Source organism: Microcoleus sp. D3_18_C4, assembly GCF_036702355.1.
Classification (GTDB): Bacteria; Cyanobacteriota; Cyanobacteriia; order Cyanobacteriales; family Microcoleaceae; genus Microcoleus.
The window spans coordinates 1348-59018 of the sequence record NZ_JAUBTF010000045.1; the positions used below are offsets into that span (position 1 = coordinate 1348).

Consider the following 57671-nt stretch of genomic DNA (forward strand, 5'->3'; position numbering starts at 1 on the left):
TAATTGGTAATTGGTAATTGGTAATTGGTAATTGGTAATTGGTAATTGGTAATTGGTAATTGGTAATTGGTAATTGGCCTCGTGTCCGTTGAATTACCCGCGATGAAATTTGGTCGCCGGGGCGGGTTTCGGTAGATTGTCGGGGAGAATGAAAGATTGTTGGTTAACCCGCGCCTACAAATCTTGCGGTTAATTTACCAAAGATGATATGTCAACTGCCAACTGACAACTGACTATTCTTCCGGTTTGCCCAAATATACCTCAATTACCCGATCGTCATTTTGCACCTCATCCATAGTCCCCTCACACAAAACCGCACCCTGATGCAACACCGTCACCTGCCGCGCAATTTGCCGCACAAACTCCATATCGTGTTCAATTACCAACACCGAATGACTTTGGGCCAACGAAATCAGCAACTCTCCAGTTAACATCGTTTCCTCATCCGTCAAACCAGCCACAGGTTCATCTACCAACAACAAATCAGGAGATTGAGCCACCAACATTCCAATTTCCAACCATTGCTTTTCCCCGTGAGAAAGCAAACCCGCCGAAATATCAGCTTTAGCAACTAAACCAATTGTTTCTAACAAACCCGCAACCGTGCGTTTTTCAGCAGCAGAAGCAGGCTTGAACAAAGTCGAAAAAACATTTTTATGGCGGCTGCAAGACAATTCCAAATTTTCGCGTGGCGTTAAATTCAAGTAAACTCGCGGCGTCTGAAACTTGCGACCAATTCCCAAGCGCGAAATCCTATCTTCCGACAACTTCCGTAAATTTTGTCCCTTAAATAACACCCTGCCCTCTGTCGGCTGGACCTTTCCGGTAATGGAATCGAGAAAAGTTGTTTTACCCGCACCATTGGGGCCAATAATAACTCGCAGTTCGCCCGCATCCATGCTGAAATTTAAACCGTTGATAGCTTTAAAACCATCAAAACTCACAGTCAAGTTTTCTATTTCTAATACTTTTCCATTCATCATTAACAATTCACTCACTAATAAACAATAACCCATACCTCTTGTAGGTTACGCAGGCAAATATCCTCCCTTATTAAGGAGATTTTTTCCCTTGGCTGACACCATACTTACTACTTTTTGCTGGCAGTTTACTCTAAACTAAAACTGCTAGAACTGCTCGACATTGGAGGTGGAGCGGCTGCTAAAATGCGTTCAGCTAACTTCGAGAGTGGCAAACTTTGCACATATACTTTACCAGGCCCAGTCATCTTTGCCAAAAACAAGCCTTCACCTCCAAATAAAGCATTTTTAAACCCGCCAACAAACTGAATATCGTAATCTACACTCGCTGCAAAAGCTACTAAACACCCGGTGTCTACTCGCAACACTTCGCCAACTCCCAAATTTTTCTCAACTATTGTTCCTCCCGCATGAACAAAAGCTAGCCCGTCACCCTGCAATTTTTGCAGAATAAAACCTTCTCCGCCAAAGAAACCGGCACCCAGCCGCTTGGTGAATGCTACCTCAATTTCAATGCCGTTGGCCGCACAGAGGAATGAGTCTTTTTGACACAAAAACTTACCGCCAAGTTGGCCTAAATCTAGGGGAATTACTTTACCCGGATAGGGGGCGGCAAAAGCGACGCGGGCCTTGCGATTTCCGGCGTTGACAAAGGTGGTAATGAAAAAACCCGCTCCTGTCAGCATTCGTTTGAAACCTTGAAATAAGCCGCCGCCTGTGGATGTTTGCATTTGGATGTCGCCTTCCATGTATGTCATGGTTCCAGCTTCAGCCCTGACGCCTTCTTTGGGGTCGAGTTCAATCTCGATGAGTTGCAAATCGTCGCCGTAGATTTTGTAGTCAATAATATCTGCCATATGTTGCCCCTCAAGTTAAAGAACGAAGCTACTTGCTACGAATATCTAAGTAGGTACATATATATTACGTTTCCTCAGACAGAGATAAACTCAGCGTTTGTCAAGTCTATTGCGATTGCTTTGTTTGTCTGTTGTAGGTGAAATTGATTTATTTCCCCCTACTTATAAATTACACGATATTTTGGCACTCAATGTTCAAGTTCTTCTTTTTCGAGCTGCACTTGGGGGTCTTGTTCCAGGCTGGGGTAAGTAGATACGTACTTCGGTTTTCTGAACAAGCTGCGGATTTGGTCGAAACTTTGATCTTGCAGCCATCCGACTATGCCGTCGGGCAGGACTGTTACTACTATTAAAAATAGCGCACCTTGGAAAAATAGCCACACTTCGGGGAATTGTTCGCTTAAGAAACTTTTGCCAAAGTTGACTAGCAGTGTTCCCAATATTGCTCCCGATAATGTGGCGCGACCTCCGACTGCGACCCAGATTACCATTTCAATGGAAAAGGCAATATCCATTGCTTTTGGCGAAATGATTCCGGTTTGTACGGTAAATAATGCGCCTGCAATTCCGGCTAAACCGGCGGAAATTGCAAAGACTAAAACTTTATATCCTGTGGGATTGTAACCTGAGAAACGCAGCCGCACTTCGTCGTCGCGAATGGCTACTAGCAGCCGGCCGAAACGCCCGCTGGTCAACCACCGGCAGAGGGCATAGGTTGCTGCTAGAAATAGTATGGTGAGAATGTAGAAAATATATTGAGTATCTCGGTCATTTACTGTGGCCCCGAACAAGGTTTTAAAGTCTGTGAGTCCGTTGGTTCCGTTAATCAGTTTTTGCTGACCGTTAAAGAAGTTGAAAAATACAATGGTTGCTGCTTGGGTAAGAATTGAAAAGTAAACGCCTCGAATCCGATTGCGGAATACTAAATAACCTAAAAGTGCGCCCAAGATAGCGGGGATGAGAACTACTGCTAATGCTGAAAAAGGAAATGAATAAAATGGTTGCCAAAACCAGGGGAGTTCGGTAACGCCGTAGAGGTTCATAAATTCTGGCAATTGACTGCTGGCGGTTGGGGGAATTTGCAGTTTTAGGTGCATGGCGAAAGCGTAACCGCCGATCGCAAAAAACACCCCATGCCCTAAACTAAGTAAACCTGTGTATCCCCAAATTAAGTCTATGCCGAGGGCGGCAATTGCTAGTGCTAAAAATCGCCCTAATTGATTGAGCCGAACGTCTGGGAGTATTCCTGGGAGGAGTAAGATGAATGTGAGGGCGATCGCGCTGACAATTATCGCTTCTTTTAGCCAGGGTTTTTGATGTGTTTTCTGCATTTTTCGCTACACTCGCAGTTGTAATTTTTAATTTTCTACCGTCCGCCCTTTTTGCGGGAAAATCCCTCCCGGCTTCACTTGCAGAAAAGCCATAATTAAGGCGAATACCATTACTTTTGCCATGCTAGTTGTGGCGAAAAATGTGAAGAAATCGGCTAAAGGCTTGATAGGAGCGAACATTAATGCTAATGTTCCAGAACCGATCAGGTAATTGGCAGTGCCGATCGCCATCGCAGCAACGACACTCCCCACAATCTTGCCGACACCGCCCACAACCACCACCATAAAGGTATCGACTATATAATTTTGTCCGGTATTTGACCCTACCGAACCGATCAAACTAATCGCACACCCAGCGACACCAGCCAAGCCTGAACCCAAAGCAAAAGTCAGCGCGTCTACTTGTTCGGTAGGAATTCCCAAACACGCACTCATGCTGCGATTTTGTGTCACGGATCTAATCCGCAATCCCCACACAGACTTTTGCAAAAATAGGTAAATTCCCGCCAAACAAATTCCTGTCAGCACAATAATAAAAATTCTGGCGTAGGGCAACTGAAAATTGCCCAGCGGTATGCCACCCCGCAACCATTGCGGTGCAGTTACGTCCACATTTTGAGCGCCAAACCAAGGTTGAGTTACTGCCAGTTTGTAAGTTTGCCCTAAAAAGGCGCTCACCGCCCAGGAAATACCCAAAGATAAAGGCAAAATTATGGCAATAATTTGGCTGCGAATGCGATCGAAATCCGGGCGAGATTTCAGCACCCGCAAACCGCCAAAAAACAGCAAACAAAACACCGCAATGCCAATTACCATCACCCAACTAACGCTGCGGACAAACTGCTGCAAAATTAAACTTACGCCCCAAGTTGCCAGCAGAGTTTCTAGCGGTCGCCCGTAAAGATAGCGAATCACTCCGCGTTCGAGAATTAATCCTACCAATGCAGCTACTAAAAAAGCTAGGGGAATTGCAAATAAAATATAGGTTTCAAAAGCAAATCCTCCGATACCTTTGAAGACATTTTGCACTACGAAAGTTGTATAAGCCCCCAGCATCATCAACTCGCCATGAGCCATATTAATCACGCCCATCAGCCCGAAAATAATCGCTAATCCCAAGGCTGCAATTAGTAAAACTGCGCCGATGCTAATGCCGTTAAATAAACCATCTAATATCGCCACTTTTGTTACTCCTGCATCAAGTCAGTCAACTTTGTTCGCGGATAATTAGGGGCGGATTTTATCCAATTGGTGTCAACTTAGAACTACAACCCTCTGTATATTTCGCTTGTAGCCAAGTCTCGCTCCCCCTAAATCCCCCTTAATAAGGGGGACTTTGAAGAGTCCAGTTCCCCCTTATTAAGGGAGTAGGGATTGACGAAAGAATGCTCTTACTCCCCCCTTATTAAGGGGGGCCGGGGGGATCTCCGGGTTTAAAGACATACCCTAGGGGAATCGAGGATAGGTTGCCAACGTTAACAAAATTAGTATTACCTACTTATCAAGCTTTGAATTTTCCACCTTTTGCGGGGTCTGACCAATCGCAAGCAAAGCCTTTTGTTTCAGCGACAAATTGATTCCAAGGCACCGGCTTCACTGCTTCTGGTGTAGCAAAAGCGATGTTAAACAAACCGTCTTCTCTCACTTCGCCCAAGCGCACAAATTTAGAAAGGTGATGATTAACTTCCATCGTTACTGTGCCCCCTGGCGCGTCAAAGGTTTGACCCAAAGCTGCTGCCCGCACTTTTTCCAAATCGTCGGCTGTCCCTGCTTTCTCGACAGCTTGCTTCCACAGGTAAACCATGATGTAAGCTGCTTCCATCGGGTCATTTGTCACTCTATCTTTGCCGTATTTGGCCTTGAAAGCTTCCACAAATTTTGTATTGGCCGGAGATTCCACAGTCATGAAGTAATTCCAGGCGGCGTAATGGCCTTTAAGATATTCTACGCCGATCGCCTTTACTTCTTCTTCTGCAATACTGACAGACATTGACGGATATTTGTCCGGGCCCAAACCGGCACCCTGCAACTGTTTGAAAAATGCTACGTTACTGTCGCCGTTGAGGGAATTGAAAATGACGCCGCCGTCTGGCAAAGCTGCCTTAATTTTAGTAATAATTGGCGTGACTTCTGTCCCGCCCAAAGGAATGTAATCTTCCCCAACTAATTCGCCGCCTTTGGCTGCTAGCTGTGCCTTGATAATGGTATTTGCCGTGCGGGGAAAAACGTAGTCCGACCCGACCAAGAAGAATTTTTTACCTTTATTTTCTAGCAGCCAGTCTACTGCTGGTTCGATTTGCTGGTTCGGCGCCGCCCCGGTATAAAAGATATTTTTGGAACACTCTTGACCCTCGTATTGTACGGGGTACCAGAGCATATGATTTTTTTCTTCAAATACTGGCAATACTGCTTTGCGGCTAGCGGAAGTCCAGCATCCGAAGACGGTGACAACTTTATCTTGGTCGATCAATTTTTTGGCTTTTTCGGCAAAAGTTGGCCAGTCTGAGTTGCCATCTTCTATTACTGCTTCGATTTGTTTTCCGAGGACGCCCCCAGCTTTATTAATTTCTTCGATCGCTAATTGTTCGGCATCGACAACGCTTTTTTCGCTGATTGACATCGTGCCGCTCAAGGAATGCAAAATTCCTACTTTGATCGTGTTTCCGCCCCCGGCTGCTGCTGGTGTAGTTCCTGTTGATGTGGGAGAAGCTGCGGGAGTTGCTGTTGGAGTGGGAGTTCTACAAGCTTTTAGAAATAAACTTGATGTTAGGGTAGCAGAACCGTATAAAAGAAATTTCCGCCGATCGAATCGCTTTGTCATTTTTTCTTGTTACTCTTGAATAGATGAGTCAGATGATTGAGAATAATAACACATAGCGACTTGATATTAAGACTAGCTTCAGCAGACTGTTGTATTTTTAGCTACAAAACTTATTGTTTTTGACAAAATGAATGTTTTATGGGGATTGAGGGCAACTGCGGCAGAAACCGGGCTGATACCTTGTTAGATTTTAGATTGACTGATGACATCAGGGTTGGGATCACGGGCTTACCGGATTTTTTTGGGAAACCAGGTTTAGACACCAAAATACGTCTTTTCAGCAATTAGTGTGTAATTAGAAACCAGGTTTCTTTACATAAATTATCTTATTGATGGTACCACTTAGGCAGCAAACGGGTCGATCGCACAAAATAGAAAGCGGGTTTCTCGCTCTCGACAAGTTATTGATGCTAAAACTTAGGCAGCAAACGGGTCGATCGCACACTCATAAGCGAGTATCAAAGCAGGTGACGATCGCACTTCGCTTTAAGTACGATCGTCACCTGTAGAAATGCCCCTGATTTATGGAGAATAGCGGACTCGAACCGCTGGCCTCTGCGGTGCGATCGCAGCGCTCTACCAACTGAGCTAATTCCCCTGATTGAGTTTTAATTTAGCATTTTAGATGCCGGATTGCCGAATCTAAAAGGCTTACAGGTCTTGCTGGCTCTCACGTTCGCAGACCGTCACTTACACTAGCACGTAACTGCTAAAAAGGTCAAGCGTTTTCCGCGGCCGGCTCAGTGGGGGCGATCGAGCAAAGTGCCGCCACTCTATCCAACTCTAAATCAGCAAAATAGTCCACCGTCCAATTAGCTTGGCGCTGGATCATGTGAAACGGGTAAGTGTGAGTCACACCCGCAACCTGAATCCCCGCTTTTTTCGCCGCTTCAATCCCCGCAAAAGTATCTTCTATCGCCAAACACTCGATCGGTTGCAGGTTAAAGTCGGGATATTTCTGGTTGAGAAGTTCCACAGCCAATAAATAGCAATCCGGTGCTGGTTTGCTCGCCGTCAAGTCATCGCCTGCGACAATTAACTCAAAGTTTGCTGCCAAACCGGCCCGATCTAACACCAATTCTATATCCGATCGCATTGCCCCGCTAACAACGGCCATTTTCAGTCCGGCAACCCGAATTTTATCAATAAATTCTGCCAAACCGGGATAAATCGGCAGTTTCTCCAAAGTATCTATTTGAGCTTTGTAAGCTTCTGCCTTGCCCTGCAGCAGTCGATCGAGATATGTTTCTGTTAGATATCGTCCTCGGCGCTTGAGCAGTTCGGTAATGCAAGCGCGATCGCTCCTTCCCAAACAAATTTCTCGAAACTCCCCACGTTTGAGCTGGAGATTTTCATCGAGCATCAATTGTTCGATTATTTTCTCGTGAATCGGCTCGTCATTAACAATCACGCCATTAAAATCAAATAAAACTGCTTTTAGAGTCATTAGTCATTAGTCATTAGTCATCAATCATTAGTTATTAATCATCAGTCATTAGTAAGTTAGTAGGGGCGGGTTTTACCAACCATCTCAACCTAAAACTAACCATCTATGAAACCCGCCCCCAAAGGGCGAAAAATACACCTCAACAATACATCAAGCAGGAGCTGGAATGCCCGGTAAATCGCCATCAAAATCAGGAGTTCGATCGCCCCAATTCCACCCCCTCGCCACATTTGCCTGTTCCAAATCTTCCCCAGGCAAAGGTTTCACGCCCTGCGTCACCTGATTCACCCACCAGTGTTCGTGAGTTTGCACCGCCGCGAATCCAGCCGCCCCCGCCCAAGCATCGAGGCTGCCAGCCGCGTAAGACTTAATATAAGGCTCCTCAAAGATATCAGTCAGCCACTCTGTTTGCCGCAAAGTTTTTTGGTTTCCGTCCAAAATTGCCAATTGTCCCCCAACCTTCAGCAGTCGGAAGCTTTCTCGCAAAATTGCCCGCGATACAGCAGGTGGCGTCTCATGAAACAGCAAGGAAGCTGCGACTAAATCGAAGCTGGCATCGGCAAAGGCAACGCTTTCGGCATTTCCGTGCAACCACTGGATATTTAAGCCTGCTTTTTGCGCTTTCATTTCGGCAACTACCAGCATATAAGGCGACAAGTCCAGCCCGACAACTTCCGCTTCTGGAAAAGCCTGCTTGAGCATGAGCGTTGTCGAACCCGTGCCACATCCCAAATCGATAATTCGGCGCGGTTTCACCCGCACAGCGTCAATTAAGCCTTGTCTGACGACTGTTTCGTGGGGAGGCAAAACATATTGCGTGATTGGATCGTAGGAAACGGCGGCACTGGGGTTGAGGTAGCCGCGTTTAATGCCGTGAAAGTTTTGGCTGCTGTAATATTCGGGATAAACTAGGTTTGGTTGTCGGTAGCGATCGCCCGCTGTTTCCCAGTCAATACCTTCGTAGAGTCGTTTCAGTGCTTCTTCGTCGATCGCCAGTCGAATCAGGGGCGACAAAAAGCGCTCGAAAATTGTATCCTTGCCAACAGCCATAAAACACCTTTAACAAAAACTCTTCTAATTTTAGCCAAAGGCCGTAAATTTAGCATTAATTAAAATTGTTGAGCCCCTCTTCTCTTTTCCCTGTATCCGTTACCTCCGTTACAAAATCCCTGGGCTTCCTTTCCCACTTCCTTCTTAGAGAAGTTTCCCAAATAAATGCCACTATATACAAGCTCTAAACTCTTATTTCATCAGTCCTTCCCCAATCTCAAATCTCAAATCTCAAATCTCAAATCGTCTTACTTCCCGTTACTAATAGGAATTTTGACCAAAAATTCCGTGCCACCGCCCGGAGGTTGAGAAATTGTGATGCTGCCGCCGTGTCCATCCACTACAATTTTGTAGCTAATTGCTAATCCCAAACCAGTGCCTTTGCCCACCTCTTTAGTCGTAAAAAATGGGTTAAAAATTTGATCTTTAACGCTGTCGGGAATGCCGGGGCCGTTGTCGGCGATCGCCACTTTCAGAAATTTAGCCCCATGTTCGCGAACTACCCCCGTGGAAATAGTAATAATTTTATCTAGGCGATCCATCTCGTTCAAAGCATCGATCGCATTGTTCAGCAAGTTCATAAACACCTGATTGAGCTGAGACGGATAGCATTCGACTGAAGGCACTTTTCCGTATTTCTTAACTATATAAATTCTATTTTTTATGCGGTTGGAGAGCAGCAGCAAGGTATTTTCTATACCTTCGTGAATGTCCGCCTGCTTTTTGTCAGATTCATCAAGGCGAGAAAAGTTTCGCAAAGAAAGAACTATGCTGCGAATGCGTTCGGTTCCTATTTTCATAGAATCCAATATATGCGGCAAATCCTCCTCGATAAATTCTAACTCGATTTCTTCGGTAAAATCTGCGATTTCCTGGGGAACCTCTGGGAAGGCTTCTTTGTATAAACTCACCAACTCTAATAAATCTTTAGTATATTTGCTGGTGTGAGGCAAATTAGCCGAAATGAAGTTAACGGGGTTGTTGATTTCGTGCGCTATTCCAGCCACCATTTGACCGAGGGATGACATTTTTTCGCTCTGCACTAAATGAGTTTGAGTTTTTTTCAGTTCATTTAAGGCACTATTAAGCAGTTTTACTTGGTCTTGGGTTTGACTGTAAAGGTGAGCTTGAGTAATTGCGATCGCCAATTGGTCTGCTACAGCTTTTAACAGTTGGATTTCCTCCCGGCTCCAAAGCCAATGAGTAACATGGCTACAAATTAAATAACCCTGCGGCTGGTTCTGAGTCTGAACAGGTACGGCTAAATAGCTATTAGCTTTAAGTTCCGGCGGTTGAGTTACACCCTTCGCCCAAGTGTCGCTCGAAAGAATAATTGGTTCGCCTTGACCATTCCGTACTAACACATTTTCGAGAAAGTAAGACTCAAACTTTATGGCTTGTGTCGGAGAATCAGATGGACAACATTCCCACAGAATTTGTAAAGTTTTTTCTTGGGGTTTGTACCATCCAAAAGCCGCCCGTTCTAGGTGCAGCAAACTTACTATTTCTTCGACTGTACTTTGCACAATTTTGTCTAATTCCAGGGAAGCGCGAATGCGTCCGGCAATCCGGTTGAGCATGGCTTCTCGCTCCGCTTGAGCGCGATTATTTTCGGAGGAGTAAATTAGCCAAATTGCTGCTAGCATTGCCGGGATGAGCAGTCCGGCGACTACGGATGTCAGCAAATTTAATGCTTGCAGTTTGGATTCAATATTTTCGCGGGGAATTACTAAAGCCATAGACCAGTTAACTTCCTTGAGGGGAGCATAGGCCACATACACCCATTTGTTATCTATTTTTACCAGTTCGATGTTCGTCTGGCGGTCGATCATCTGCCGCGCAATTGTGGAGAGTGCGGGGTCTTTTGACTGTAAAAAGCTTGGGGCCTCCCGGTCGATATTTCCGATTAAGTTATTGTTGGGATGAACAATTGGCACTCCTTGTGAATTGAGCGCAAAAGCATAACTGTCGGAACCGTACAGCAAGCTGTTAGCGACAGATGTTACTCGGTCTAATTTAATGCTGCCCGAAAGGACTCCCATTACTTGATTTGGAGCGGGGGGCAAGGCCCAAATAGGAGCTGAAATAATAATCGTAGAAACTTTTGTACTGCGGCCTATCAGCGGGTCGGAAACGTTGAGCTGTCCGGCCATTGCTTTTTGAAAGTGTTGGCGGTCTTTACTGTTCGCGCGGTTGCCTAAAGTGTTGATAAATGAGCCGTCCGATTGAGTTAATGACAGGATGAAATACTCTTTTAATCTGTATATTTCTCCTTGCAACCGGGGTTCGACTAATTGCCAATTGAGAGTGCCAACCGTAGGATCGTAAGCAATGGTTTCTATTTCTGCTTTGCGGCTGCTTAGCCAACGGTCGATTTCATCGGTGCCTTTTTCTAGTTTTAATAGTGCTATTTGCTTTAAATTGTCAAGGATTAGTCCGCGTACAAAAAAATAGCTGATGCAAGCAGTTGTGCTAATGGTTAAAGCGGTGGTGGCCAGAATTAGCAGGGTCAGCAAATGGCGGCGCTGCCGTCTGTGTTGCCAAAGACTGTGCGCTTGCTGCCACCGCGATTGAGTCGAATTGCTGATGTTTTGCCAAAAGCGGCGCAGCTTTTTTGTTTGTGGCGGCGGCGCAGACACAGATCCGGCTTGATTTGCTGGGTTTTGCATCATCAAATGTTCCCTCAGAGTCAACTTCATCAAACGGTCTTCGTCATTCGGCAGACTTAATATCAGGCAAGTAGTGAGACAGTTTAAGAAAAGAATGCAACTGTAGCCAAGATTCAAACCCTCGTAGTCATCAGTCATTCGCAATCTAAAATCTAAAATCTAAAATTTAAAATAATATGACTTACATTCCGGATTGCAAACAATTTTTCTTATGGTTGGGCACTCGCCTTCTATTTTGGCATCAATTTTATATTTCGACCTTCGATTTACCTATTTGAGGTTTGTGCTTTACGATATCTTTAATATCTATCTCGTTTGTATAACAAAATAATTGTAAATAACACAGAGAAAATACGGAGTTTTTTAGATTACCAATGTATTATAATGTATGAGCAAAACTCTCTTGACAATTTTACTAATTTGTGCTGGGGTTTCAAGGGGAAATTTTTTCGTCTAAAGCTTTTTTGGCCAAGCGGGTTGCATAAACGGTGAGGGCGATCGTTGCTAGCAAACCAATGCCGTAAAGAGTCCACTCAGCAGCAGTGCGCGATCGCCCGCTAGATCCGAGTGCAGCCAAACTCCCGGCCAGGGAACCGATATAAACATACATGACAGTTCCCGGAATCATGCCGATCCAAGATGCCAAAAAATAGTCTTTTAAAGATACCTGCGTGACTCCAAAAGCATAGTTAAGTAAATTAAACGGAAAAATGGGAGAAAGTCGCGTCAGCAGCACAATTTTCCATCCTTCAGAAGCAACTGCGGAGTCGATAGCCTTAAATTTTTGATTGCCCTCTATCTGTTTGGAAACCCAGTCGCGAGTTAAATATCGCCCTACCAAAAAAGCGCAAGTTGCACCTAAAACCGAGCCGATGGAAACGCAAACCGAACCGCCAACGACTCCGAACAAAACCCCAGAACCGAGAGTCAGCAAAGAACCGGGGATAAATAGAACCGTTGCGACAATGTAAATTAGAATAAAAGCTGCCGGGCCCCAAGGGCCGAGACTCGCGATCGACTCCAGCGCATTTTTCAGAATTCCTTGAAAGTTGAAAAACTGGGTCGCTGCAATCAAAGCCACAGCTAAACCAATCCCTAAAATCAGCTTCCACCTATTTGATGGCGGCGGATTTTCATCTGGTGATCGCGAATCATTCATTACCTAAACTCTCCACTCTCAATAATATGGGCATGGGGCATGGGACCCAAAAGCATGGGGAATCGGGAATCGGGAATCGGGCCCAAGAATATAGTTTCTTCCTTCTTCCTTCTTCCTTCTTCCTTCTTCCTTCTTCCGACGGACATCGGACTGACATCCGTTACATCCGTTACATCCGTTACATCCGTCGAGCGAATCCGTTGCCGAACTTCCTTCTTCCTTCTCAAATCAAAGTACCGCCGCAGCTAGAACCGCAACCTGCCGTACAGCCGTAACAATAAGCAGCAGTTTGCACCTCTTGAATCACATCTAAACTGCCAGATTCGAGCAATTTAGCAACAGTTATCTTTTCCCCGCTGCCAGTTTTCGCCGGCAGATTTTCCATTTGGTTAAAATCGCAGTCGTAGACATTGCCCAAATAGTCGATCGACAATTCGTTGCGGCACATTAAATGTTCCAGAGTACCGGGATTAAAATTATCCTCCAAAAACCCCAGATAAGGCTTGTGAAGTTTCTTATGTTCCAAATGAAACTTAGTCCGTCCCACCGGCAAATTAGTAATCGCGAACAATTGATTAAAACAAATACCAAAATGTTCGGCTAAATAAACCTTGTAATCTTGCTCTAACTTTCCTTGTTCCGGTGTTAGCGAAAACTTGTCTGTTGCCGGCACTTGTGGATTGTACACCAAATCCAGAATTAAATTTGGTTTTTTTGCGTATCCCAACTCATTTAGCTTTTGCAGCGCCCGAATCGAACTGTCAAAAACACCGCTGCCGCGCATTTTTTCCACATTGTCAGCTTGGTAGCAGGGAAGCGACGCCACAATTCTGAGTTGGTGCTGCGCGCAATATTCGGGAATATCTTCAAAACCTTTTTCAAAGTAAATCGTCAAATTAGAACGAACAATTACCTCTTTATCTGCCGCCCTGGCAGCTTCCGCTAGCGGTTTAAAACCGTAAAGCATTTCGGGAGCACCGCCGGTGAGGTCAACAGTTTGAATTTGAGGAAAGCGGCGAATGATTTCAATTAATTGGTCGCAAATTTCCGGAGAAAGTTCTTCTGTTCGTGTCGGGCTAGCTTCTACGTGGCAGTGAGTGCAAGCGAGGTTGCAGCGTTTGCCGAGATTAATTTGTAAAACTGTAATCTGCTTTTTAGTTAAAGCTGAGTGAATTTTGTTTTTGAAAGGCGTGACTGCTGTCTGAATCATGTGCTAACCTTTTGGTCTGTGCTCGCAACGAATGTAGAGGCGTTCTGACGGAACGCCTCTGATAATTTAGCACTAATTCTAATAGTTCTGGACGCATCAAAACCAAATAAACCGGGTTTTTTGCTTTTTTTGCGGGTTGCATGGCGTCTTCTGGGCAAAAAACCCGGTTTCTGGGCACCCGTGCCTGTAGGACTATAGCAATTTTAAATGAGTCGTAAATTTTTTACCCCACCCCAACCCTTCCCTTAGCAAGGGGAGGGAGTAAGAAATTCACAAATGATTTAGGATTGCTATATTAATCTTACTTTAGAGAGTCCACTAATGTTTCAACTCGTGCTTTAATTTCATCTCGAACGCGGTGAAAAGTTTCGATGGGTTGTCCGTCGGGATCGTCGAGTTGCCAATCTTCAAACACTTCTCGCAATACCCACGCTTCGGGTAAATTCACGCCGCAGCCACAGAGAGAAATTACTGCATCGTAGTCTTCTGCATTGAATTCGTTTAATGGGTTGGATGTTTGATCTGTGATGTCAATGCCGATTTCTGACATGACTTGAATTGCTGTCGGATGAACTCTGCTTGATTCTAACCCGGAACTGGTGACTCCAATCTTGCCGGCTCCGATGGTTTTAGCGAATCCTTCTGCCATTTGCGATCGGCAGGAGTTTCTTTTGCAAACAAACATTACTTTTTTCATGGTTTTTATTGGTTGTTGGTTGTTAGTTGTTGGTTATGGCTTGTTGTCGGGGTTCCGGTGGTTTCTAAGCGCCCGGTAGTTCAAGGGCGCGATTTGCTAGGGCGATCGCCTCTTTAGCTGCTTGTTCCTTGCGTTCGCTGTAGCGATCGGTCAAATAGTCGGCTTGCTCCCGCAACAGCAGGGTAAACTTGTACAGTTCCTCCATCACGTCGATCGCGCGATCGCGATAAGGCGAATCCTTCATCGTCCCATCATCATGAAACTCCTGATAAGCCTTAGCAACCGAAGACTGATTCGGAATCGTAAACATCCGCATCCAGCGGCCTAAAATCCTCAAAGTATTCACAGCATTAAAAGATTGCGAACCGCCGCTAACCTGCATCACCGCCAAAGTTCGACCTTGAGTCGGTCTCACGGCCCCAATACTTAAAGGAATCCAGTCAATTTGGTTTTTCATAATGCCGGTAATATTGCCGTGCATTTCAGGACTCGACCACACTTGACCCTCCGACCACAGGCTCAATTCCCGCAATTCCTGAACCTTCAGATGCGTATCGGGAACGCTACCATAAATCGGCAATTCTAGAGGATTAAAAAACCTAACTTCGGCACCGAAATCCTCGATCACTCTAGCAGATTCTTCCGCCAACAAGCGGCTGTAAGAACGCTCTCTTAAAGAGCCGTATAAAAAGAGAATTCGGGGTTTATGAGTAAATTTGTTCATGAGATTCTAGCAATTGGAATGGGGAAGACAACGAGGGTCTCGCAGCGAGGCAGTTTCGGGTTTTCGGGGAAACCAAAATGCTGTTCGCTTACAGAATTCTACCAACATTAACATCACTGGAACCTCAATTAAAACACCGACAACTGTAGCCAAGGCTGCACCTGAGTTTAAGCCAAACAGCATGACAGCCGTAGCAATCGCTACCTCAAAATGATTGCTGGCACCAATCAGGGCGGCCGGTGCTGAATCTTCGTAGCACAGGTTGAGTTTTAAAGCTGCTACATAAGAAATCAGGAAAATGAAGTTGGTCTGGATAAACAGAGGCACAGCAATTAAAAGAATGTGCAAAGGATTGTTAACAATCAACTCTCCTTTGAAGGCAAACAAAAGAATTAGCGTAATCAAAAGGGCAGCGGTAGCAACTGGACTCAAATATTGCATAAACTCTCGTTCAAACCATTCTCGCCCTTTATGTTTAAAAATCCAGAAACGGCTATACATTCCGGCAGCTAAGGGCAAACCGACATATATGAATACAGACAATACTATTGTCTGCCAAGGAACAACTAAATCATTTGCTGCTAACAGCCATCTGCCTAATGGTGCATATAAAAACAGCATTGCTAGGGAATTAACGGCAACCATAACGAGGGTATGTCCTTGATTGCCGTAGGAGAGATATCCCCACATTAAAACCATCGCCGTACAGGGGGCAATTCCTAATAATATTGTACCCGCAATGTAGGAACTAGCGATGGAGACTTCACTGCCACGAATTATTTCTGTGCCGGTAATGAGGGGGCGAAATAGCCAACCTAAGAAAAACTGAGAAAATGCTACCATTGTAAATGGTTTGATGAGCCAGTTGACGACTAATGTTAAAATCACGGGCTTGGGCGTTCGCGCTGCATTAGCCGCCTGGGTAAAGTCAATTTTTACCATGATGGGATACATCATAAAAAATAGACAAATGGCAATAGGAATTGACACCTGATAAAAGCTGAGAGCATCAAGGGTGACGGCGACGCTGGGGAATAGTCTACCGAGAATAATACCGCCTAAAATGCAAAGAAATACCCAAAGGGTGAGGTATCTTTCAAAAAAACTGAGCTTGCTTCCTGCTTGGACAGGTGAGTTAGTTGCTTGAGGATGGTTCATTTTAGTTAACTGGTAAGTGAAAATTTATGAGAAAAAATCAAAATTTAGCCTCTTTTCGTAATAACTCTCCAATGGTTAAGTCAAACCTAGCTTGACCATCGAAAAAAGTCCCAACTTTGCCATTGTAGAAATTCTTGTAAATCAGTTGATAGCCTTCGCTTGGTAGTGGAATGTAACCGATCGACTGGACTAAAGTTGGTGCTTTTTTCATGTAGAATTGCACAAATTCGCCCACCTCTGGTTTATTTTGGACAGCGGTGTAACTGACGTAGATAAAAAGAGGTCGAGCGAGGGGTTGATATTGAGCTTTTTCTACAGTTTCGATGCTGGGTATAACTGGCCCTTTACCATTGTCTATTCCTAATGCTTTTAATTGATTTTGATTGACTTCGTAATAGCTTAAGCCAAAGTAACCCAAGGCATTTGGATCTTTGATAACTCCCTGGACTAAAACATTATCATCTTCACTGTCTGTGTAGTCGGTACGACTAGCTTTCGCAGTACCTACTGTTGCTTCTGTGAAGTAGTCAAATGTACCGGAATCTTGACCTGCACCATAGAGGGTGATGGGTTGGTTTGGCCAACTGGGTCTGATCTGATTCCAGCGGGTAATTTTTCCTTGGGCGGCGGGTTCCCAAAGTTTTTTTAGTTCGGCTACAGTAATGTCTTTTGCCCAGCTATTTTTGGGATTGACTACTACTGTGAGAGCGTCGAATGCGACAGGTAATTCGTAGTAGCGGATGCCAGCTTTGTTGCAGGCTTCCATTTCCCCTGGGTTGATGGGTCGCGAGGCGTTGCTGATGTCAGTTTCGCCAGCACAAAACTTTCTAAATCCTCCACCTGTACCGGAGAATTCAACAGTAATTGATGCTTTTTTGGGATTGGTATTTTGATATTCTTTCGCGATCGCATCCGTAATTGGATACACAGTGCTGGAACCGTCTATTTTAATGCTTTGCGATTCTGGCGACTGGACTTGTCCGCAGGAGTTGAGAAGCCCGATCGCACCTATGGTCAAAGCAATTATACTTAGTGCGGAAACCTTGGGCTTTTCTGCTCGGTTCATTGACCTCACCCAATGCCATAACTAAGGGGTACACTGGAATCATATCAATAAAATTTGATATGTCAAGTATGAGGGAAGACAAATAGCCCATAAACACATTAAGAAATATTGATGGGTTAATCTGCGTCAGAACAAGGGCGGGCCGGCAGGATCTGGCTGAAGCGGCGGTATTCCGCGAGGTACTGTTCGAGGGCGATAAACTGAGCTAAATTGAGGCTGTAGTAAATCCAGCGACCTTCTTGGCGGCTGCGGACTAAAGCTGCATCCTTCAAGGCTTTGAGGTGAAAAGAGAGTTTAGGCTGGGGGACAGACAGGCGATCGCACAAATCGCACACGCACAACTCCTGTTCCCGCAGCAACTCCAAAATCTGAAGCCGCAGGGGGTCAGAAAGAGCGTGAAAGCCAGCAGCAGTCAATTTATCTGCAACAGGTGGCGCGATCGTATAATTTTTAACCATAAATTACCCTTAAAATTGTATTCAAAAACTCCCGGCGCGATTTCTTGTTTTTACCGTTAGATTCCATAAGGTTATCCTGTGATAGCCATTCCAAATCAACTCCGAAATCTTTATCTTCTAGGACTAACCATTAATTCTCTTACCGATGCAACACCCAGTAAGCACAGCCGCTGATTGCCGCAGCAATTGGCAAGGTCAAAATCCATGATAGTAGAATCTGATAGAAAACGCCCACATTAGCTTTTTTTGAAATCAATCCGACACCAAAGATTGAACCTACCGAAACATGGGTAGTAGAAACTGGGAGCCCATAGCGACTGGCAGCAATAACTAAAAATCCCGTCACTAAGTTGGCCACCAACCCTTGACCGGTATTCATTGCTGTCAGCTTTTTGCTCATTGTTTCTGCCACTTTTTTAGCATTCAATAAACCGCCGATCGCCATTCCCAAAGCTACTGCTAAACTTCCCCACTGAACAGAGATTAATTGACCGACTAACATGAGCGAAACAATTTTCGGCGTATCGTTCAATCCTCTGGCAAAACTGACTATTCCGGCACTCATAAAATGGCAAGCATCCACTAACTTTTGGCTGGGGATTTGTAAGAAATTTCCCAGATATCTTTGCGTGCATTTATCTAGAGAATCTACCGCGACATCAGCGGTTGTGATGCACTTGAGTATGTTAGTTGCATCGGGCTGGGGAATGGGAATAATTTGTTGAGTTTGACCAGCGCAAATACACCATTCTTTCTGGATTCCTAAATAAACTCGCAGGTAGCGAGACAGTCCATAAATTAAAGCTCCTAATAGAATCGCAATCATGGGACTCAGCAACAAAGGCAGTAGAAAATTTTTCTGCAAGGCAGTAAAATTAACTTGATTACCAATTGCTACTAAACCTGCACCAACAAGAGCACCTGTAAGACCGTGAGTTGTGGAAATAGGGAATCCAGTTAAGGTAGCAAGAATAACGGTTAAACCCGCAGCGATCGCGACTGCCAAATGAAAATCTGAGCCATTGGCGATATCGTCGGGAACTAGCCCTTTTCCCGAAAAGCTTTTTACCAGAGTTTCTGCTAGAAAAATAGAAAATACTGAACCTGCAAAAGTTGTGATTGTTGCCCAACCAATTGCTGTTTTATAGTTCGTCGTCTGACTGCCAAACAGTGTCGCAACACCTTTAAAATTATCATTAGCACCATTGCAATATGCTAAAAAAAACGTGGCGATAAATAGGGCAACAAGTAACATTATCTTACTCAGAATAAGTGTGGTTTATTTAAAACAGTTTTTGGTCGGTGCCCCTACAGCACCGAATTTGATTGTATAGACACAGTTGCCTCAAATAAAATAATGAAAATATTAAGATTTCTTTGGAAGGCGAGCGATCGCATCTTAATTTCGCGCCAGATGGGCACGATATTGAACGATACTCTAATTAAGGCTCGGCGATCGCTTCCGGTACACTCAACCCACCGATTCACTTGGGAGTCTGTACCCGGGCCGGCACATCAGTGAGTCCGGCTTTTTGCATCAGCGAAATCACCCCTATCGATAAAATTCCCCCAATAATTGCCCCGACAACTACCAGAATGATAAAGACTTTTTGCAGAGTTTTTTTAGTTGCCGGGTGGTACTGTCTCGGCAATGCTTCACCTTGATCGTCAACTTCTTGCTCCAAGGGGTCTAGCGGATTGGAGGGATTTGAGTTAAAGGGATTGGGCGCTTGATTCATGGCTGGCTTTGGTTAAACGAGATCAACAACTATTTTAACTTGCGATTAGCCCTTGCTGGTTAAATAATACCTTCTGGTTTCACTCAAAACTCTATAAAATTTATTAAGATACCGAGAATTTTACCAACATTATTAATAAAATATTCGCTGGTGTCAATCTTGATCGCAATTCCTTCTAATTTGAAAAATTTCCAGATACTGCCCGTTGTGAAAAATTAAGTGTTTTTAAGAAGCTAAGATTATATCACTTGAGGCGCTAAAATTTTGAAGCTGGGGTATTTATATACTTGCCTGCTTGTCCAATGCTTTCTGTCAAAGATAATTACTATGACGTTACGCGAACTTCAAGACCGAGCACTGAGGTTGTCTGCCGAGGAGCGATGGCAGTTAATTAATGCTTTGATGCGATCGCTCCAACCGAAACCCCGATCGAAGGTGAAACCGAAGGGTTTAGCCGCGAGTTTAATTGGCATTGCGAAAACGGACGCGCCACCACCTACAGATGCAGAAGTAAAGGCAATGTTGGATGAGCGGTTAGTCCAAAAGTATCTGTGATGAAAGTTTTATTTGATACCAATGTTTTACTGGATGCAATGCTGGCCCGCGAACCTTTTGTAGCGGATGCTGCTTTTTTACTGAATGCCGTTGAATCGGGGCAAGTTGAAGGGTTTATGTCGGCGAAAACGGTTACGGATGTGCATTATTTGGTTGGACGACAAACCAAGAGTTCTGAAGCTGCGATTGCAGCGGTAACTCGACTGTTGGCATTGATGGAAATTTGTGGGGTGGATCGAGAGGTTCTGGAGCAAGCGATCGCGCTGAGATTTCCGGATTTTGAAGATGCGGTGCAGATAGCGTGTGCGATCGAGTTAGAGTTAGAGGCGATCGTTACTCGGGATGTGAATGGATTCGCAGGGTCGCCGATTCCCGTTTTGTCACCTCCAGAACGGAGAAATCGGTTGACCTAGCAGAGGGCTGAATAAATTAGGCGATCGGTGTTTCATCCCCGCCTTAAGAGCGCGGAAATGAAACACTTACAACAAAAATATCGGTATCTGTTATCCTTCTGCTTGTGACAGGCGATCGAGAGAAATAGTTGCCGCTTGAGATACTTGAGAATTGCTGTCTTTTTCTAAGTATTTTAAAGCCGAAACGCTCTTAACACTCGGCAAATTGCCCAAAGCTTCAGCCAGCCTCTGGCGAATCAGCCAATCTTCCGACTGAGCAAAATTGAGGATGCGATCGATCGCCCCAATTTCCTTAATTTCCCCCAAAGCCGAAATTGCCGCCTGCTGGATCACCACTTGCTCGCTGTCGAGAGCTTTTAGCAGCACATCGCGGGCCCGGGGATCTTTGAGATTTCCCAGAGAAACAGCAGCACTGAAGCGCACCAGCCATTCAGTATCTTCGTAAAAAGCCCGCACCAAAGAATCAAAAGCTCTGATATCTTCCAGATAGCCCAAAGCACCCGCAGCGTCAGCACGAATGCCGTAATCCGGGTCTGTTTCTAGCAATTTGACTAGAATGGGATAGCACTCTGCTGTCGGTTTTACCCCGAGAGCAAACACAGCCATCGATCGCACCTGCAAACTTTCGTCGTTCAACACCTTTTTAATCAAAGGCACCGCCTCTGCAGCAGGCACATTCCGCAAGTTGGCCAAAGCCACCATTCGATCGGCGGAATTTTCGCTTTCTAACTTGGCTGCAATTTGCTCTAAGCTTAAAGTTGTCATTATGGATAAATCTTGTAGTAAAACTTTACATTCGGGTTATTTTGATTATAGGGGAGTCTCAGGGGAAAAGCAGGCAGTAAAAACCGCCCTGCGTATTTGAGATGAGTAAGATTGCGGATTAGTGAGACGATTAATCTAAAGTTCAGATTGCGTGGAAATAATCAAAGAGAAAGTTTATTATTTAAATCCCAAGCACAGGCGAGGTGTTTCTGCCGTTCCCCAAGGCTTTGCCCGATAGTTAGCCGCCCTCTGACAACCTGATCAACTATGCCGTTCTACCACCCGCCCTTTTACTCCTCAGCCTTAGAACAAGCGATCGATCGCTACCCCCTCACTGCCGGGCCAGAAACTTCCTTAGCAGTGGCGATCGCCCTGATGAGTCAGTTGCAAAACAGTTGCCCCCTAGTCAAAACACCTGTACCCTCAGACCGGGGGGCGATAACCGAAACATCGGCGCCGGAAAAGATGCGGGCCCGGTGCGTGTTCGTCGTGCAGAACCAGCAGACTATTACCACAGGCAACTTATCCGAAAACCCCAGCCGCGGGCTGTTAATCGGCATATTAACACCCGCCGACCTAGTGAGGCTGATAGCTTCTGGCAAAATAGACAGCCAGCACAAAGTAGCCCTGCACAAAATACCAATTTCCGAAGTGATGTCCCCGGTGTCGGTATCCCTCACAGAATCCGATGACCAAGACGTGTTTACCGCTTTATCCTTATTTCGCCAGCACAAGATTCGCTATTTGCCGATCGTCAATCAATTTCGCCACTTGGTAGGAGTGCTGACACGGGAAAGAATTCGCCAAGTATTGCAGCCTTCAAACATTCTTAAATTGCGGCGGGTAGCAGAATTAATGACTACGCCAATTACAGCGCCCCACACCGCCTCACTGCTGAGCATAACCGAACTGATGTCAGAGCATCAAGTCAGTTGTGTAGTGATTACAAAAAACAAAGAATTAACAATGGAGAAGCCCAAAGATGACTATACCTCCATTTTTCACTATTCCTTTCACCAACCCCTGGGAATTATTACCGAATATGACCTTGTGCAGGCACAGTTTCTCGAACTAAATTTCGAGCAAACCCCAGCTCAAAAAGTCATGAGAACTCCCCTGCAATTTCTTCAACCTTCCGATTCCCTATGGACGGCGCACAAAGAAATGGAGCAGCAACAAGTGCAGCGGTTGGTCGTGTGCGGGGGGCGCGGAGAACTGTTGGGAATTATTACTCAGACCAGCTTGCTCAGAGTCCTCGACCCCACGGAAATGTACCGAGTTGTCAAACAGTTGCAGCAGTCGGTTTATCAATTGCAAGCCGAAAAAGTGGAACTGTTGCAAAGCCGCAACGCCAAACTGGAACAGCAGGTGCGGGAACGGACTGCAAAACTCCACGAACAATTGCAGCGCGATCGGCTGTTAACTCACATTTCCTTGCGGATTCATCAATCCTTAAACCTCGAAGAAATTCTCCACGCCAGCGTCGATGAAGTCCGCCAAGTTTTGCAAGCTGACCGAGTAGCAATCCTGCATTTAGAGTCCAGCAATTACGGCATTGTAGTGGCAGAATCCGTTGCCGAAAATTGGCCTTCAATATTGGGAGAAATCATGCCGGATAATATTTGGCAAGAATCTGCTTCCGTGATCGAACAGGAAATTTATGCGGTTCCAGACCTCGACCAAGCCTGTTTGAGCGCCGAAAAATATGCGCGGTTCCAGCAAGCGCAAATCAAAGCTTATTTGATTGTACCAATTTTGCAAGACGGCAATTTGTGGGGAATGATGTGTGTCCATCAGTGTTCCCAATCCCGTCAGTGGCAACCTTCGGAAGTGGATTTGCTGCTGCAACTGGCAACTCAAATCGCGATCGCGATTCAGCAAGCCCAACTCTATCAGCAAGTCCAAAATCTCAATACCGACCTCGAACGCCAAGTCCAAGAACGCACCGCCGAATTACAGCAAAAAGTTCACGAACTCCAGCATTTAAACGTCCTCAAAGATGAATTCCTCAGCACCGTTTCTCACGAACTGCGGACGCCTTTAGCTAATATAAAAATGGCTATTCATATGCTGAGAATTTCTCCCACGCTAGATCGGCGCCAGATTTATCTAGAAATTTTAGAAACAGAATGTACTAGAGAAACAGATTTGATTAATGCTTTGCTAGATTTGCAGCGGCTCGAAGCCGCAACTTGTCCGATCGACCTCGAACCAGTAAACTTAGAAGTCTGGCTGCCTACTATTATCGACCCGTTTTACACCCGGGCCCACGACCGCCACCAGGATTTGCGAGTAGAGTGCGATCGTCACCTCCCCACGATCAGTTCCAACCGCGCTAGTTTGGGACGAATTTTAGCCGAACTCCTCAACAATGCCTGCAAATATACGGCTAATGACGGCGAAATTTCTCTGAAAGTTGAGTGCAAAAACGGAGACGGCGAACAAGCAGGACAAAGGACAAATTCGCGACAAGCAAGTGCTGTGGCTTCAGAAATCCAATTTACACTCCGCAATCAATCGTCGATTTCCACAGAGGAATTGCCTCGAATTTTTGAGAAATTTTATCGAGTTCCCAACGCCGATCCTTGGAAACAAGGAGGTACAGGTTTGGGTTTAGCTTTGGTTCAAAAACTTGTGGAACAGTTGCAGGGAAAAATTGAGGTTGAAAGCAGCAATGGCTGGACTAATTTTATCGTCACATTTCCTACCCACCCAGATGGAAATTAGTCCGCCCTGAGTCAATTTTAGATTTTAGATTTTAGATTTTAGATTTTAGACTTCGGCCTAAGAGGTTCGGCGAGCGCGAGCGTCAAGTCGCGCTCAGTCCAACGATTTTAGATTTTCGATTTACTCCACAGACGAATCTGGGAGATTGAACAAGAGTCTAAGATTTTGGGAGTTCCATGACTACTATCGGAGGCTTGTATCCTTTTTTTGGGGGTCATCTTTGTTGGGTGTCACTCTTTTTTAGGAGCTAGTTTTTGAATACGAGACGGTGCTGGCGTCAAATTCAAATATTCATTTTTATCTTCAACAACTGATGATCTCGATGCTGGATACTTCTTGCGTTTAGGGGCATGATTCGCAACTGTGCCCAAGCATGGTATGCCAAAATTTTCTAATTGACTGAAAACTTTTTTGACTACAGAAAAGGGAACCTGCTGAATTGCTACAACCATCAGTATGCCATCGGTGCGCGCCGCTAAAAAATTCGTATCTTTACTGTCAACTAGCGGCGGCGTATCGTAGATAACTAAGTCAAATTTTGCCTGAAGTTCTTCCATTAAATACTGCATCTGAGATGATGCCAGCCGTCTGGCAGTACCAGGCTCCGGGAGACCGGCAGTTAATACAAAAAGATTATCTGCTAGATGCGATCGTTGGATAATTTCATTGGGTTCGTTTTTATGGTCGAGCAAATTGCTCAATCCCTTGACATTAGGCAGTTCCAACAGCAAGTGCAGGCTGGGGGAATGCAAATTAGCGTCTACTAACAGCACTCGCTGACCCGCCAGCGCTGCCACGTGAGCTAAGTTTAAAGCAACGGTAGATTTGCCTTCGCCAACTGTAGCCGAACCAATTGCCACAGAGCTAATCGTTCGATTTGAAGAAAGAAAGCGGATATTAGTATAAAGAGAGTCAAAAGCTTCTATAAATTCCGCAGCAATTTTCTTATTACCCTCTTTTCCTTCAATATAAGCATAGGCATTAGCAATAGAAGGCGGCAATTTTCTAGCATTTTTGTCCAGAGGAATTGCTCCCAATAAAGGCGCATCAACCGCATCTTTAACGTCATCAGCACAGTAGAAAATATTGCGGAACTTTTCAATGAGGATAGCAGCTCCCAGACCCAAAACTAGCGCTCCAACAACTGCCATCATTAATTTGTTTTTAGCTTTCGATGGAACTGGCATTAGGTTGCCCTTCTCATCTCGCGGTATCCGTGGTTCAGAAATTATTTCCCAAGGTACTTGGCTTTGAGCTGCTTGGACGCGCAGAGTTTCCCGCTGGCTTAAAAGTTGATCGCGGGTGCGGGCGGCTACTTCTAATTGCTGTTGCAGTTCGTTGTAGCGGCGGGCTATGGTGGGGAATTCTGTTGCTTGCCTGTTTAAATTGTTTTTAGTTTGAGTGATTGCCTGAAGGCGAGCTTCTAAGACTTCAACTTGGTTAGCAGTATCAACCAATTGTTTAATCAAGCCTATGCGAATAGAATTTTGAAAATTTTGAACTTTAGAATTAGCTTGGGTGCCGACTAAATTTTGCCCCAAAATTCGATCAGTTTGCTGGTTGAGCAAAGCTACTAAATTTGCCCGCTTGCGCTCTAAAGCTTCCACTATAGGGTTAGCAGATTTAAAACGAGCTGTTTCTACAGCAATCTGACCTTCTACTTCCTTAACCTTGGTCAGCAACTCTTTATATTGAGGCTCTTCGCTTAAAGCTGAAGCGGCAATAGCTTCATTTGGTGTAAAATCTAATTGTTTTTGCAAGTTAGCGTACAGCGTTTTCTGTTCTTGCAGTAGCCTTTGAGTTTCTAACTCTAAAGTTTCTACGGTACGAACTTGCTGGATTAATTGCGCGCCTTGTTCTTGAGGATTGGTAATCTTTTGCTGCTGCTGTATCAACTGTAACTCCGATTTCAGGTCGTTTACGCGCTTATTGAGTCCCGGAAGCTGGTCTTCAATAAATTTAACACCTTCACCAATCCGAGTCTTGCGTTCATCAAGACTGTACTTTAAATATTTCTTTTTAGTTTCTTGTAAAACGAACTCAACTAATTTAGTATCATTCCCCATGAAGCGAACTTCCAAAATTTTAGTCAGCGTCCTCTCATCTTCTCCTATCCGCAAAACGATTAATTCTTTTTCAAGAATTTTTTCGGTAACTTTTGGATATCGTTTTTGGACTTGTTTAACAATAGCCGACAGCATCTGAGGACTCTTGAGAATTTCAAGTTGAGTTGCGTAGTCCAAACTAAAAAAATCTCGATTAGGCACTGCCCCCCCCTCGCCGCGATTGGCTAGGGCAGAGGGATCAGCAATTCTGGCCTCCGTTGTCACGGGTTCCACTAGCATCCGAAAATCGCCTTGATATGTTTTCTTGCCTCCCTTGATCTGATAAACAGCTCCAGTGCCTACTAGACCTATAATCCCAATAATGATTAGGGCTTGTCGCTGAAAAGTCCTCAACAACGGCTTTACATTCAATCCTTTCTGAGGCTGCGCGCTTAAATCTTCTCCCTCGTCAACGGAAAATTGCTGCACCTGTCGGCTCTGGTTGCTAATGGGTACGATATGAGCGTCCTGTTCTCTTTCCATGTTGACCTCTTGGATATTTTGTGGGTAAAATCAGCTTTCTTCTGCGAGCCTTCGGATTGATACTTTGAGCATTGGCTTAAGGATATCACACGAAATTATGGGTTGGTTGAGCCCACTTCCTTCTAATAGTTCTCACTACTTTCACATAGTATACAAAAATAACTAAATCCCTATGCTAGGCCGGCAGTAAAAGTTCTTTTACAACTGCTGGAGAGTTATATCAGACTGCATTTGGCTCTGCTGCGTTGTGCTTGTATTTCGGGTTTCCGGGCGACGAAGCAAACTTTTTCAGGTGTCGCTCAGCTTCCCGACAGGGGGTTCCATAACTTTACCAAACTTTTACAATTGACCGTAACACCTCAGCCGCTGCTTGCGCTGGTATTGATTTGTCCTCTATGCCATTTTTCGGTTCAGAGTCAACGGCAGAAGCACTTATTAACTTATGCGCTAACTGACCGGCTAAAAGGTTTTGCATTTCCCATGTCGATATAATTAGCCACATTCAGCAGATTTTTTGGAACGGCAACTAATCCAATCAATTTCCGAGAAAAATCTGTTTCTTCTTTTAATTATAAACTTTTTGAGGAGTTGGATGACTGATTAAGTGTATATACTTAGTTTACCGTGGTGATTATATCACCAACTCATCTCTATAGTGCGCGACAGACATAAAATTTAATAAGTTGTGTTCTCAAGCTCGATCGACATCTCGAACAACTCCAGCCTTCGGGGTTTTTCTACCGGGGCGGATGGCGCGGCGCGATTTATGTATTTTCGTAAAAAAACTAGGTTTCTGGGTTCCGGGGCTATTACTAAAACTATCGCTTTGATTCGCCCTCCGAGCCAGCTATAGCAATCCTTTCGGTAAACGCGCAACGGACTTTTTTTGAATTAACCGATGCCATAAGAAGATGACACATTGTTAAATACAAAAAGAGTTCGCACAGGATGGGAGGATTGCTATTAATCTCGCCCGGATTAGCTATCGGTAGTTGTGGTTTTTTGATTTTACTAATTACCAACTACTCTTTATTAGCGCTTACTGATTTTGTGCTTTTCTTTCTCGCAGCTTCAACAATATTTCTGCATGAACTTCGCGGGTTATGGGATAAAAATAGGTAAGAATCATGCCAGCAATTAAAGCAATTGTGGGCAGCGGCCCGATCGCAACTCGAATCGCAAACAGTGCAGAATCTGGCTGTACGGGGGCCGGCTGTCCGGGAACGGTAGAGAGAAATCCAGCTCCTTCTAATGCTTGGCCTACCAACCACAAACCCCCTGCCAATCCGATTTTTTGCAGCAGTACCATAAATGAATAGAAAACGCCTTCGCGTCTTTCTCCTGTTTGCAGTTCGTCGAGTTCGATCACATCCGGTATCATCGACCAAGGTATTAGATAAGCCGTGGAAACTCCGATACCTGCCATGACTGCTAATATGTACATCTGCAATACTTGTCCTGGTTGGAGGAAAAACAGTCCAGCTTGGGCAATAATCCACAAACTCATGCCCATAAAATATACGGCTTTTTTGCCGTATCTCTCGCTGACTTTACTCCAAACAAAGAGCATGATTAATGCAGTGCCTTGAACTGCGATCGCCACCAAGCTAAAAACGTACTGTGGCTGTTGCATCCAGTTAACAACAAAGTAGGGAATAATAGTAGCAGTCAACTGCACTCCCAGCCAAGAAAAAAGATAAATTCCAATGACGTACAAAAAAGGGCGATTGCTAAATGCAATCTGCAACTGTTCTTTCAGTGGCAAGGATGTAGAATTATCTAGGTCTGCGTTTTCTAATAGTTGGGCTGCGACGTGCTTGCGAGTTCCCAAAACACACCAGTACAAAGGCAAGACAGAGATAACTGCACAGATTGCACCTAATACTAAATATTGTTGATTCGGGTCTTTTTCAAATACACGAAAGATAATTAGAGCTAAGATCAATGAAAGGATGCTGCCGCCAATGGAGAAAGCAAATCGAAAACTATTAAGGCTAGTGCGTTCGTTGTAGTCTTGAGTAAGTTCTGGAGTCAGGGCAGTGTAGGGAAGATTGACAGCCGTGTAGGCGGTGTTGAACAAAATGCTGATTGCAACATAGTACCAAAATAACACTGTGTGATCCGTGCTAGGTACAATCCACTGCAATAAGAAGAATATGCCGAAGGGAATGCCACCATATATTATCCAAGGATATCGGCGGCCCCAAGGATGAGAAGTGCGATCGCTCAAAACCCCCACAATCGGGTCATTTATGGCATCCCAAACCTTGCCAACTACTAAAATATTACTGGCTAAGCCAGCAGGTAAACCAGCGACATTGGTAAAGAAAACTAGCAGGTAAAATGCCAAAACATTAGCGGTAATTGCCGGGCCGAGGTCGCCGGCACCGTAAGCTAATTTTGTTGATAAACTGAGTTTTTGTGTTGCGGGATTTTTGGCGGCTGGTTGAGGCGGGGAAGTGTTGCTCATAAACTTTGATTTCAGGATGTTTTTGCAGTGACAGTCTTTCCAGTAGGAGTATAACTCACGCTACGCCCTAATACTAAGTTTTTTGTAGCGATCGGGATTATTGTGAAGAATTGGTAATTGGTAATTGATAATTGGTAATTTATAGGTGGGTAGGGGCAGGTTTACGAGGTTCTTGGTTTTAGGCAATTATTCTTGGTAAAACCTGCCCCTACTTAAGGAAACAGTTGCGAAATCTGAACTTCTATTTCGGGAAATGCCAGCATTGACAAAACATCATCTTCATTAAATACTGTTTCTTGTCGGTAGTTTGCCTCGCCCGGTTCGCGAAAAACATAAACTTGCCGCGTGTTAACATCAAGTATCCAATAATCAGTAATTCCCGCCTTAGCATAAGCCGATGCTTTTCGCTTGCGGTCTGTTTCTAAAGTCGTGTCAGCTATTTCTACTAATAAAAAAATATTGTCGGGCGCGGGATGAAAATCTTGGTACAGTCGAGGGTCTATTTGCACTACAGCAATATCCGGTTCTGGTTCTGAATTATAACTTAGAGCGATCGGGTCTTGAATGCGAATTAAAGCAAGTCCTGCCAGCAGATTTCTGAGATAGTCGGCTGCACAGAGGTTAGTTGCTGCGTGGGGAGGATTTTTTGCACTCCTTGAAATAATTAGCCCGTCAATTAATTCGACTCGTTCATCGGGATTGAGAATGCCTGTTTCGGTCATGCGGCGGTATTCCTCTACAGTCCACAAGCGTAAATCTGTTACAGTCATGGCACAATTTCCTTGGGCGATATTATCTATTATCTATTATCGATTCACATTCTAGTTTTTCTTAAATTACTCGGTCAACAATCTAGATTTTGTTGTAATTGCTCCCACACACCACAAAATGGCATTAACAATTTCCGATCGCTGAATATCTTCTGCGTCTAAAAAACTTGCAAACTCTTCCTCAATATTCAAATGGTCTGCCAAATCATAAAGTATGCGCTTGTATTCAGTTGGCATCGGTATTAAAGTAGCTTTCACTAAATCGAAAAGCGCGTTCAAACAGTTGAGGATAGTAGCTGATTCGTCAAAATCTTCGGCATCGAGCAAGTATAGCGTTTCTGCAATGTCGCAAATAGCGTCTATTTGTGTGGGTGGCTTTCCCAGTTCGCTGACATCGATATTGCACAATTGGAGAGCGTTAATAGCTAGTTCTGGACGGGTAAAAAATACAAGTTGACCGCCGGCTATTAAGGGCGGCTCTTGTTCTCCATAGACAATTAGAGTATATAGATTTGGTATTTCGGTGCCGGGGTCGATCCGGAAACCGAACAGCCACAACAATTTTTCTGTATTTGGGTTCGCTGTTTGCAGTGTTGTTGGCAAAGTTTTTGGTTCTGACATGAATTTGTAATCCCTATAATACGCTCTTAAACCCGGTTTCTAAGCAAAATCTGGGTTTTAGTAATAATAAATCTACACAGCAACCGGGTTTATAAGGCAAGAGTGCGTAATCTTTTTCCTATAAATTTTGCTGGATGATGTCGCAGCATTCGGCAACAGTTGCTCTTTCTTCCATTGCTGATACTAGGGCTTCGTAAGCTGATTTGTGGCTTTCGATCAAGTTTTTTGCTCGCAGCGAACCCCAGTTTTGTTTGAGTTGAATTTCGGAACTGGGGCGGCGCAGTTGTGTTAAAATTGCGCTAATTTTTGTGCGGTCTTCTGCTCCTCCTTGTGCGCTGCCGTAAACAAATTTTTCGGCGACTATTCCGGCCATCCACACGGTGCAGTATTGGTCTAAAAGTTGGGAGGAAAGAGTGCCCTTTTGCAGTTGAGATGCTAATTGTTCGTCTTCAAATCGGACGCCACCTTGGGCTGTTTGACCTTGTTTAAATGCTTCCCAAGCGTTGAGGGCGTAGCTGGTTACGGGAATTCCTAACAGGTGGGCGACTAGGAAGTGTCCGGCTTCGTGGTGAAGGATACGATCGCGCTTTTGTTTGGAAGTTCCCCCCAGCCAATCTAATAAAATAGTACCGCCTTGACCTTGCCACTGGAAACTGTCAAGGGTGGCTAGCCCCAACAGGCAAAAAGTGGCGATCGCAGGTACGGCTTCTGGCAAGTTGAATAGGGGCCCCAACAATATTGAAACGGTGATGGCAAAGATAGAAATAGCAATAATATTCAAAGAAGTGTCTTTCATAATGGGGAATTGGTAACTGGGAATTGGTAATGGGGAATTTGTAATAGGGAATTGGTAATGGGAATTGGTTTTAGAGGTAAACTCAGGTACGATCGCGCGATCGGTTTGGCAGCGTCGGGTCGATCGCAGCAGCCGGGACTTCCGACAAAAACTCCATCTTCCAGTTTGACTGAAAATTGTCGCTCTCAAGCCACCGATATTAAAAAGATATTAAAATAAATCAAAGTCCAGTAAAAGTGTTAGTGGAATCCTTCATGTCAGTTTTGGCAGCGATCGCAGTTTTAGGTATCTTGATTGTCGTTCACGAACTCGGCCACTTCTTGGCGGCGAGACTTCAACACATCCACGTCAACCGCTTCTCTATCGGTTTCGGGCCCATCCTCTGGAAGTACCAAGGCCCGGAAACTGAATACGCCCTCCGCGCCTTTCCCCTGGGAGGTTTCGTGGGTTTTCCGGACGACGATCCCGACAGTACAATTCCCCCAAATGACCCGAATTTGCTCAAAAATCGCCCCGTGCTCGATCGGGCGATCGTCATTAGTGCAGGGGTAATTGCCAACTTAATTTTTGCTTATTTCCTGCTGGTGGTGCAATTGAGCACTGTCGGCGCTGCACAAATGAACTACCTACCGGGAGTTAAAGTCCCGGAAGTCGCCGCAGAAGTCAGTTCTGCCGCGAAACAAGCCGGAATTCGATCGGGCGACGTTGTTCTGTCTGTTGACGGCAAGGAATTGGGCGCTTCCCGCGAAGCAATCAAATTGTTGGTCACAGCAATCCAAGATCATCCCAACCAACCCCTAGCGTTGGAAATTCAGCGCCAAGAACAAAAATTTTTGGTGACAGTAACTCCTGAAGAGTCGCCCGACGGCAAAGGTCGCATTGGCGTGCAGCTAACTTCTAACGGCACTGTCGTGCGTCAGAGGGCCGGATTTGTAGAGGCGTTTAGCAAGGCCGCCAAAGAATTTGAGCGGATTGTGGTGCTGACGGTTCAAGGTTTCGGGCAGTTACTTAGCAATTTCAGCCAGACTGCCGACAAGTTGTCTGGGCCTGTGGCGATTGTGGCGATTGGTGCAGGGATTGCCAAATCGGATGCTGCGAGTTTGTTTCAGTATGCTGTGCTAATTAGCGTCAATTTGGCTGTGATTAATATCTTGCCTTTACCTGCTTTAGATGGTGGCCAGCTAGCTTTTTTGTTAATCGAAGGACTGCGGGGCAAGCCTCTGCCGAACCGCATTCAGGAAAATGTCATGCAGACTGGTTTGGTGTTGTTGCTGGGTTTGGGAGTGTTCTTGATTATTCGCGATACTGCTAATTTGGCTGGGTTTGATTTGCGAAATTTCATGCAATAGTAAATGAAGGAAGGAAGAAGGAAGACGGAAGAAGGAAGAAGGAAGAATTATGTCTAGTTTTCCGTTTTCATATTTTCCTATTTTTCCCTCTTCTTTTTTTTCTACGCAAGCGAGGCACAGCCTCTGTTTATGGGTTCCCCGGTCGTGCCTGGGAAGCAGTTAAAAACAAATGACTAATAACTAATAACTAATAACTAATGACTAATGACTAATGACTAAAAAGTTAAGTTTAAAACAACGATCGCTAGAAATTCTGATTCGCATCAAACGCCTCTATCCAGAAGCTCCTTGCACTCTTAACTACGAAACTCCCGTGCAGTTGCTGGTGGCGACGATTCTCTCGGCTCAGTGTACGGACGATCGAGTAAATCTGGTAACGCCGGCTTTGTTTGAGCGTTTTCCCGATGCGGAGGCTTTGGCAAATGCTGATTTAGAAGAATTGGAAAGTCTCGTGCGATCGACTGGTTTCTACCGGAATAAGTCTAAAAACATTAAAGGTGCTTGTCAGGCGATCGTCAATAAATTTAACAATCAAGTGCCGCAGCGGATGGAACTGCTGCTAGAATTGCCCGGAGTTGCCCGCAAAACTGCTAATGTCGTTCTCGCCCACGCCTTTGGTATTAATATGGGCGTGACGGTAGACACTCACGTCAAACGTTTGACTCAGCGGTTGGGATTGACCGAACATACCGATCCTATAAGGATCGAGCGGGATTTGATGATATTGTTACCGCAGCCAGATTGGGAAAATTGGTCGATTCGGTTGGTTTATCACGGCAGGGCAGTTTGTAATGCGAGAAATCCGGTTTGCAATATTTGCGAACTTGCAGATTTGTGCCCTTCTGCTAATAGTTTGGTGTTGCGCCAAGGTTAAGTACAGGCAAGATGCCTGTACCACAAAAATGTGGAGTGATTGTGGAATATCATTTCCGGTTATACCGGAATGATGTTGACGGTTGACTGTTGACAGTTGACAGTGAACCGTCAACTGTCAACTCGAATTTACTATTCCGATGCTAACGGATTTGATAGAACAGGAATCTTGCCTGTTGCTAAAAATGTTGAGTTATTGTGGAACAGGCATCTTGCCTGTTGCTAAAAACCTTGAATAATTGTGGAACAGGCATCTTGCCTGTTGCTAAAAATGTTGAGTTATTGTGGAACAGGCATCTTGCCTGTTGCTAAAAATGTTGTTAACAAAAGAAATAATTCAAATAAAAGAGATCCGAACTCACCAAAATATAGTACAATAGTAGATTGTGATTTATCTAAGGATATCAACAGATTATGGCTAAGAAGAGCATGGTCGAGCGCGAGAAAAAGCGCCAGAGACTCGTAGACAAGTACGCCGACAAGCGGGAAGACCTGAAAGACCAGTTTGACCAGGCTAACAATCAGATGGACAAAATGGCGATTCACCGCCAACTACAACAGCTACCCCGCAGCAGTTCGCGGACTCGCTTGCGGAACCGCTGCTGGGCAACTGGACGGCCCAGAGGTTACTATCGTGACTTCGGACTGTCTCGCAACATGATGCGAGAAATGGCTCACGAAGGTCTTTTGCCCGGTGTTGTGAAGTCTAGCTGGTAGCACGAAGGAAGAAGGGAGAAGGAAGAAGGAAGAAGGAAGAAAGAAGGAAAAAACTCACAATTAATCGGCAGGATTAGGTTTGGGGTTGATTTTTGTTTCAGACTTATGAGTTAAATTTTCCTCCTTCTTGCTTCACTGGCCACAGCATTTATCGATGCCGAGACTTTCGAGTAACAAGTCGCTGACGGCATTGGCGATCGCAAATTCGCCGTAGAAGCTTTTAGAAAAATCATAGGCCTGCATTTCGGTGACGATCGCAATTACAAGGCTGCCCACGTCATTTTCGCCTTCCATGCGCTGGCGGACATAGATTTGGGCAGCTCTTTTAGCTATTTGCTGGTTGGCTGCTTCTGGGATAAACTCGGAGTCTAGCCATGCCAGCAGCGTTTGTTGGAGCCATTGGCCTTCTTGTTCGGGGTTTTTGGCGGGCGGTAAGGTAATAGGTTCGATGGTTTCAGACATGATTATTCCTAATTGCTAATGTTGACTTTGAAAAGTTAACTGAGAAATGACAACTGATAAATATATGCAATATGATATACCGACAATTATACAAGGATACGCGCAAGGCTATTTCTTGATGGCAAATGACGGCGAGGAAAGTTTGGGGTGGTATTCGAGCCGTCAGCGGGCGCTGATTCCCCTGGATGAAAAATTTACCTATCCGAAATCCCTGCGTCGCCAACTCAATCAAAATCGGTTTTCGGTGGCTGTAAACCGCGATTTTGGGGCGGTAGTTGAGGGTTGTGCCGATCGCGAAACGACTTGGATTTCTAAGGAACTCAAGAAGATTTACTGGGGTTTGTATGAGGCCGGTTGGGCTTACAGCTTCGAGACTTGGTGCGGGGACGAATTGGCGGGCGGTATTCTCGGATTGTCGATCGGCGGTGCGTTTATTGGGGAGTCGATGTTTTACCGAATTCCCGAGGGTTCTAAGGTGGCGATGGTGAAGTTGGTGGAGAGATTGCGCGATCGATCTTATCTGCTTTTCGACGCTCAAATGAACAATCCGCACTTGGAAAGATTCGGCGCTTATACTGTTAAGGAAAAACTGTACAACACTCTTTTGCAAGCAGCTTTAAAGCGCCGCTGTTCGCTATTTTGAATATTCTGTCACTAGGGAAACGGCAATGCCATTTTCGGCGCGGATAGTTCCTTCAAACAATAGTATAATTAAGCTCAGATACTTCTCGGAGACAACCACAATGCAAGTCACAACCGAAGAAATTATTTATCCATCCAGCGACGGTCAACCAATGGCAGACAGCACAATACAATACAAATTAATTGTCACAATCAAAGAAGGTTGCGAATCGCTGTTTGAAGAGGAACCCAACGTGTTTGTAGCCGCCGATTTACTGTGGTATCCGGTTGAAGGTAGACCAGATATTTCTCAAGCGCCGGATACGATGGTGATATTTGGTAGACCAAAAGGCGAGCGACGTTCCTACATACAATCTCGCGAAGATAATATTGCTCCCCAAGTCGTCTTTGAAATTAGATCCCACAACGATAGTAACACAAAAATGAACAAGAAACTTTCATTTTACTATCGTTATGGAGTCGAGGAGTATTACCTTTACGATCCAGAAAGAAATCAGTTAGAAGGTTGGCAAAGAATTGAAGGAATCTTAGAACCCATTGAACCGATGGAGGGATGGATAAGTCCCAGACTGGGAGTGCGGTTTGAGTTACCAGAAGAAGGGTTAGAAATCTATCATCCTGATGGAGAAAAGTTTCTTTCCTATTCCGAAATAAATGCAGAGCGGCTATTAGAGCGACGGCGCGCAGAACAAGAATTTCAGCGCGCCGAAGAAGCCTCGCAGCGTGCCGAACAAGCCTCGCAGCGTGCCGAACAAGAAGCTCAAAAAGCGGAACGTTTAGCAGCCAAACTGCGCGAATTGAACATCGATCCTGATAGCATCTAAGCTCCAATTAGGAGAATAAACCCGGTTTGTCAAAGAAATCGGGTTTCTGGGGATTGCAGTTATTTACTTTTTTCAGGGCGAACCGGAGTATTTGGTCGATCGCCCCCAGCTCAAATTACCTATACTACAATATATAATACAGATATTCGAGCCAAAATCCTTGGTACTCAGAAAAATCCTAATCGAGGCCCCTTGAATGTGCCAAAATGTTCAAGCAAACATTAGTAAATCCTACACGGAGCAATTGTTGTGGATTCCAGATATAACCCCCAATCCATAGAAGAAAAATGGCAGCAGACATGGGCTGAGCAAAACTTAGACCAGATGCCAGAAGATACGCAAAAGCCTAAATTTTATGCCTTATCCATGTTCCCCTACCCGTCGGGAAACTTGCACATGGGACACGTCCGCAACTACACAATCATCGATGTAATTGCCAGACTCAAGCGAATGCAAGGTTATCGGGTATTGAATCCGATGGGATGGGACGCTTTTGGTTTGCCCGCAGAAAATGCAGCTATCGAGCGAGGAATTCCCCCTGCACAATGGACTTATCAAAACATTGCCCAAATGAAAGGCTTATTTCGCCGCCTGGGTATTTCTTTCGACTGGACAAAAGAAGTTACAACTTGTTCTCCCGATTATTATCGGTGGACTCAATGGATTTTCTTGCAATTTTTAGAAGCAGGATTAGCTTATCAAAAAGAAGCCGCAGTTAATTGGGACCCTATAGACCAAACAGTTTTAGCAAACGAACAAGTAGATAACGAAGGTCGTTCCTGGCGTTCCGGTGCAAAAGTCGAGCGCAAATTATTGCGGCAGTGGTTCCTCAAAATTACCGATTACGCCGAACAGTTATTAAACGACTTAGACAAATTGCCAGATTGGCCAGAAAGAGTCAAATTAATGCAAGCCAACTGGATCGGCAAATCAGTCGGCGCTTACTTAGAATTTCCGATTGTCGGAATGGATGAAAAAATCGCCGTTTTCACCACACGTCCCGATACAGTTTACGGCGTCAGTTACCTTGTTTTAGCGCCGGAACATCCACTAACTAAGCGCGTAACAACCGAAGATAGAAAAACCGCCGTAGAAACCTTCATCAAAGAAGTCGCTGCCCAAAGCGAGATCGATCGCACAGCCGAAGACAAACCAAAGCGTGGCATCCCCACAGGCGGCAAAGCAATCAATCCTTTCAACGGCGAAGAAATTCCCATTTGGATTGCCGATTATGTGCTGTACGAATACGGCACCGGCGCAGTCATGGGAGTACCCGCCCACGACACGCGAGATTTCAAATTTGCCAATCAATATCAACTGCCAATTAAAGTAGTAATCGTAGATGATGATGAAGTTCCGCTGACCGAAGCTTACACAGAACCAGGAATTATGATTAATTCCGAAAGCTTCAACGGCATGGATTCAATTAAAGGCAAAGCAGCGATTATTCACCATGCCGAAAATGCAGGTTATGGCAAAGCCCGAATCCAATACCGCTTAAGAGATTGGTTAATTTCTAGACAGCGTTATTGGGGCGCTCCAATTCCCGTAATTCACTGTCCCACCTGCGGAACAGTCCCCGTACCCGCATCGGATTTGCCCGTATTGTTGCCGGAAAATGTACAATTTACCGGCAAAGGTTCGCCCTTGGCAAAGATGGAAGAATGGGTAAACGTTCCTTGTCCAAGTTGCGGCACTCCGGCGAAGCGAGAAACAGATACGATGGATACTTTTATCGATTCTTCGTGGTATTTCTTGCGCTATCCCGATGCTCAAAATCAAGAGCAAGTCTTCGATACGGCGAAGACAAACGATTGGATGCCCGTAGACCAATATGTCGGCGGCATCGAACACGCAATCTTGCACTTACTGTATTCGCGGTTCTTTACCAAGGTTTTGCGCGATCGGGGTTTGATCGATTGTGACGAACCATTTAAACGCCTGTTAACTCAAGGCATGGTACAAGCAATGGCCTACAAAAACCCCGTTACTGGCAAATACGTTCCCCCAGCAGATATAGACCCCGCAAATCCACAAGATCCTGAAACTGGTGAAGCTTTAGAAGTCTTCTATGAGAAGATGTCCAAATCAAAATATAACGGCGTTGACCCCTTGGAAGTTATGGGCAAATATGGGGTAGATACGGCGCGGATGTTTATTTTATTCAAAGCACCGCCAGAGAAGGATTTGGAGTGGGATGATGCTGATGTGGAAGGGCAGTTTCGCTTTTTAAATCGCGTTTGGCGCGTGGTGACAGAGTTTGCTGCACGCCCCCCGGCCACCCCCGGTCAAGGGGTTGAAAATGCTGAATTAAGTAAAATTGAGAAGGATTTACGGCGGGCAATTCACACGGCAATTAAGGAAGTTAGCGAAGATTTGGAGGGTGATTATCAGTTCAATACTGCTGTTTCTGAAATGATGAAACTCAGCAATGCTTTGAATGATGCTAAGTGTAAAGATTCGCCAATCTATGCAGAAGGAATCAACACTTTGATTCGCTTGTTAGCCCCTTTTGCGCCGCATATTGCTGATGAATTGTGGCACAATACTGGTAACAGTGAATCGGTGCATACGCAAACTTGGCCGACTGTCGATCCATCTGCATTAGTTACCGATGAAATTACGCTGGTAATTCAAGTTATGGGCAAAACTCGCGGCACAATTCAAGTGCCTTCTGGTGCTGATAAAGCCGCTTTGGAAAAGTTTGCTCGCGAGTCGGAATTGGCTAAGCGTCACCTGGAAGGTAAGGAGATTAAAAAGGTAATTGTGGTGCCTGGAAAGTTGGTTAATTTCGTGGTAGCTGGATAAAGATGAGAAACCCGGTTTTTGGGATAAACCGGGTTTTTTATACTTATAGAGATATGAAACGGATCTTGAAATCGCTTTTACAAGCAAAACATCCGCAGACGCGGACTGCAAGAGATGATTTTAATTGTTAGTTTCAAAAAGCAATTGCACGATCGCTCCGCATTCCAATTTTAATACTGATTGAGCGCTGCCGCCATTAACGGCAATTTCTAGCCAACCGTCAGAACCAGTTATGGCAATGAAATCGCCCGGTTCGCTGTCGCTGTAGGTTTTACCGCTGGGAATGCGAATGGCATCAGAACTATGGCTAATTGTTACTGACCAATTGTTACCTATAATGCAATTATTGGGGATATTAGTAATTAGGTTGCCGAAGCGATCGACATATTGAACACAGCCTTCTATACCCGTGGCGGTAACGGCACAATTTGGTATCTCTAACTGCACTAAACTTGCAGGGTCGATCGTCTCCCCCAACTCTTCCAAAGCCACCCCGTTCGCCAAGTGAGCGCCCGCAGCAGCGAAAATATCGCGACCGTGAAAAGTGCTGCTGGGTTGAGGTGTGCGCCAGTATTTGGGGTTGGTGAGTTCGACAGATACGATCGCACTTTCCCGACTCAACACCCCGCTAAACAACCCGTTATCCGGCCCAACAAGAAAGCAATTAGCACATTTAATCGCAACAGGGCGTCTCTTGCTTCCCACACCCGGATCGACGACAGCAATATGTACGGTTTCCGGCGGAAAATAAGCAAAAGCAGTCATCAAACAAAACCTCCCCGCTGCTATATTTTGAGATGGTATTTGGTGCGTAATGTCAATGACTTTTAAGTGCGGGTTAATTTGGGCGATCGCACCTTTCATCACTCCCACATAAACATCGCTTAATCCAAAATCCGTAAGCAGAGTTATAATTCTATTTTTAGACATATATCCAAAGGTAAGAATATGGTATCACAATGGGAAAACTTTCTGCAAAACTTGGGAGAATGGCACGGTTCCTTTACCCAGTTATCGCCACGAGGAGAGGTACTTCAAGATACTCCTAGCATTATTTCTATCGAAGGTTTCAATGACAACAAAAATGTGCGATTGAAACTCCGTCGATTTTCCCCAAATCCTAGCGGTGTCGGCGAACCGGAAGTGAGCGAACTTGTTCGAGAATATCAAAGTTTGGGACGAGATATCCTATTTTTTGAGAATGGAGCTTTTTGTCAGGGAACTATTCAACTAGCGCCTTATTCTGAGTGCGGTGCAGAGTTTGGTTTTATCTACAATTATCGTCGGTTGCGCTTCCCTCTGACATACAATACCGACGGCAATTTATCAACACTTATCTTAATTCGGGAAAAGCAGCTTGATAAAAATGTCCCCGAACGTCCGCCTTTAACTGTTGACGATTTGCTGGGAGAGTGGCAGGGCGAGGCGGTGACAATGTATCCAGATTTGCGTTCTCCAGACTTTTATTCTACCAAACTGCAATTGCATTTGGAAAGTAGCGATCGCCTAGTGCAGAAAATTACTTTTGGCAGTAATGCTACTGTTATCAGTTCTAGCGCCAGCATTGACGGTTCTGTATTAAATTTTAACGAAGGTGCTATGCCCGTGCAAGTTGTGCTGCTTCCTGACGGTGGTTCTTGCACTTTACCTGTCAAGATTGAATCCAGAAAACCTATATTTTTCGAGGCAGGTTGGTTGGTAGAACCTGACTTGCGGTTTCGGATGATTCGCAGTTACAACGATCGGGGTGAATGGGTAAGTTTGACTTTAGTTACTGAACGCAAAGTTAGTCATTAATCCCGATCAGTTGTTGATGATTAAGATTGAGTATTTTGGGCGGGCTATGAGCAACGCCCCCCAATAAACTTAATGTATTGTGGAACGGGCATCTAGCCCGTTCTAAAAATAGTACAATATCTCAGAATTACAAACATTTTTCCGATTTAGGAATCGGATTTTGTTTCCTGAGTTTGCGAGTGAATCACCGCACTCCAATCATCATTGTTAACAGCAGCTTCCAGATGTTGGTGTCGTTCGCTATCATTTTCGGCGGCTGTTTCTAACTCTTTGGTAAGAGTGGAATCGGCCATTGCTTTGCGTAATTTCAGCTTCTTTTCCTCATAACCTTTTTGTTCCTCAGCAGACATAGCAGCGCGGGCTGCTTGGCCTACCGTAGCCGCCCACATTTCGCTGTCAGCACCGTTGCCCGGCGGAATGCTGCCAATTTCTGCTATCCAAGCATCGCGCAAACTTTCCATTTCTTCCCGCTTTGGGAATTTGAAAGTTTGCACACGCAGGAAAGCGCAATTTTCAACGCCATTTTGGGCAATGTGACCGTTGATTGAAAGCAGGATATTTCGCGAATAACCTATAAACTGAGTGTTGCGGGAAGTGTCCATTACAGCGTAAACGCCGGCGACTTTCGCGTTAGTTGCCAAATCGCGCCATGTATCGATCGACATTACTTGCGTGCCGTCGTTTTCTAATTCAGTAATAGTGGCTGCTGCGCTGTGTTCTGAGTCGGAACTGTATAAAAAATTGTGCAGTCCTTCATGGGCGACAGGTACGTTTTGATGTTCAATTGCTACGTCTCGATCGGCATTCACTTGATTAGCTTCCATTAAATTCAATTCCTCAAAAAATGTCAACTTTATTCATTAAATCCCACTTTCAGGGGCGGGTTGAAAAACCCACCCCACAATTAAGTTATCTTTGTGGAACAGGCATCTTGCCTGTTCTACTGTTTTTGTGGGCCTTATCTACTTAACTTACGGCAATTTGTTGCAATTCCTCGTCAGTCAATTTAACTTCGAGCGCCCGCACAGAGTCCTCAATACTAGATACTTTGGTCGCACCGGGAATGGGAACTATGCAGGGCGATTGGGCCATCAACCAAGCTAATACTATACAGTAAACTGAAACGTTTTTTTCTGCTGCTAATTTGGCGATCGCGGGCATATCTTGCAAGCTTGTGGCGCGGCGGCTTCCTCCTAAAGGGCTCCAAGGAAAAAATGTCAGTTTTTCGGTTTCGCAATATTCCAGTACGCCGTCTGATTCTGGCTGTCTGTGCCAAGGATTATATTGATTCTGAACAGAGACAATTTCTACTGTATCGCGGGCGCGTTTGATCTGCTCTACAGAAAAGTTGGAAACTCCAATAAATCGAATCATTCCTGCTTCTACGGCTTCTTTTGCGGGTGCTAGGGCTGCTTCGATGGTATAAGCGGGATCTGGCGAGTGATATTGCCAAAGGTCGATCGGTTCCTTGCCACCCAATGCTTCAAAACTTTCGCGAATTGTCTTGCGTAAATGATGGGGGTTGCCGTTGCGCGTCCACGCACCTTGAGGCCGCATTAAGCCGCCTTTAGTGGCCACTGTAACGGCCCTAACATCTCCGCTGTACTGTTGCAAAGCTTTGGCAATCAGGTGTTCGTTGTGGTGTTTGTCGGATTGATCTTGGCAGTAGGAATCTGCGGTGTCAATTAGGGTGACACCCAAATCGAGGGCGCGGTGAATTACCGCAATTGATTGCGATTCGGGCGGCCGGCCACTTAAGGACATTGGCATACCTCCAAGACCGATCGCGCTGATAGTAAAATTACTGTTACCCAGTTTTTTTCTTTTCATTGGTTTGCCTGCGTTTGCGTGGTTTATTTCCAGTTTACATTTCCAGGATAGGTTGAAATATTACATTTATTTAACTATCTAAGTAAATAGAAGAAAATATTTTTTAGATAAGCTGTTTTGCCTTTTAAATGTATATTTAAATTCCCTATTCCCCACGTGTCAAATCCTCTCCCTCTCAAACATAATAGACAATCTAGATCAGCAGCAGCTTACCTACCTACTTAACTAGCTGGAAGCGCTGGTGTAAAAGCGGAGGGCAAATTGCCAGAAGTAGCGGGAGAAAAATAACAGCCCGATCGCCAATATTCCCGCCCCTGCGATCCAAACGATTTCACCTCTCCCCAGCATGGCTTCTGCAGGCACAGTCGTCAAGAAGGCAACGGGAACTACGAAAGTGAAGAAAAATCGATAAGCTGCAGGATAAGCTGCCATGGGAAATCTACCCGCTTCTAACAATCCTTCGAGAACTTCGGTAACATTGTAAATTTTGACAAACCAAATGCTGGTTGCCCCTAACATAAACCATATACTGTAAAGAGTAATAGTTCCGAATAACAGCGGTATTGCTGTTAAAAAATAGTTGCCGATTGTTACTCCCAATTTGTTAGCAGCATACAGCAGCAATACGGTGCCCAAGATTAAATCTGGGATTCCCCAAGGCGAAACTGTGTTTGCAGATAGCCAGAATTGGGAACTGATGGGTTTGAGGAGTACGAAATCGAGAGTACCTTGCTGGACTCGATCGACAATACGGCTGAGATTAGGTGCTAGAAAGGTTGCCGAAAACCCCTGCAAAATCGTGAAAATACCGAGTACAACTAAGGCTTCTTCCCATTTCCACCCAGAAAACGTGTAACCGGTACGGTAAAACAAAAATAGCCCAAACCAGCTGCCCGCAAGATTTCCGAGGCTGCTGATGGCCGCGAGGACAAAGTTGATTCGGTATTCTAGTTCCGCGGAGATCGCCGCACCCCAGAACAATTTCAGTACGTGCAAATATCGTCCCATGTTTGTCGCCATTTTTTGCCGTGTAAATACTTAAATTCCCATATTGTAAAGCTTGTGTGAAGTTAACTGCTGTAGTGGCTGCTCATTTCACTATAACAATAAATTATTGATACCGTTTACGTAAGTAGTTTTACTGAGAAAGGGTATTAAGTTATTTAACACAATTTAAACAAAAACTACAATTATTAAATTAAGTCAATCTTAAGCCCCTATATTTTGGCAATTATTAAGCATCGTTCATGTTTTGACACAAAAATCTGCTTAACTGATTGGAAATACTAATATGTTACAAGTTTTAATATTATAAATATTTGACAAACATCTAGCCATACCCAAACTGAACACTTAGGATGGGGCATACGTACTCAAAAGAAATACGTAATCAAAAATACGTAATCATACGTAGCAAAGAGGGATCGAGAAATTGACTTAAGTAACAACACGTAAGGGAAAAAAGACATGGATGCTTTAACATTATCGAGACTGGGCGTCAAGCACACCAAGAGTGCAGTGGCCGAATCGCTGCGGATCAATACAGGATACGACGTGACAAGCCCAGTCACTTTTTACGGGATTGTCAACGAGCGCTGCAATGTAAAATGCCGGCAGTGCGAGTATTGGCGGCTCAAAGAATATAAAGACGAAATTGACGATCGAAGAATGGCAAAATGCCCTCTTGAGCGTCAAAGAATTTGTGGGCGAATTTTCAATCAACTTTAGCGGCGGCGAACCTTATATTAAAAAAGGTTTTCTAGACTTACTTGCCTTTGCGAATAAAAATGGCATTCACGCCGGCGTCACCACCAACGGCTATTGCATGACCAGGGAAAACGCAGCCAAAACTGTCGCTGCTCGTCCTTTTAATGTGAATATGTCAGTTGACGGGCCGAATGCAGAACTGCACGATTATTTGCGGGGTCAACCGGGATTGTTCGATCGGCTTTCTAAAGGAATCGGTTATCTGCGCGAAGAACAAGAAAAACAGAACGTCCTGTTTCCGATCAACGTCAAACCGACAATGAACCGACTCAATTTCCGCCACCTCCCGGAAATAGTCTCCTGGGCTCAGGGAATTGGGGCGACGACGGTGAACTTCCAACCAGTCAACCGCTGGACACCAGAAACATACGAGGAATTGTGGATTGAAAAAGAAGACATGGAGGAATTTGCACAAGTAATCGAGCAGCTAATTGAAATGAAGAACAACGGTGCTCCGATTATGAACAGCGATGAAGTGTTGCGATTGATGATTCCTCACTTTGCCGAAGAAACAGCTCCTGATTCAACTCGTCCTTGTCGCGTTGGACTCCGCAATTACTGGATTGATACGCGCGGCGATGTGAAATTGTGCGATGAGTTCCCGGTAATTGGTAATGTGAAAAATGCCAGCGCCCGCGAGATTTGGTACGGAGAAAAAGCTCAGGAAGTCCGTCGCGATACTTTGAATTGCGGCAAGCTGTGTCTGATTACTTGTGTCTCGCAAAAGACGATTTTGGACAAGGTAAAAATGGGGGTGAAATTATTAAAAAATTGAGGTTTGATCTGTGTTAGTCTTGCTTGGGTTTATGGGGACCGGGTTTTATCAGAAACCCGGTTTTTAATTTATTTGTATTCGTTTTTGCTGTCGATTTCCATTTGTTCTTGAGTGCGATATTTCTGCTCTTGTTCCTTTTGTTTGTATAATTCTAGTTGTTCGCGATGGCGCTGACGTGCCCTCTCTTATTCCGGTTCAATTCCACCTGTTCGATTTCTATCATCCCGCAAATTGTGGATGTTGTCTCCTGGAACAAATCTTGATTAGCAATCAGGTAGTTTAAGAATTTTGCAACTTGGCTTTTATATTTGCGCGATCACAAACTCAGGAACTTCGGCAAAAACACCAGTTGCCACCTTCAATGGAAAAAGTTTTGATTTTAGGATTACTTTCGATATAATTTTTCGCATTAATATCAACAGTATTGCTGTATCCTGGCAAATGCTGCAATTATTTAGCACAATCAAATATTGGGGTTCTGATTTCAACTAACAATTGCTTTAACTTCGCGAGTTAAATTTCTCGATTTGGTTCCGCTTCTATTTGAGTGAATTCTGGCAGCTTTCTTTCTAATTCGCTGGCTATTTGCTGGCATCGGCGATAGGCATTTTCAGGCCAAAAAGAGCGATAGCCTGCGCGTTGAGAAAAAGACATAAAGTGCGATCGCCATTTCAACGACAGCTTCGATGGGATACTCAATAGCCGCCGCGCGGGTAATGAGGGCGATGCGGATGCGATCTGGTAGGTAAGCGAGGATGGATTGAGCGTCAGCCGGAATTTGGCGGGCTGCTTGCGGTTGTCCGTCGGTCATGAAGATGGGGAGCGATCGCAACTGAGCGCTGCTAATCTCAAGGATGCTATCATAGATTAACAGTTACTATGTCTTTATAGGTAAATAACATGAACGCTAAAGAATTGCTCCTTAAAGAAGTGGATAATATCCCCGAATTTATATTAGAAGAAGTGTGGGATTTTCTGCAATTTCTCAAAGCCAAGTATGATAAAGATAAGTTAGAAGCAAGCCTGCTCAGTGAATCTTCTTTGCAAAAAGACTGGTTAAGATTAGAGGAGGATGAAGCATGGCAGAATTTGTAAAAGGTGATGTGATAGTTGTTCCTTTCCCATTTTCAGATTTAACATAAGCCAAGCGCCGATCGGCTTTAGTCATAGCAACTTTGGCAGGAGACGATCTAATGCTTTGTCAGATTACTAGCCAGACGCTCGCCGATCGCTATGCTATTACCCTTGAAAGTAGTGATTTTAGCGATGGCGGACTTAACCAAACGAGCAACATTAGACCTAATCGCTTGTTTACCGCTGATCGAGAAATTATACTTTATAAAGCTGGTAAGCTTAAACCTGAGAAGTTGAACGAGGCGATCGCCAAGATAGTTGAAATTCTTCACCAGTAATTCTCTATTGTCAAGCGTTCCTCAGCTCAAAATGCTGTTTGACTAGAGGGTGTTGTGCGATCGCCCGCGCGTTGAGAAAAAGAGATAAAGTGCGATCAACCTTTCCACACTAAAAATGCGATCGCACTCACACTCCCAACCAAAGATCGCCCTTCTCATTCCACTCCTGGCGATCGCCCCATCACCTATAATTTTAATTAACATCCTGTCCCTCCCTTAAGCAGGGCTGGGGGGACAGGATGAAAAGGGAAACGAGACTTAAAGCGATCGATAAACGCGATAGTTAATTTCAGGGAAAATATTATCAATCTCCTCAACCTTCTCCAACCAACCCGAATCAACTTTCCCTTCTTTCACTTCATCGTACAGCTTGTGAAAGCGCATTAAGTGCGATCGAGTCCGCCGCACTGCATAGGGCACCATCGTCCCTGTACGCATGATAAATGCCCAGTCAGAAGATTGAGCTAGCAGCACTTCCCGCGCCGCCTGGTTCAAAGCACGATATTGCAACTCATCTTCCGGTTCCATACTTCCCAACTCAATCATCCGTTCCGCAGCCTTGTGCAAATGCGGGTAAATCCAAGCATTCGTCTCATTCAACCAATACTCGTGGAAACCCCGGAAACCCCAGCTAGACTGCGACGGGCGACAAACTTGCTGAGTCCGATTTCCCCGCAAATAATCGGCTAAGTGCGTCATCTCGTAAGTATTTTGGTCGTACCAACTCTTGCGGAACAGGTAATCTAAGAACCAAGGCCCTTCGTACCACCAGTGACCGAAAAGTTCGGCGTCGTAAGGTGAAACAATAATCGGCGGACGCTGCATAATCCCGTTCAGGTGCTCGACTTGCCGTTCCCGGTTAAAAGCAAAGTTGCTGGCGTGTTCGGCTGCTTTTTCCCTTGCCCAGTAAGGATCGTACAACTGTTTATCGCCTAAACCCAATCCGCGACCGGTGATTTTGTGATATTTAATCCCGGTATTTTTCCGCTGGCCGTTGGGCATGATGTAGGGCTTAATGTAATCGTAGTCAGCTTCCCAACCCAAATCTTTGTAGAATTCCCGGTATTCGGCGGCGCCTGGATAGCCGACTTCGGAAGACCAAACCTGCTGCGAGGACTCGTGATCCCGACCGAAGGCTGCGACTCCGCATTCGGTGAAAATTGGGGCGTAGCTGCCGTAGCGGGGACGCGGGCGGGCGTAGAGGATGCCGTGACCGTCTGTGAGAAAGTAGCGGAGGCCTGCGTCGGCTAACATCCGTTCTAAGCCTTCATAGTAGGCGCATTCGGGCAGCCAAATGCCTTTTGGTCGGCGGCCGAAGTTTGCTTCGTAGTTGTCGCAAGCTACTTGAATTTGTGCCCAAACTGCTTCGGGGTACATTTTCATCAGCGGTAGGTAGCCGTGGGTCGCACCGCAGGTGATGATTTCGAGGTTGTTGGTATCTTGGTGTTCTTTGAAGGCTTTGACTAAATCTCGATCGTACTTTTCCCAAAAGTTGCGGACTTGAGAGAAATGGGCGGCGTAATGTTCTGCCAAATAGCGGAGGTGACCATTTCCGCTGTTGTGTTCGATTTCGAGATCCGCTAATTCTTCGAGTTTAGCCAAGTGGTCGTCGAAGCGGTCTTGCAGCAAGGGGTCGCGCAGCATGGCAACCAAGGGCGGCGTCATGCTCATGGTAATTTTAAAGTCGATGCCGTCGCGCTTGAGCCCTTCAAAGACTTGCAGCAGGGGAATGTAGGTTTCCGCGATCGCCTCAAACAGCCATTCTTCTTCTAAAACGTAGTCGCTTTCGGGGTGGCGGACAAAGGGCAAGTGGGCGTGGAGAACGAGTGCGAGGTAGCCAATAGTCATAAAAAAATTTGGTAAGTGGGAAACGAGCGGGTCTTTAGACCTGAGAGGGAAACGGCTAGGCGGTTTCAACCGCCGTGAATCTTTCCATTACACGGGGATTGCTAGATGGGAGTGTACTTTTGTAATGTACTGTCAGTGGGACAATTACCACATCCAACCTCGCAATCGGCGATCGCATAATGTTCGCTCCTTTATGAGCCTCTATGAGAGGGGTAATGTTAGCTTGCGCCTTAGTTAAGGGCCGATACTATATCTAGGAAACTGATTTAACCCAATAAGTCTGTTTAATCCTAAATTTCGCTTGGCAAGGAACTAGCGAGAGCATTCCCTGGTAGGCCTTTAACTCTTACCGTTAACGTAGTACGCAGGTACGCCTCTGGTCAACTATGGTTTAAGTCTTAGGCCCGAAGCAAGAAGCGTATCTAGAGACCGGGGTCATTGACATTGATTTGGATGCCGTAGTTATTAACTGACGCCAGTTAGGAACAGCTTTAAAATATTTTAAGATTTTATGCTGAAACGGGACTCACAAAATGCCGTGTTTTTTTAATGACCTTTCTCTAACAAACTAAATGTCAGCAAATTCTGATTTTCTGCTTGCTGTCGGATTAGGGTTGCTGCTGTTTGAGAGTCTACTGGCTTTGAGAAAAAGAATCCCTGGGCGTACTCACATTTTAACCCTTTTAGTATAGATAGTTGCGAGGCTTCTTCGACTCCTTCAGCTACTACATCCATGCCTAAATTGTGGGACAAAGTAACGATCGACCGCACAATTTCGGTCGGGTCAATGCCTCCTTTACTGAAATCGAACTCACCTCCCATCCTGCTAACAAAAGAGCGGTCTATTTTTAAGGTATTGGTGGGGAAGCGGTGCAGGTAGGAAAGCGAGGAATAGCCGGTGCCGAAATCGTCAATGCACAAGTCTATGTTTCGGGTTCTGAGCTGCACCAGCATTGCTGTTACTGAGTCGGAATTTTCTATGAGTACGCTTTCGGTAATTTCTAGTTTTAAACTGCTGCCGTCGAGGTGAGTTTCTGCAAGAACTCGATCGATGTATTCGATTAAATCTGGCTGAGAAAACTGTTTGACAGAAATGTTGACGCTAACGCTCAACGGGGGGTGGCTGGGAAATAGCTGCTGCCACTGGCGGATTTGGTGGCAAGCTGTGCGAAGTACCCAGCGGCCGAGGGGTACGATCAAGCCGGTTTCTTCGGCGATGGTGATGAATTCACCGGGGGAAACTAAGCCGCGTTCTGGATGCTGCCAGCGCACTAGGGCCTCAAAACTGGTAATTGTGTTATTGGCGATCGACACGATCGGCTGGTAGTGAATAATAAACTGGGGCGCTGGGGATAAGGGAGGTAAGGCTGAGGCGGGGGATGGGGGAAAGTCTTCTTCTCTGGCCGGCTCTCTAATTGATTCGATCGCCCGCCGCAGGTCGTTTTCTAGCTGCAATAGCCGCAAAGCGTGGGCGTGCATGGAACTGTTGAAAACTTCGTGTCGGGATCTGCCGAGTTCTTTGGCGCGGTACATTGCTGTGTCGGCGTCGCGCAGCAGGGTTGTCGGTTCCACGTATTCGCCAGAACTCAAAGCTATGCCGATGCTGGCGGTGATAAATACTTCGTGTCCGTCTAGAAGGATAGGGGAGGTGATTTTCTTTTGCAGGCGGTTGACAATGGTGGTAGCTTCATTGATGCCCTCGATGTCTTCTAACAACAGCACAAACTCGTCTCCTCCAAGGCGGGCCACTGTATCTCCGACCCTCAGACAAGCTTCCAGACGCCGGGCGATCGATACTAGCAGTTGATCGCCGATGGCGTGGCCGAGGGAATCGTTGACTACTTTAAATCTATCTAAATCGAGAAACAGCACGGCAAACAAGTAGTCTTTGCGCCGTTTTGCCATCCTCAGAGCGTGTTCGAGCCGATCGGTAAATAGTGATCGGTTGGGCAATCCGGTGAGGGCGTCGTGAAAAGCATCGTGCAGCAGTTGTTCTTCGGCGAGTTTGCGCTGAGTGATGTCGTGACAGTTAATCACGATTCCCTTGACTGCGGGATCGTACAGCAAGTTGGTGGCTACAGCTTCTACATAACACCAGGAACCGTTGCGGTGGCGGACTCGGTACTCAACTGGGCACTGGCTTCTTTTGGGGTTTTTAATGGCTTTGTGGAGGGTTTCGGTGATCGTGGCGCTGTCGTCGGGGTGAACTATTTCTAAGGCGCTGCGGCCGATCGCCTGGTGGGGCGCGTATCCTAAAATTCGCTTGACGGAAGGGCTGATGTAGCGGAAGATTCCTTCGGCGTCGAGAATGATCGTGATGTCTGTGGCGTTTTCAATCAGCGAGCGAAATCGCTGTTCGCTTTGGCGCAGTGCTGATTCTGCTTGTTTGCGATCGCTGATGTCGAGGGCTACTCCGTCTATAATTACGTCGCCGTGTTCGTTTTTGGAAAATTTAGCGCTGTCTTGCACCCACTTGACCTCCCCAGATCTCAGAACGATGCGGTACTGGCGATCGCACGGCAAAAGACTCGCTCTCGATGCTGCTACGAGGCTGTCAGACAAGCTTTTGTCCTCTGGATGGATGATTTCGGTCAAGAGTTCCGGGTGCGAAATCACTTCTTCGGCCCCGAACCCAGTAACTTCGCGCACGCCCGGACTGATGTAGGGCATGGAGATTGTGCCATCGGAATGCAGCACGGTGCGGTAGACTGAGCCGGGAATGTTGGCTGCCATTGTGGCTAGCTGCTGCTGGATGCCGCAGACTGCTGCTTCGGCGCGCTTGCGTTCTGCAAGTTCGGTTTGGGCTTGTTGGTAGAGTTCGGCTTGGTGGATCGCGATCGCGCACTGATCGGCTATGGCTTTGAGTAGCGACAGTTCTTCGGCGCTCCAAGAGCGCGCCCGATCGCACTGATAGAGGCTAATTCCTCCCAAAAATGACCGCTGGTAGAGCAGTGGGGCGATCGCGACGGAGCGAAACCCTACCAACTGTGCTGATTCTTGCAGCGACGGGCACAGTGTCGATAACTCGTCGATGATCAGGGTTTCCCCAGCCGCGAGATCGGATCGGTAGTGCTCGGCCACTTTGCAATTTAGCCCGACGAACCGTTCTCTTTTGGATGCTTTGCTGATGTAGCGAACTCTGATTCCGCCTTCAGCATCTGGCTGCAAGATGGCGCAGGCGGTGATTTCGAGAGCTTCGTGCAGTTGATCTGCTGTGGTTTGCAGCACTTCGTCGAGTACAAGGGTGAAGCGCATGGCTTGGAGGATGCGGTTGACGATCGCTTCTCGCTGAGCTTGCCGCTGAATTTGGGCGATCGCTTCTTGTTGCTGGCGCCGCATTTTGTATTCTTGGAGCGATCGTTCTAAGACTGTTGGCAACCTAAACAGCCGCCCTTTTAATACGTAATCGGTCATTCCGGCTTTGAGGCACTCAACTGCCGCTTCTTCTCCCAAACTTCCCGTTACTAAAATCAAGGGTATGTCTTGCCCTAATTCCTGCATTAATTTCAACACTTCTAAACCGTTGAAGCCTGGGAGGCGGTAATCTGAGAGTACAGCATCGTACTTGCAATTCTCCAGCAGTTTTCTGCACTCTGTTGCTGTTTCTGCCATGTCGCACTTAAAATTTACCCCCCCCGATTCTAAGGCGAGCACTATTAATTCCATATCTTCTGCCATGTCTTCGATAATCAACAATTTTAATGTTGATTCCGCTACCATTTTTAGTAGATAGTTGGTCTGATTTATATCTAACATAAGGTATTGGGGAGGTTTTCAATTGGTTATTCGTGTTTTTGCTAGTAATTTTTTAGACTGAGTTTGGTTATTAATTTTATCTCGATATTTTTAGCAAAATCAATTATATACTCTACTCGCAAGACCTTTATTTAGCACCGGCAGTCGAGGGCTGACCGAACCGATTGGGGCTCATCCCAATTTTTAAAAGAGCGTTTTTTAGGAGTACGAGCATCTTGTGCACCGCTATGCCTAGCTCTTTCGCTTTCATCCCTGACAGTGAACACTTCTGTCACACCACAATTCGGATGCTCTCACCGATTGTGACTTATTTAAGTGTATAAGAGTTTTAAATTCAAAATTTAAAACTCTTATACACTTAACTTATGAATCTATATTACCGTTTGAGATTGTTTGCGCTAGTTTAAAGTAAAACGTGGCTCCTTGACTAGGTAGGCTTTCGGCCCAAACCGTGCCGCCGTGGCGGTGAATAATCCGCTGGACGATCGCCAAACCGATGCCCGTACCTTCAAATTCTCTCTGGGAGTGCAGCCTCTGAAAGGCTCCAAACAGGCGATCGGCGTATTCCATCGGAAAACCCACCCCGTTATCCTTGACAAAAATCGTCCCATCCGGTAAACCCTCAATAACTATTGTAGCCGGAGTGCGTCCGCGGCTGAACTTGACGGCGTTGCTAATCAAGTTGCTGAACACTTGTTGCAGCAAGGTTGGATCTCCCATTACTGTCGGCAAATCTCCGACGGCAAATTCAACGCTGTGGGGAGTTTGGGCCGGATCGGCGACGGCTGGGGGTTTAGTCAATTTAATCGCATTTTGTACCAAACGGCTCAGATCGATCGGAATTTGCCTCAACTCGGTGCGACTCACCCGCGACAGGGCGAGCAAACCGTCAATCAACAGGCTCATTTTTTGGCTGCTGTCTTCAATTACTTCCATATAGTGAAGTATTTTGCGATCGCTCAAAGCCTCAGTTAATTCTAGCCGCTGTTTCAACGCTTCTACAAAACCTGAAATATGTCGCAAAGGTGCACGCAAGTCGTGGGAAACTGAGTAAGAAAAAGATTCTAATTCTTGATTGGCAGCTTCTAATTGCTCTGTGCGTTCTGACAAAGCTTGTTTTGTCTCTACCAACTCAGTGATATCGCGAGAAGTGCCAATTAAAGCATAAACCTTGCCGTCTATATTTCTGAGGGGAATTTTAAAAGTATCGTAGTAAGTCGTCTCGCCAGCCATTACAAATTTATCCTGCAAGTGCATAGTTTCGCCTGTTTCAAATACCTGGGAGTTTTCCCTACAGAATTGTGCGGCTCTGCCTGGGGAAAAACATTCACAAATCGTTTTGCCCTGCATCTCTTTCCTGCTATTTAATCCAGCCGTTTGGGCAACCGATTGGTTAACAAAAGACAGTCGCATATTCTCGCGATTTACCACAAAAATGTGATCGGGCAAAGCATCAAAAAAAGTCTCTAATTCTGCGGTACGCTGAGCGACTTGAGCTTCTAAAGTTTCGTTGAGTTCTTTGAGTTTAAATTCTACTCGTTTGCGTTCGGTAATATCTTGACCAATTCCGATACAACTGCCGTCGGAAAGACGAACATTTGCCCAAGAAGTGTCGATAATTCGCCCGTCTCTAACTTGTGTTTTGAAGTCGCTCCACTTCTGATTTGCTGCTTGGATTTCATCCCAAACATATTGACGGTATTCTGGTTGCGGATAAAATTCTGCCAAGATATCACGGTTTTTGATTTCTGCCAAACTCCAGCCTAGCACTTGTTCCCAGTGGCTGTTTACCCAGTTTATTTGACCATTTTTATCTAAGAAAGCGAGCATGATCGGCACGTTGTCGAAGATAGTTTGCAGCAGTTCTTTTTGCTGTTTTAATAATTCTTCGGCTTGTTTGCGATCGCTGATGTCGAGTACGGAACCGATAATTTGCCTCATTTGTCCCTCGGGCGTTCTTTTGAAGATTGTAGAGCGATCGTGCACCCAGCGCCATTCCCCATTTTTGTGTTTAATTCTGTAGTCTCTGTCATCCGTTTCATAGGGATTGCTGCTGTGTTTTAGTCGATCCATACCTGTAATTAGCTTTAACAGATCCTCGGGATGAACTAAGTTAGCGACAGCATCTATACCCAAATCTTGCCATTCTTTAGGAGTGTAGCCGAGTATGGCGGTGACAGATTCATTTGCATAAATATTTTTGTTTTCTACTGCATCGTAAATGTAAAGAAAGTTGGGGATTGTTTTCAGAATGCTTTCTAAAAGTTCTTGATGTTTTTGCAGTTCCCATTCTGCCTGTTTACGCTCGCTTACGTCTAGCACAAAACTGACGCCAAACTGTTGCGTTTGTTCTAAAAATGTGCTACCCAACATCACCGGAACGCGGCTACCGTCGGAGCGTATAAATTCTTTCTCAAAGGGAACAACCGTATTTCTATCCTTCAGTTCTGCAACTTTTTCTGTATCTATACTCACGTATTCTGGTGGTGTCATTTCTTGCCAGTTAACTCTTCCGGCAAGCAGCTCGTCCCGCGTATAATTTACCGTGTTTAAAAAAGCGGCGTTGGCATCTATAATGCGGCCGTCAAGATCCCAAAAAATTAAGCCGATCATATTAGAATCAACTATGGCTTTAAATTTGGATTCGCTTTGTCGCAACTGATCTTCGACTTGTTTTAGTTCTGTGATGTCGCGGGAGATGGATAAAACTGTTTCTACTGAATTGTCTTCAGCAAACTCGGGAATGACTCGACAGTGGTAATATTTTATGCCCTCGGAAGTGGGAAACTCAAATTCTATAGTTTCTTGTTTACCGCTACCAAAAACTTTCATAAAAGCCTCATCCCACAGGCTGCATAAGTGCGGTGGCATTCCTGATTCTTGGTGGGTTTTGCCAATCAATTTTTCGGCATTTTTTCCAATAGTTGATTCTACTGCTGGGTTGATATAAAGGAGGCGTAGTTTGCGATCGAACCGGGCGATAATATCGGTCGCATTTTCGGCGATGGCGCTGAAAGCTTGTTCGCGCCGATGCAGTTCTTCTTGAGCGCGCTGGAACTCGGTTATGTCTCTGGCAAAAGAGAGAATTGAAACTACTGTTCCCGATTCATCGATGAGTGCAGAATTGTACCATTCGCAGTAAATTATCGAGCCATCTTTGGTATAGTTGCGGTTGCGGCAAACGTTGCGGGTTTCTCTGCTGTGTAACAGTTCATTTGTGGCGGCGCACACTTCCTCGAAGTCTTCTTGATAAACTATTGACCATTCGTGCCAGTATTTGCCGATTACTTCTGCTGCACTCCAGCCAAATATTTGTTCTGCCATTGGCGACCACCGCACTACCCGAAATTCTTTGTCCCACTCTACAACTGCCATTGGTAAGTTTTCTAGATGAAATTCCCGCCGCGAGTTGGCTTTTTTTATTTGAGTTTGAAGTTGCTGGCGGAGTTGCTTAGCCTCGGTCAAGCGATCGCTAATTTCCTGTGTGTTTGCTGAGCCGGCGTTGGCAAGGTGAGCAATGGTTTCTGCTGTTTGTTTTTCGAGTTCGTTCCAAGCGAGTTCGAGGGCTGATTCCGCCTGCTCTAGCTCAGTGATGCTGTTCGGAAACAGTGTGGCACTTTTAACTGGAATTTCACGCATAGTTTTGACACTTAGGCAAGTGTTACTTTTAGAATTCAAAATTAAAGTTTAAAAAATAAAAATATGTAATTTCCTGTTAAATTATACATTTTTAATTTTTAGTCTGTGCGTGGAGCCGATCGTTGGAGGCGGCGGGCGTTATTAAATACTGCCAGTAAAAGGATTTGGGGTGTAGATTGATCAGCAATTGTGGTGGATGGATCTAAAACTCTCCTGGGTAAGGGAAGGGTGCGGGCAGGAGCTGACCCTAAGTATATTTTTGCACAGAGTTGTTGTTTGGGGGCGATCAAAAGGAGATCGGCGTGGCTGCGGGCTTGGGTCGATCGCGAATCTGTAGCAGGGCGTTGCCTATGCAGATCCCCATTTGTCTCAACTAAACACGCTTTCCCCAAGTCCGTCAGGGGTTTAAACCTGCCGAACTCAGGGTTTGACGCGCTTGTTGACACCAATGAAACCGCCCCTACCTCCAAATACTCTCCAATCACTTTGGTCAATAAAAAGCTAAAATAAAATCTAAAGTTATTCAGTCTTTTAAATTGCTTATGACTGCTTCTGCACCCTCTTCGATAAAAAACCGAACTCAGTACGAAGCCATTATCGGCCTCGAAACTCATTGTCAATTAAGTACCAATACTAAAATTTTCTCCAGTTCTTCTACAGAATTTGGCAATGCCCCAAATACTAACATTGACCCAATTTGTATGGGAATGCCGGGAGTTTTGCCCGTATTAAATCAAAAAGTGCTGGAGTATGCGGTGAAAGCAGGGCTGGCTCTCAACTGCGAAATCGCACCTTACAGTAAGTTTGACCGCAAGCAATATTTCTATCCCGATTTGCCGAAAAATTATCAAATTTCTCAGTTCGATTTGCCGATCGCTACTAACGGTTGGCTAGAAATTGAACTCGTGGATGAGACGGGAAATTCTACTAGAAAAAAAATCGGGATCACTCGCTTGCACATGGAGGAAGATGCCGGAAAATTGGTTCACGGCGGTAGCGATCGGCTCAGCGGTTCAACTTATTCAATGGTGGATTACAACCGCGCTGGTGTGCCTCTAATCGAAATTGTTTCGGAACCGGATTTGCGATCGGGCGCGGAAGCTGCCGAATACGGTCAAGAATTGCGCCGGATCGTGCGCTACATCGGTGTTGGCGACGGGAATATGCAGGAAGGTTCGCTCCGGTGCGACGTGAATATTTCGGTTCGCCCCGTGGGCAGAAAAGAGTTCGGCACGAAGGTGGAAATTAAAAATATGAACTCTTTTAATGCGATCGAACGGGCGATCGATTATGAGATCGAGCGGCAAATTCAAGCTGTGGAAAATGGCGAAACCATCATCCAAGAAACCCGGCTTTGGGATGAAAACAAGCAGTGTACTTTTAGTATGCGGGTTAAGGAAGGTGCGAGCGATTACCGGTATTTCCCGGAACCGGATTTGCCTCCGATCAAAGTTTCGGCCGAGCAATTGCAGGATTGGCAAGCTCAACTGCCGGAATTGCCGGCAATGAAGCGCAATCGCTACGAAACTGAGCTGGGTCTTTCTCCCTACGACGCGCGGGTGCTGACTGACGACAAAGCGGTGGCGGAGTATTTTGAAAAATCGATCGCCGCCGGTGCTGTGGCTAAACAAGCTGCCAATTGGGTGATGGGCGATATTACTGCTTATCTGAAAAATGAAAAGCTGGCGATCGCAGAAATTCCTTTCCAACCGCAGGATTTAGCCGAACTGCTGGGGCTAATTGAGGCCGGTACGATCAGTGGCAAAATCGCTAAGGATATTTTGCCGGAGTTGCTGGCAAACGGTGGTTCGCCTCAGAAGTTTGTTGAAAGCAAGGGTTTGATTCAAATTTCGGATACTGGGGCGATCGATCAGGCGATCGATGCCGTGTTGGCAGCCAATCCCAAGGAGCTGGAACAGTACCGAGCCGGTAAAACTAAGCTGCTGGGCTTTTTTGTCGGCAAGGTGATGAAGGAAACGGGCGGCCGGGCTGATCCCAAACTGACGAATGAGCTGCTGGTGGCGAAGCTTAACGGCCCAAGCTAAGCAATTATTAAGGGGATCGTGTAGCGGATACAGCGGCGGGCGATCGGTTTTTCCCG

50 protein-coding genes, 1 tRNA gene and 1 pseudogene are annotated in these 57671 nt (G+C 45.4%); 17 read left to right on the forward strand and 35 right to left on the reverse strand.

Features of this window, described 5'->3' with window-relative positions; translation table 11 throughout:
• Window positions 1-233 precede the first annotated feature (233 nt).
• From urtD to urtA, 5 genes are all read right to left on the reverse strand, one after another.
• Window positions 234-980 (reverse strand): urea ABC transporter ATP-binding protein UrtD, encoded by a 747-nt coding sequence (gene urtD, locus QUA90_RS20730; RefSeq protein ID WP_333140587.1) that lies wholly within the window; start codon window positions 978-980, stop codon window positions 234-236.
• A 128-nt stretch (window positions 981-1108) separates the two neighbouring features.
• Entirely contained in the window at window positions 1109-1837 is a 729-nt protein-coding gene (locus QUA90_RS20735) for a TIGR00266 family protein (protein WP_333080163.1), read from the reverse strand.
• Window positions 1838-2025: 188 nt separating this feature from the next.
• Window positions 2026-3168: an urea ABC transporter permease subunit UrtC gene (gene urtC / locus QUA90_RS20740; protein WP_333447462.1), complete on the reverse strand. Its 1143-nt coding sequence runs from the start codon at window positions 3166-3168 to the stop codon at window positions 2026-2028.
• Window positions 3169-3195: 27 nt separating this feature from the next.
• Complete coding sequence (locus QUA90_RS20745; protein WP_333386514.1) at window positions 3196-4350, reverse strand: ABC transporter permease subunit; 1155 nt, start codon at window positions 4348-4350, stop codon at window positions 3196-3198.
• 319 nt (window positions 4351-4669) lie between these two features.
• A complete protein-coding gene (urtA, locus tag QUA90_RS20750) occupies window positions 4670-5989 on the reverse strand; it encodes an urea ABC transporter substrate-binding protein (protein WP_333080168.1) in 1320 nt (439 codons plus the stop codon).
• A 332-nt stretch (window positions 5990-6321) separates the two neighbouring features.
• Between urtA and QUA90_RS20755 the strand changes: the two genes are divergently transcribed.
• Window positions 6322-6498, forward strand: coding sequence for a hypothetical protein (locus tag QUA90_RS20755; protein ID WP_333386516.1), 177 nt, complete (start codon window positions 6322-6324; stop codon window positions 6496-6498).
• 16 nt (window positions 6499-6514) lie between these two features.
• Here the strand turns inward: QUA90_RS20755 and QUA90_RS20760 are convergent.
• The 14 genes from QUA90_RS20760 to QUA90_RS20825 all read right to left on the reverse strand — a co-directional run bounded on the left by QUA90_RS20760 (window position 6515) and on the right by QUA90_RS20825 (window position 19366).
• A tRNA-Ala gene (locus QUA90_RS20760) sits at window positions 6515-6587 on the reverse strand.
• Window positions 6588-6707: 120 nt separating this feature from the next.
• A complete protein-coding gene (locus QUA90_RS20765) occupies window positions 6708-7436 on the reverse strand; it encodes an HAD family phosphatase (protein WP_333386519.1) in 729 nt (242 codons plus the stop codon).
• Between the two features lie 150 nt (window positions 7437-7586).
• The gene (locus QUA90_RS20770; protein ID WP_333447464.1) at window positions 7587-8486 is read right to left on the reverse strand and encodes a methyltransferase domain-containing protein; all 900 of its coding nucleotides are present in this window, start codon (window positions 8484-8486) and stop codon (window positions 7587-7589) included.
• Window positions 8487-8734: 248 nt separating this feature from the next.
• A complete protein-coding gene (locus QUA90_RS20775) occupies window positions 8735-11293 on the reverse strand; it encodes an ATP-binding protein (RefSeq protein ID WP_333447466.1) in 2559 nt (852 codons plus the stop codon).
• A 295-nt stretch (window positions 11294-11588) separates the two neighbouring features.
• Window positions 11589-12314 carry a TVP38/TMEM64 family protein gene (locus tag QUA90_RS20780; protein WP_333310074.1) on the reverse strand — a complete coding sequence of 242 codons (726 nt, stop codon included), beginning with the start codon at window positions 12312-12314 and terminating at the stop codon, window positions 11589-11591.
• Window positions 12314-12541, reverse strand: a complete 228-nt coding sequence (locus QUA90_RS20785) for a hypothetical protein (protein WP_333447468.1) — start codon at window positions 12539-12541, stop codon at window positions 12314-12316. Before QUA90_RS20785 ends, QUA90_RS20780 begins: the two co-directional genes overlap by 1 nt.
• The gene (arsS, locus tag QUA90_RS20790; RefSeq protein WP_333447470.1) at window positions 12538-13524 is read right to left on the reverse strand and encodes an arsenosugar biosynthesis radical SAM (seleno)protein ArsS; all 987 of its coding nucleotides are present in this window, start codon (window positions 13522-13524) and stop codon (window positions 12538-12540) included. The genes QUA90_RS20785 and arsS overlap by 4 nt, the downstream gene beginning before the upstream one ends.
• A gap of 301 nt (window positions 13525-13825) precedes the next feature.
• A complete protein-coding gene (gene arsC / locus QUA90_RS20795; protein ID WP_190732266.1) occupies window positions 13826-14221 on the reverse strand; it encodes an arsenate reductase, glutathione/glutaredoxin type in 396 nt (131 codons plus the stop codon).
• Window positions 14222-14285: 64 nt separating this feature from the next.
• Window positions 14286-14945, reverse strand: a complete 660-nt coding sequence (gene arsH, locus QUA90_RS20800) for an arsenical resistance protein ArsH (protein WP_333325296.1) — start codon at window positions 14943-14945, stop codon at window positions 14286-14288.
• 6 nt (window positions 14946-14951) lie between these two features.
• The gene (arsB, locus tag QUA90_RS20805; RefSeq protein ID WP_333447472.1) at window positions 14952-16103 is read right to left on the reverse strand and encodes an ACR3 family arsenite efflux transporter; all 1152 of its coding nucleotides are present in this window, start codon (window positions 16101-16103) and stop codon (window positions 14952-14954) included.
• A 37-nt stretch (window positions 16104-16140) separates the two neighbouring features.
• Window positions 16141-17169: a PstS family phosphate ABC transporter substrate-binding protein gene (locus QUA90_RS20810; RefSeq protein WP_333447474.1), complete on the reverse strand. Its 1029-nt coding sequence runs from the start codon at window positions 17167-17169 to the stop codon at window positions 16141-16143.
• A 116-nt stretch (window positions 17170-17285) separates the two neighbouring features.
• Entirely contained in the window at window positions 17286-17627 is a 342-nt protein-coding gene (locus QUA90_RS20815) for a metalloregulator ArsR/SmtB family transcription factor (RefSeq protein WP_333447476.1), read from the reverse strand.
• Between the two features lie 139 nt (window positions 17628-17766).
• A complete protein-coding gene (locus QUA90_RS20820) occupies window positions 17767-18882 on the reverse strand; it encodes an inorganic phosphate transporter (RefSeq protein ID WP_333447478.1) in 1116 nt (371 codons plus the stop codon).
• Window positions 18883-19111: 229 nt separating this feature from the next.
• Window positions 19112-19366: a hypothetical protein gene (locus QUA90_RS20825; protein ID WP_333080186.1), complete on the reverse strand. Its 255-nt coding sequence runs from the start codon at window positions 19364-19366 to the stop codon at window positions 19112-19114.
• 327 nt (window positions 19367-19693) lie between these two features.
• Between QUA90_RS20825 and QUA90_RS20830 the strand changes: the two genes are divergently transcribed.
• Together QUA90_RS20830 and QUA90_RS20835 are read left to right on the forward strand one after the other, a co-directional pair.
• Window positions 19694-19921, forward strand: coding sequence for a hypothetical protein (locus tag QUA90_RS20830; protein WP_194067282.1), 228 nt, complete (start codon window positions 19694-19696; stop codon window positions 19919-19921).
• A complete protein-coding gene (locus QUA90_RS20835) occupies window positions 19921-20334 on the forward strand; it encodes a PIN domain-containing protein (protein ID WP_333447480.1) in 414 nt (137 codons plus the stop codon). Before QUA90_RS20830 ends, QUA90_RS20835 begins: the two co-directional genes overlap by 1 nt.
• Window positions 20335-20424: 90 nt before the next feature.
• Here QUA90_RS20835 and QUA90_RS20840 read toward each other — a convergent pair whose 3' ends face one another.
• On the reverse strand, window positions 20425-21099 hold the full coding sequence (locus QUA90_RS20840) for a HEAT repeat domain-containing protein (protein ID WP_333386550.1): 675 nt from the start codon (window positions 21097-21099) through the stop codon (window positions 20425-20427).
• A 267-nt stretch (window positions 21100-21366) separates the two neighbouring features.
• Between QUA90_RS20840 and QUA90_RS20845 the strand changes: the two genes are divergently transcribed.
• Entirely contained in the window at window positions 21367-23826 is a 2460-nt protein-coding gene (locus QUA90_RS20845) for a CBS domain-containing protein (RefSeq protein ID WP_333447481.1), read from the forward strand.
• Between the two features lie 230 nt (window positions 23827-24056).
• Here QUA90_RS20845 and QUA90_RS20850 read toward each other — a convergent pair whose 3' ends face one another.
• From QUA90_RS20850 to QUA90_RS20870, 5 genes are all read right to left on the reverse strand, one after another.
• Window positions 24057-26414, reverse strand: a complete 2358-nt coding sequence (locus tag QUA90_RS20850) for a polysaccharide biosynthesis tyrosine autokinase (protein ID WP_333447483.1) — start codon at window positions 26412-26414, stop codon at window positions 24057-24059.
• 1039 nt (window positions 26415-27453) lie between these two features.
• Window positions 27454-28884 (reverse strand): MFS transporter, encoded by a 1431-nt coding sequence (locus tag QUA90_RS20855; RefSeq protein WP_333386556.1) that lies wholly within the window; start codon window positions 28882-28884, stop codon window positions 27454-27456.
• Between the two features lie 212 nt (window positions 28885-29096).
• Window positions 29097-29654 carry a Uma2 family endonuclease gene (locus tag QUA90_RS20860; protein WP_333386559.1) on the reverse strand — a complete coding sequence of 186 codons (558 nt, stop codon included), beginning with the start codon at window positions 29652-29654 and terminating at the stop codon, window positions 29097-29099.
• 66 nt (window positions 29655-29720) lie between these two features.
• The gene (locus QUA90_RS20865) at window positions 29721-30275 is read right to left on the reverse strand and encodes a hypothetical protein (RefSeq protein ID WP_333325260.1); all 555 of its coding nucleotides are present in this window, start codon (window positions 30273-30275) and stop codon (window positions 29721-29723) included.
• Window positions 30276-30393: 118 nt separating this feature from the next.
• Window positions 30394-31071 carry an ATP-dependent Zn protease gene (locus tag QUA90_RS20870; RefSeq protein WP_333386562.1) on the reverse strand — a complete coding sequence of 226 codons (678 nt, stop codon included), beginning with the start codon at window positions 31069-31071 and terminating at the stop codon, window positions 30394-30396.
• Window positions 31072-31128: 57 nt separating this feature from the next.
• Here QUA90_RS20870 and QUA90_RS20875 point away from each other — a divergent pair, with 57 nt between their 5' ends.
• The 4 genes from QUA90_RS20875 to rpsN all read left to right on the forward strand — a co-directional run bounded on the left by QUA90_RS20875 (window position 31129) and on the right by rpsN (window position 34010).
• Window positions 31129-31290, forward strand: coding sequence for a hypothetical protein (locus QUA90_RS20875; RefSeq protein WP_333386564.1), 162 nt, complete (start codon window positions 31129-31131; stop codon window positions 31288-31290).
• 35 nt (window positions 31291-31325) lie between these two features.
• The gene (rseP, locus tag QUA90_RS20880; RefSeq protein WP_333386567.1) at window positions 31326-32420 is read left to right on the forward strand and encodes an RIP metalloprotease RseP; all 1095 of its coding nucleotides are present in this window, start codon (window positions 31326-31328) and stop codon (window positions 32418-32420) included.
• 211 nt (window positions 32421-32631) lie between these two features.
• Window positions 32632-33294, forward strand: coding sequence for an endonuclease III (nth, locus tag QUA90_RS20885; protein WP_333386570.1), 663 nt, complete (start codon window positions 32632-32634; stop codon window positions 33292-33294).
• Between the two features lie 413 nt (window positions 33295-33707).
• Window positions 33708-34010, forward strand: a complete 303-nt coding sequence (rpsN, locus tag QUA90_RS20890; protein WP_006633844.1) for a 30S ribosomal protein S14 — start codon at window positions 33708-33710, stop codon at window positions 34008-34010.
• 132 nt (window positions 34011-34142) lie between these two features.
• On the opposite strand, the gene QUA90_RS20895 is transcribed toward rpsN, so the two are convergent.
• On the reverse strand, window positions 34143-34472 hold the full coding sequence (locus tag QUA90_RS20895; protein ID WP_190740107.1) for a hypothetical protein: 330 nt from the start codon (window positions 34470-34472) through the stop codon (window positions 34143-34145).
• Window positions 34473-34518: 46 nt separating this feature from the next.
• Between QUA90_RS20895 and aat the strand changes: the two genes are divergently transcribed.
• The 3 genes from aat to leuS all read left to right on the forward strand — a co-directional run bounded on the left by aat (window position 34519) and on the right by leuS (window position 38746).
• Window positions 34519-35115, forward strand: a complete 597-nt coding sequence (gene aat / locus QUA90_RS20900) for a leucyl/phenylalanyl-tRNA--protein transferase (RefSeq protein ID WP_333447485.1) — start codon at window positions 34519-34521, stop codon at window positions 35113-35115.
• Between the two features lie 100 nt (window positions 35116-35215).
• Window positions 35216-35938: a Uma2 family endonuclease gene (locus QUA90_RS20905; protein WP_333447487.1), complete on the forward strand. Its 723-nt coding sequence runs from the start codon at window positions 35216-35218 to the stop codon at window positions 35936-35938.
• Between the two features lie 249 nt (window positions 35939-36187).
• Complete coding sequence (gene leuS, locus QUA90_RS20910; protein ID WP_333447489.1) at window positions 36188-38746, forward strand: leucine--tRNA ligase; 2559 nt, start codon at window positions 36188-36190, stop codon at window positions 38744-38746.
• A 120-nt stretch (window positions 38747-38866) separates the two neighbouring features.
• Here leuS and QUA90_RS20915 read toward each other — a convergent pair whose 3' ends face one another.
• A complete protein-coding gene (locus QUA90_RS20915) occupies window positions 38867-39676 on the reverse strand; it encodes an SAM-dependent chlorinase/fluorinase (RefSeq protein WP_333447491.1) in 810 nt (269 codons plus the stop codon).
• Window positions 39677-39694: 18 nt separating this feature from the next.
• Between QUA90_RS20915 and QUA90_RS20920 the strand changes: the two genes are divergently transcribed.
• Window positions 39695-40543, forward strand: a complete 849-nt coding sequence (locus tag QUA90_RS20920) for a DUF3598 family protein (RefSeq protein WP_333332359.1) — start codon at window positions 39695-39697, stop codon at window positions 40541-40543.
• Between the two features lie 146 nt (window positions 40544-40689).
• Here the strand turns inward: QUA90_RS20920 and QUA90_RS20925 are convergent, their stop codons facing one another.
• The 3 genes from QUA90_RS20925 to QUA90_RS20935 all read right to left on the reverse strand — a co-directional run bounded on the left by QUA90_RS20925 (window position 40690) and on the right by QUA90_RS20935 (window position 43393).
• Window positions 40690-41367: a GIY-YIG nuclease family protein gene (locus tag QUA90_RS20925; protein ID WP_333332362.1), complete on the reverse strand. Its 678-nt coding sequence runs from the start codon at window positions 41365-41367 to the stop codon at window positions 40690-40692.
• 142 nt (window positions 41368-41509) lie between these two features.
• The gene (locus tag QUA90_RS20930) at window positions 41510-42373 is read right to left on the reverse strand and encodes an aldo/keto reductase (RefSeq protein ID WP_333080210.1); all 864 of its coding nucleotides are present in this window, start codon (window positions 42371-42373) and stop codon (window positions 41510-41512) included.
• A 225-nt stretch (window positions 42374-42598) separates the two neighbouring features.
• Window positions 42599-43393, reverse strand: a complete 795-nt coding sequence (locus QUA90_RS20935) for an ABC transporter permease (protein ID WP_333447494.1) — start codon at window positions 43391-43393, stop codon at window positions 42599-42601.
• Between the two features lie 447 nt (window positions 43394-43840).
• On the opposite strand from QUA90_RS20935, the gene QUA90_RS20940 reads away from it, so the two are divergent.
• Together QUA90_RS20940 and QUA90_RS20945 are read left to right on the forward strand one after the other, a co-directional pair.
• The gene (locus QUA90_RS20940) at window positions 43841-44101 is read left to right on the forward strand and encodes a hypothetical protein (RefSeq protein ID WP_333447496.1); all 261 of its coding nucleotides are present in this window, start codon (window positions 43841-43843) and stop codon (window positions 44099-44101) included.
• Window positions 44058-44915 carry a radical SAM protein gene (locus QUA90_RS20945; protein ID WP_333447498.1) on the forward strand — a complete coding sequence of 286 codons (858 nt, stop codon included), beginning with the start codon at window positions 44058-44060 and terminating at the stop codon, window positions 44913-44915. Before QUA90_RS20940 ends, QUA90_RS20945 begins: the two co-directional genes overlap by 44 nt.
• Window positions 44916-45525: 610 nt before the next feature.
• On the opposite strand, the gene QUA90_RS20950 is transcribed toward QUA90_RS20945, so the two are convergent.
• A complete protein-coding gene (locus QUA90_RS20950) occupies window positions 45526-45726 on the reverse strand; it encodes a hypothetical protein (protein ID WP_333212265.1) in 201 nt (66 codons plus the stop codon).
• 89 nt (window positions 45727-45815) lie between these two features.
• On the opposite strand from QUA90_RS20950, the gene QUA90_RS20955 reads away from it, so the two are divergent.
• A complete protein-coding gene (locus QUA90_RS20955; protein ID WP_333386589.1) occupies window positions 45816-46010 on the forward strand; it encodes a hypothetical protein in 195 nt (64 codons plus the stop codon).
• Between the two features lie 62 nt (window positions 46011-46072).
• Window positions 46073-46327 (forward strand): annotated as a pseudogene (locus QUA90_RS20960) (type II toxin-antitoxin system PemK/MazF family toxin); the annotation flags it as partial.
• Between the two features lie 42 nt (window positions 46328-46369).
• Here QUA90_RS20960 and QUA90_RS20965 read toward each other — a convergent pair.
• The 4 genes from QUA90_RS20965 to QUA90_RS20980 all read right to left on the reverse strand — a co-directional run bounded on the left by QUA90_RS20965 (window position 46370) and on the right by QUA90_RS20980 (window position 55570).
• Window positions 46370-46531: a hypothetical protein gene (locus tag QUA90_RS20965; protein WP_333447500.1), complete on the reverse strand. Its 162-nt coding sequence runs from the start codon at window positions 46529-46531 to the stop codon at window positions 46370-46372.
• A gap of 54 nt (window positions 46532-46585) precedes the next feature.
• Complete coding sequence (locus tag QUA90_RS20970; protein ID WP_333080216.1) at window positions 46586-48175, reverse strand: glycoside hydrolase family 57 protein; 1590 nt, start codon at window positions 48173-48175, stop codon at window positions 46586-46588.
• A 546-nt stretch (window positions 48176-48721) separates the two neighbouring features.
• Window positions 48722-51931 carry an EAL domain-containing protein gene (locus tag QUA90_RS20975; protein WP_333447502.1) on the reverse strand — a complete coding sequence of 1070 codons (3210 nt, stop codon included), beginning with the start codon at window positions 51929-51931 and terminating at the stop codon, window positions 48722-48724.
• A gap of 363 nt (window positions 51932-52294) precedes the next feature.
• Complete coding sequence (locus tag QUA90_RS20980; RefSeq protein ID WP_333447504.1) at window positions 52295-55570, reverse strand: PAS domain S-box protein; 3276 nt, start codon at window positions 55568-55570, stop codon at window positions 52295-52297.
• Between the two features lie 542 nt (window positions 55571-56112).
• Between QUA90_RS20980 and gatB the strand changes: the two genes are divergently transcribed.
• On the forward strand, window positions 56113-57615 hold the full coding sequence (gene gatB / locus QUA90_RS20985) for an Asp-tRNA(Asn)/Glu-tRNA(Gln) amidotransferase subunit GatB (RefSeq protein ID WP_333080220.1): 1503 nt from the start codon (window positions 56113-56115) through the stop codon (window positions 57613-57615).
• Window positions 57616-57671: the final 56 nt, after the last annotated feature.

Excerpts from the sequence above, each read along its gene's own strand:
- urtD (WP_333140587.1), bottom strand. The coding sequence starts at position 980 with ATGAATGGAAAAGTATTAGAAATAGAAAACTTGACTGTGAGTTTTGAT.
- QUA90_RS20735 (WP_333080163.1), bottom strand. The coding sequence starts at position 1,837 with ATGGCAGATATTATTGACTACAAAATCTACGGCGACGATTTGCAACTC.
- urtC (WP_333447462.1), bottom strand. The coding sequence starts at position 3,168 with ATGCAGAAAACACATCAAAAACCCTGGCTAAAAGAAGCGATAATTGTC.
- urtA (WP_333080168.1), bottom strand. The coding sequence starts at position 5,989 with ATGACAAAGCGATTCGATCGGCGGAAATTTCTTTTATACGGTTCTGCT.
- QUA90_RS20755 (WP_333386516.1), top strand. The coding sequence starts at position 6,322 with ATGGTACCACTTAGGCAGCAAACGGGTCGATCGCACAAAATAGAAAGC.
- QUA90_RS20765 (WP_333386519.1), bottom strand. The coding sequence starts at position 7,436 with ATGACTCTAAAAGCAGTTTTATTTGATTTTAATGGCGTGATTGTTAAT.
- QUA90_RS20770 (WP_333447464.1), bottom strand. The coding sequence starts at position 8,486 with ATGGCTGTTGGCAAGGATACAATTTTCGAGCGCTTTTTGTCGCCCCTG.
- QUA90_RS20775 (WP_333447466.1), bottom strand. The coding sequence starts at position 11,293 with ATGACTGATGACTACGAGGGTTTGAATCTTGGCTACAGTTGCATTCTT.
- QUA90_RS20780 (WP_333310074.1), bottom strand. The coding sequence starts at position 12,314 with ATGAATGATTCGCGATCACCAGATGAAAATCCGCCGCCATCAAATAGG.
- arsS (WP_333447470.1), bottom strand. The coding sequence starts at position 13,524 with ATGATTCAGACAGCAGTCACGCCTTTCAAAAACAAAATTCACTCAGCT.
- arsC (WP_190732266.1), bottom strand. The coding sequence starts at position 14,221 with ATGAAAAAAGTAATGTTTGTTTGCAAAAGAAACTCCTGCCGATCGCAA.
- arsH (WP_333325296.1), bottom strand. The coding sequence starts at position 14,945 with ATGAACAAATTTACTCATAAACCCCGAATTCTCTTTTTATACGGCTCT.
- arsB (WP_333447472.1), bottom strand. The coding sequence starts at position 16,103 with ATGAACCATCCTCAAGCAACTAACTCACCTGTCCAAGCAGGAAGCAAG.
- QUA90_RS20810 (WP_333447474.1), bottom strand. The coding sequence starts at position 17,169 with ATGAACCGAGCAGAAAAGCCCAAGGTTTCCGCACTAAGTATAATTGCT.
- QUA90_RS20815 (WP_333447476.1), bottom strand. The coding sequence starts at position 17,627 with ATGGTTAAAAATTATACGATCGCGCCACCTGTTGCAGATAAATTGACT.
- QUA90_RS20820 (WP_333447478.1), bottom strand. The coding sequence starts at position 18,882 with ATGTTACTTGTTGCCCTATTTATCGCCACGTTTTTTTTAGCATATTGC.
- QUA90_RS20825 (WP_333080186.1), bottom strand. The coding sequence starts at position 19,366 with ATGAATCAAGCGCCCAATCCCTTTAACTCAAATCCCTCCAATCCGCTA.
- QUA90_RS20830 (WP_194067282.1), top strand. The coding sequence starts at position 19,694 with ATGACGTTACGCGAACTTCAAGACCGAGCACTGAGGTTGTCTGCCGAG.
- QUA90_RS20835 (WP_333447480.1), top strand. The coding sequence starts at position 19,921 with ATGAAAGTTTTATTTGATACCAATGTTTTACTGGATGCAATGCTGGCC.
- QUA90_RS20840 (WP_333386550.1), bottom strand. The coding sequence starts at position 21,099 with ATGACAACTTTAAGCTTAGAGCAAATTGCAGCCAAGTTAGAAAGCGAA.
- QUA90_RS20845 (WP_333447481.1), top strand. The coding sequence starts at position 21,367 with ATGCCGTTCTACCACCCGCCCTTTTACTCCTCAGCCTTAGAACAAGCG.
- QUA90_RS20850 (WP_333447483.1), bottom strand. The coding sequence starts at position 26,414 with ATGGAAAGAGAACAGGACGCTCATATCGTACCCATTAGCAACCAGAGC.
- QUA90_RS20855 (WP_333386556.1), bottom strand. The coding sequence starts at position 28,884 with ATGAGCAACACTTCCCCGCCTCAACCAGCCGCCAAAAATCCCGCAACA.
- QUA90_RS20860 (WP_333386559.1), bottom strand. The coding sequence starts at position 29,654 with ATGACTGTAACAGATTTACGCTTGTGGACTGTAGAGGAATACCGCCGC.
- QUA90_RS20865 (WP_333325260.1), bottom strand. The coding sequence starts at position 30,275 with ATGTCAGAACCAAAAACTTTGCCAACAACACTGCAAACAGCGAACCCA.
- QUA90_RS20870 (WP_333386562.1), bottom strand. The coding sequence starts at position 31,071 with ATGAAAGACACTTCTTTGAATATTATTGCTATTTCTATCTTTGCCATC.
- QUA90_RS20875 (WP_333386564.1), top strand. The coding sequence starts at position 31,129 with ATGGGAATTGGTTTTAGAGGTAAACTCAGGTACGATCGCGCGATCGGT.
- rseP (WP_333386567.1), top strand. The coding sequence starts at position 31,326 with ATGTCAGTTTTGGCAGCGATCGCAGTTTTAGGTATCTTGATTGTCGTT.
- nth (WP_333386570.1), top strand. The coding sequence starts at position 32,632 with ATGACTAAAAAGTTAAGTTTAAAACAACGATCGCTAGAAATTCTGATT.
- rpsN (WP_006633844.1), top strand. The coding sequence starts at position 33,708 with ATGGCTAAGAAGAGCATGGTCGAGCGCGAGAAAAAGCGCCAGAGACTC.
- QUA90_RS20895 (WP_190740107.1), bottom strand. The coding sequence starts at position 34,472 with ATGTCTGAAACCATCGAACCTATTACCTTACCGCCCGCCAAAAACCCC.
- aat (WP_333447485.1), top strand. The coding sequence starts at position 34,519 with ATGACAACTGATAAATATATGCAATATGATATACCGACAATTATACAA.
- QUA90_RS20905 (WP_333447487.1), top strand. The coding sequence starts at position 35,216 with ATGCAAGTCACAACCGAAGAAATTATTTATCCATCCAGCGACGGTCAA.
- QUA90_RS20915 (WP_333447491.1), bottom strand. The coding sequence starts at position 39,676 with ATGTCTAAAAATAGAATTATAACTCTGCTTACGGATTTTGGATTAAGC.
- QUA90_RS20920 (WP_333332359.1), top strand. The coding sequence starts at position 39,695 with ATGGTATCACAATGGGAAAACTTTCTGCAAAACTTGGGAGAATGGCAC.
- QUA90_RS20925 (WP_333332362.1), bottom strand. The coding sequence starts at position 41,367 with ATGGAAGCTAATCAAGTGAATGCCGATCGAGACGTAGCAATTGAACAT.
- QUA90_RS20930 (WP_333080210.1), bottom strand. The coding sequence starts at position 42,373 with ATGAAAAGAAAAAAACTGGGTAACAGTAATTTTACTATCAGCGCGATC.
- QUA90_RS20935 (WP_333447494.1), bottom strand. The coding sequence starts at position 43,393 with ATGGCGACAAACATGGGACGATATTTGCACGTACTGAAATTGTTCTGG.
- QUA90_RS20940 (WP_333447496.1), top strand. The coding sequence starts at position 43,841 with ATGGATGCTTTAACATTATCGAGACTGGGCGTCAAGCACACCAAGAGT.
- QUA90_RS20950 (WP_333212265.1), bottom strand. The coding sequence starts at position 45,726 with ATGACCGACGGACAACCGCAAGCAGCCCGCCAAATTCCGGCTGACGCT.
- QUA90_RS20955 (WP_333386589.1), top strand. The coding sequence starts at position 45,816 with ATGAACGCTAAAGAATTGCTCCTTAAAGAAGTGGATAATATCCCCGAA.
- QUA90_RS20965 (WP_333447500.1), bottom strand. The coding sequence starts at position 46,531 with ATGTTAATTAAAATTATAGGTGATGGGGCGATCGCCAGGAGTGGAATG.
- QUA90_RS20970 (WP_333080216.1), bottom strand. The coding sequence starts at position 48,175 with ATGACTATTGGCTACCTCGCACTCGTTCTCCACGCCCACTTGCCCTTT.
- QUA90_RS20975 (WP_333447502.1), bottom strand. The coding sequence starts at position 51,931 with ATGTTAGATATAAATCAGACCAACTATCTACTAAAAATGGTAGCGGAA.
- QUA90_RS20980 (WP_333447504.1), bottom strand. The coding sequence starts at position 55,570 with ATGCGTGAAATTCCAGTTAAAAGTGCCACACTGTTTCCGAACAGCATC.
- gatB (WP_333080220.1), top strand. The coding sequence starts at position 56,113 with ATGACTGCTTCTGCACCCTCTTCGATAAAAAACCGAACTCAGTACGAA.